Raw genomic sequence first — 42,685 nt, forward strand, 5'->3', positions numbered from 1 at the left:
CCAGCGGGCGCGTCCGCAGGATGCGCCGCGCCGATCCCGCCGGAGCGCCACCAATCCGCTGGAGGACACCCATGACCACACCACCCGCCATCCCGCACGACCGCATACGCGCCGTCGCCCAGGCGGGGGTGCGCGGTGAAGGGGGTGACCGCGGCGGAGATCCGTTCGCTGCCCGCCACCGTCGACCTGGTGACCGCAGGACGGGTGTTCGGGGTCGGACGCACCAAGGCCTACCAGCTCGTCCGCACGGGACGGTTTCCGTGCCGGGTGCTGCGGGTCGGTCACAACTACCGGGTGTGCACCGCCGACCTGCTCACCGTCCTCGGCCTCACCAGCGACCCCGCCGAGACCCCGCAGCCGGGAGAGCGGCCGGGCGGGCGGCCGACATCACGAGACGAGGCTGAATGACCGCCAAAGGAAGCACTTTCAAAACCTGCGGCTGCCGTGACGAGCACGGCAACAAGTACGGTAAGAACTGCCCGAAACTGAGGCGCAGCGACGGACGCTGGAGCAAGACCCACGGCTCCTGGAAATACCAGCTCGAGCTCCCGCCCACGGCAGCCGGAACACGACGCGCTCCGCTGCGCCGCGCGGGCTTCGCCACCCAGGACGCCGCCCAAGAGCAGATGGACAGAGCCAAGGAACTACTGGCCATCGCCGGAGACGACCTGCTGGTCCAGATCCAGATCGCCGACCTGATCGTGGCCACACTCCAAAAGACCAGAGTTCTCCCTGAACCCGAACAGGTCCGTAAGAAGATCCGCACCGGCCAGGACCTTGGTCGCTCGATCACCGTGGGGGAGTACCTGGAGGAATGGCTGGCCGGACGCAAGAACCTGCGTGAGGGAACCCTCCGCAGTTACGCGAGCCACATCCGCCTCTACCTCAAACCCATTCTCGGGCCGATCATGCTCGACCGGCTCCGCGTCGGCCACGTCGACTCGGTCTTCGAAGCGATCGACGAACTCAACGAACGCATCGTTCAAGCGCGCGAATCCGGCGACCTGAAGTTGCGCGCCATGGTCAAGGGACGGCGGGTGGTCGGCCCGGCGACCAAGCAACGCATCCGCGCGACGCTGCGGTCCGCACTCAACAAAGCGATCCAGCAACGCCTCATCGAGGTCAACGTCGCCGCCCTGGTCGAACTCCCGTCAGGGAAGCCGCCCAAGGCACTGGTGTGGACTGACGAACGCATCACCGCCTGGGAGGACGACTTCGCCGCCCACATCGAGAAGATGAACGCCCGCCGCAAACACATGTCCAAGCTGGAACCGCACAAGCGGATCGGAGAGAGGATCAACCGGCTGGACGCCTACATCGGCGCTCCACGACCCTCACGGGTCATGGTCTGGACTCCGGCACTCACCAAGAAATTTCTCGCCCGGGCGCGCGGGCACCGGCTCTACGCCCAGTACCACCTGATCGCCTTCCGAGGCCTGCGCCGGGGCGAATCCTGCGGCCTGCGGTGGGTCGACCTCGACCTGAACAACGGAACCGCAGCGATCCGATGGCAGATCACCCAGATCGGCCCTGAAACCTTCCAGGGCAAACCCAAGACCGACGCCGGAGAGGCCACCATCAGCCTCGACACCGCCACCATCAAGGAACTGCGCGCTCACCGGGCCCGGCAGAACGCCGAACGCCTCGCCGCCGGCGACGCCTGGACGGAAAGCGGCTTCGTGTTCACCACGCCGACCGGGGAACCGATCAACCCCGCCGACGTCACTGAGCAGTTCGAGCAACTGTCCATGGAAGCCGGACTACCACCGATCCGCCTCCACGACCTGCGACACGGCGCCGCGACATTCCTGCTCGCCGCCGGATACGACATGAAGGTCGTCCAGGAGACCCTGCGCCTGTCATCGATCACCATCGCCGCCGACACCTACACCAGCCTGCTCCCGCAACTGGCCAAGCAATCGGCCGAAGACGCCGCCGCCATCATCCTGAACGCCGACCAGCCCACCCCCAAACGACACCGCACGACGCTCGCCGCCCTGCCCGGCCAAGCACAAACCGGCGCCGAAGCCGGGAGAAAGGGCTCAAGACAAACCGGAGCACGCGACCGGAAGGCCTCCCTGCCAGTCGAAACGAGGGCCAGAGACCAGGCGATTTCGCGCGCCTGAAGCGGCTCTTCGGCGCGGCGGCGCACGCCGTCTGGCGGGCGCCGCCGCGCGGGCCGCGCGCCGGTGAGCACCAGCGACGGCGTTCGTGATGGGCGCACAGGCGTGCCTAGGCGAAGTCATATAGGAGTATCGGCGAACAGTTAGGCCTGGTCACAGGTAGCGGCGTGGCCTGCGGTGTGCGCTGCCTGCCCGTGCCACATCGTCCGTTGACTGGACGGCCGGCGCAGGCCCGCTCGCAGCATGGTGCGGTGCACGCTCCGGGGTTTGCCTTCCAGGCTGGATGTGTGGCGGGGGAAGGCTGCGGGGCCGGGACGGTCCCGGGACGGGCCCCACGAGCAGCCCTCGAGCCGACCTGGGGACGAACCGGAGCAAACCAGGCGGCGGACATACCGGGCATTCTCGCGTTTGCCCTGGTCAGGGGTGGTGGGTCGCGTGGGACTCGAACCCACAACCTACGGATTAAAAGTCCGGAGCTCTGCCAATTGAGCTAGCGACCCGTCCAGCAAGCGTACCGAGAGCGGGGCGGGGTTCGCGACGGGGTTACCGGGCGGAGGTGAGGCGGACCGGGAGGTGCTTGAGGCCGTTCTGGAAGTTGGACGCGAGGCGGACGGCGGGGCCGGTGCGCTCGACGTGGAGGGGGAGGAGTTCGCGGAAGACGGCGCGCATCTGGGTGCGGGCCAGGTGGGCGCCGAGGCAGAAGTGGGGGCCGAAGCCGAAGCTGACGTGGTCGTTGGGGGTGCGGGAGACGTCGAAGCGGTCGGGGTCGGGGAAGACGGTCTCGTCGCGGTTGGCGGACGCGTGGTAGACGACGACCTTCTGACCGGCCTTGATCTCGTGGCCGGAGAGGGTGAGGTCGCGGGTGGCGGTGCGCCGGAAGTCCATGACGGGCGGCCAGTAGCGGAGCATCTCGTCGACGGCGGTGGGCAGGAGGGACGGGTCGGCGCGGAGGCGGGCGAGTTCGGACGGGTGGTCGAGGAGGGTGAGCAGGCCGCCGGGGATGCCGTTGCGGAGGGTCTCGTTCCCGGCGACGGCGAAGAGGAAGAACATGTTCTCGAACTCGTGGTCGGTGAGACCGCCCTCGAGCATGCGGGACATGATGTCACCGCCCGGGTTCTCCTTCTTGACGGCCGCGAGCGCGTGGGCGTAGGCGAACATGTCCGCCAGGGCGGTGTAGGAGCGCGGGTTGACGGGGCGGCCGTCCGGGTGGGTGAACGAGGTGGGGCGGTACTGCATGGCCTTCTGGGCCATGGGGCTCATGGACGCGGCGTCCGCGGTGGAGAGGCCGGCGTACTCGTCGTCCTGGTAGCCGATGACGCGGGACGCCCAGTCGTACAGGAGCCGGCGGTCTTCGTCGGGCACGCCCATGATGTGCGCGAGCGTCCATACGGGCAGGTCGGCGGCCAGTTCGACGAAGTCGGTCTCCTTGCCGAGGGCCGAGGCGATGAGGGCGCGGGCTCGTTCGTCGATGGTCCGCTCCAGGGCGCGGACTGCGCGGGGGGTGAAGGCGGCGGCGACGATGCGGCGCAGGCGGGAGTGGTCGGGCGGGTCCTGGTTGAGCATCATCGCGCGGACGAACGCGAGGTCCTCGGGCGTGTCGGGGTCGCGGATCTGGGTGGCGCCGAGGTTGGACGAGAACAGCTCGGGGGAGCGTAGAACGTGTTTCACGTCGGCGTGCGAGAAGACCGCCCAGTAGCCGGTGCCGGCGGGCCAGGAGCCGACGGCGGGTTCCGGGATCCAGGCGACCGGGGATTCGGCGCGCAGTTTCCTGAACACGTCGTAGGGGACCCCGGTGGCGTAGGTGGCGGGATGGAAGATCTCCTCGTGCATGCCCACAGCGTGCATCATGACGGTGTGACGGTGAAGCCTGAGGACGCTGCCGGGATCCTTCGTGACAACTTCGCGCCCTGGGTGCTGGAGTTGGGGCTCGTTGTAGAGGAGGTGGGGGACGGGTCCGCGGTGCTGCGGTTGCCGTGGTCGGAGCGGCTGGCGCGGGAGGGCGGCGCCATGTCGGGGCAGGCGCTCATGGCGGCCGCTGATACGGCGGTGGTCATCGCTGTAGCGGGGGCCAAGGGCGGCTTCGTGCCCATGACGACGGTTCAGCTCAACACCGCGTTCATGCGGCCCGTGGTGGGGACGGACGTCCTCGTGACGGTGAAGCTGGGCAAACTGGGCCGGACGCTGGCGTTCGCGGACGTCGTCATGGCGACGGACACGGCGACCGTCGCGCAGGCCAGCGCCGTTTACGCGATCATCGGGTGACATGAGCCGAATCGAAACGGTGAAGGTGCCGGACGGCGAGTTCCGGCTGCACGTGTGGACGCCCGCAAGCGCGCGCGGGCCGGGGATCCTGCTCATCCAGGAGATCTTCGGTGTGGGCGAGTACATGGAGGCCGTGGCCGGAGACCTGACGGCCATGGGCTACGTGGTGGCCGCCCCGGACATGTTCTGGCGGATCACGCCGAACTGGACGACGAAGCACACCGAGGAGGCCCTGCCTAAGGGGATGTCCATGGTGTCCCAGTTCGACTGGGACAAGGGCCAGGACGACGTGGAGGCCGCGCTAGGGGCGCTCAAGGGCCTGCCCGAGGTGGACGGCCGGGTCGGCGTGCTCGGTTTCTGCTTCGGCGGGACGCTGGCGTATCTGCTCGCCACACGGGCCGAGACGGACGCCGTGGTCTCGTTCTACGGCAGCGGTGTCCCGGGTGCGCTCGGAGCGCTGGACGCGGTGCGGTCGCCGCTGCAGTTCCACTTCGGCGGGTCCGACGAATACATCCCGAGGGAGGACGTCGCGGCGGTGGAGCGCGCTGTCGCGGGACGGGACAGGACGGAGATCCACGTCCAGGAGGACGGCGGCCATGCCTTCCACAACCGGAAGGCGCCGATGTTCTACCAGCCGGAGCCCGCGGACCGGGCGTGGCGGCTCACGGAGGACTTCCTCCGCCGCTACCTGCCCGTCTCGTAGCGCGGCCTAGTAGCGCGGCCTAGTAGTGCGGTCTAGTAGTGCGGCCTATAGGCACCACCTGGGCAGCGGCTCGGTTTCGGTGAGCCAGGCTGCGGGCGGGTGTCCGACGATGCCGCCGACTATCGCGCAGGTGGTGTCGATGTCGCCTCCTGCGGCGGCCGTCGTCCAGAAGGCCCGCTCGTAGTCGTGCAGGTGCCGGGCCGCCGCCCACAGGGTGAACGGCACCGTGTCGTGTGCGGCGACCTGGCGGCCGTTGCCGAGGACGGCCGCGGCGGTGGCCGGGTCGCCGATGGTCAGCAGCCGACGTGCTTCGGCGATGCCTTGGCGGACCGTGCCCTGTGGTGTGCGGGCCAGTACCTCGTCGAGGAAGCCGCCCGGTGACGGCTTGCCGGGCGCGATCGCCGTGGCCACGGCTACGGCGATCGCGCCCGCAATGGCCTCTGGATGGGGGTGTGTTACCTCCGCGGACAAGGCCGCCTGGTGAGCGGCCTCTGCCGGGTCCCCGGCGAACCAGGCCCCTACAGGCGCCACGCGCATCGCTGCGCCGTTTCCCCAGGAGCCCATGCCGTCGAAGGGTTCGCGGGCGAGAGTCCGCCAGTCGCCGCCCTCTCTTACGAGCCGCAACAGGCGGCCGGTGGACGGGCCATAGCCGCGGTCGAAGTCGTGGCGCTCGGCGAAGCTCGCTGCGAGGGCGTCCTGGTCGATGGCGCCGTGCTTGCACAGGACGAGGTGGATGGACGCGGCCATTTCGGTGTCGTCCGTCCACTGCCATGGCCCTGGGGGAAGCGTCTGGTTCTCGTAGGCGGGGCGGTTCTCGGGGACGAAGAACTGAGATCCGAGCGCGTCCCCTACGGAGAGGGCTAGAAGCGCGGCGTGCGAGCGGTCCGCGGCGGGTGCGGTCATGTGGTGGATGGTTCCAGGGCGAGGCGGGACAGCTCCTTGCGGGAGGAGATCCCGAGCTTGGGATAGGCCTTGTAGAGGTGGTATTCGACCGTCCGGCGGCTGAGGAACAGTTGCGCGGCGATCTCGCGGCTGCTGATGCCCTCCGCTGCGAGCCGGACGACCTGGAGTTCCTGCGGGGTGAGGCGGTCGAGCAGCACGGGCGCCGTGGGCGTGGATGCAGAGCCGGATTCACCGGTCGCACGCAGTTCGGCGCGCGCGCGGTCCAACCACGGCTTGGCGCGGAGCCGCTCGAAGACCTCCATGGCGGAGCGAAGCGGCGTACGGGCGTCGGAACGGCGGCGCGCACGGCGTAGCCATTCCCCGTACAGGAGTTCTGTCCGTGCCTTCTCGAACGGGCGGGTTGCCTTCTCGTGCAGGCGGACGGCCTGTGCGTACGCGTCCTCGCTGTCATCCAACAGGGCCTCGCACCGGAGCGCGATGGCCGAGGCCCACGGCTGCTGCACGGCATCGGCCCAGGCGCGGAACCGATCGAACGGCGCGCGCGCCCGCTCCGGCTGTCCCGCACGCACGGCCACCTCTACGAGGTCCGCTACGGCGAGCATCGCGTCCGCGCTGTAGCGGTGGTGCACGGACTCCAGATGACGGAGCGCGTCGTCGTACCTTCCGAGGCCGAGTTCGAGAAGGCCCAGCGCCCCGTCGGACCGCTCCGGCATCTCGCGCAACCGCGACTCGTCGCCCTCCACCGCCGCCACGCGGGCGAACACCGCGGAGAGCCGCCAGTCGCCGCTGGGCAGGCCCGTGTCGCAGGCCAGCGAGATCGCCTCGATCAGCGTGGCCTCCGCGTCCGCGTGCAGGCCCGTCGCGACCTGCGCCTGCGCCTGCGTCCGCAGCACGCCCGGCAGCGCTCCGATCAGGCCGTTCAGCCGGCAGCGCGCGGCCTCCACGGCGGCCAGCTCCAGCGCCGCCTCGTCGTCGCCGAGGACCAGCGCGAGCCCCGCCGCGTCCTCCGGGCCGGCGGCCGCGCGCGGCTCCGGGGTGCTCGTGCGCGCCTCCGCGACCAGCGCGGCGAGCAGCGGGACGCCGCGCGCGAGGTCGTCGCCGGCGAGGTGCGCGAGGCCGCCGACCATCGCGTCGCCCGGCAGCGCTTCGGCGGCGCGCAGCAGGGCCGGCGTCTCCCCGGCGGTCCACGCATAGGTGGCGCCCGTCCGCAGCATCGCGGCCTTGTCGTCCGGCTCCGCATAGGCGGAGTGCTCCACCATCATGCGCGCGGCGGTGCGCCGGTTACCGCGTTCGTACTCGACCACCGCGCGCACACGGCCGAGCCTGGCGAGCTCAGCGGGTTCGTCGGTGAGCGTGCCCGCTCTGGCGGCGAGGTGTTCCGCCTCGTCCGGTCGACCGGCCTGGAGCATCATGTTGGCCGCGGCGCGCAACCGTGCGGCCTGCGCGTCCCGGGCAGGGGTGAGGTCCGCCGCCTGCTGGTAGAGCCTCGCCGCCGTGACGTACCCGGTGCGTTTCCGCGCGCGCTCTGCGGCGTCCTGCAGATCCACCGCGACGTCCTCGTCCGGCCCGAGAGCCGCTGACGCGCGGTGCCGCGCACGGCAGTCGGCGTCCTCGGAAGAGGACGCCAATGCCTGATGCACGGAGATGCGGCATGCCGCTACAGCGCCCTGGTAGACGGCGGCTCTGATCAGCGGATGGCGGAAGGCGATGGACCGTCCGCTCACCTCCACCAGTCCGTCCCGTTCGGCCTGCTCCAAGTCCTCTAGGCCGACCCCCATTTCCCGCGCGGCGCTCAGCAGGCTCGGCATGTAGCCGCGTCCTTCTGCCGCCGCGATGAGGAGCATCAGGCGGGTCTTCTCTGGGAGCTCATCGATCCGGCTCTGGAACCGCGCGACGACGCGATCCGCGACGGGCAGCGGACGGGACCCGTCCGGCAACCGGTCTCCGGCCATACCGAACTCGCGCAGCGCCAGCGGATTGCCGTCCGCGTCATGCAGGATCCGGTCCCGGGCGTCCCGCGACAGGCCGTGCTCGGCGAGGAACCGCACGGCGTCGTCACGTCCGAGCCGCTGCAGAGGCAGCTCGGGGAGGCCGGTGCCGGTGAACGCGTCGTCCCGCGCGGCGAACAGCATCACCACCGCCTCGGCCGCGAGCCGCCGAGCGGCGAACAGCAGCGCCTCGGCCGTCGCGCCGTCGAGCCACTGGGCGTCGTCGACCAGGCAGAGCACCGGGCCGTCCTCGGCGAGGTCGGCCAGGAGCGTCAGGACGCCGAGGCCGGTCGTGAACCGGTCCCGGGCGGCCGGGAGGTCGCCGGACGGCCCGGAGCCGCTCAGCGCGGCGTTCAGAGCCGCGGCCTGAGGTCCGGGAAGGCCGGCCAGGCGGTCGCGGACGGGCCACAGCAGTTGGTTGATCCCGGCGAACGCGATGCCCGACTCCACCTCGATCCCGGTCACGCGCAGGACGCGCGTCCCGGCGTCGCCCGAAGCGAGTTCCGCGGCGTGGTCCAGTAGCGCGGACTTGCCGATGCCCGCCTCGCCGCGCAGCAGCAGCGCACCGCTGCGGCCCTCGTCGCGCGCCCCCGCGAGCAGGGAGGAGATCCGCGCCTGTTCGTCGTTTCGCCCGTAAAGCACGACTACAAAGTACGGGGCGTACTACCGAAACCTTACTGATTCGCCGTGCGGCGGCCTGCTCGTAGCTTCTTCACCAGCGAGAACGCCACTAGGAGGACGTCATGCACGAACTGTTCGAGGAGCTGTCGGCCGGGAAGCTGGAGCTGTCCAACCGGTTGGTGATGGCCCCGATGACGCGCAGCAGAGCCGTCCATGACGGGAAGGTGACGGCCCTGCAGGCCGAGTACTACGCGCAGCGGGCCGGCGCGGGCCTCATCATCACCGAGGGGACGCAGCCCAGCGTGCGGGGCCAGGGCTATGTCTGGACGCCGGGGCTGCACAGCGACGAGCAGGTGGAGGCGTGGCGGGCGGTCACCGACGCCGTCCACGCGGAGGGCGGCGTCATCTTCGCGCAGCTCATGCACACGGGACGCGTCGGCCACCCGTCACTCTATCCGGACGGTGGGCTGCCCGTGGGGCCGTCCCCGATCGCCACGGGCGAGAAGATGTGGACGCCGGAGGGCATGCTCGACCACCCCGAGCCCCGCGAGATGACCCTCGACGACATCGCCGAGGCGGTGGCCGACTTCGCCGCGGCGGCGCGCAACGCCATCGCCGCCGGGTTCGACGGCGTGGAACTGCACGGCGCCAACGGCTACCTCATCCAGCAGTTCCTGGCGGACGGCAGCAACAAGCGGACCGACGCCTACGGCGGCACCATCGAGAACCGCATCCGCTTCGGTGTGGAGGTGGCGAAGGCCGTCGCGGACGCGATCGGACCGGACCGCGTCGGGTTCCGCGTGTCGCCCGGGAGCGTCGCCAACGGCGTCAGTGAGAGCGACACCGGCGAGCTGTACGACGCCCTAGTGGCGGCACTGGCGCCCTTGGGGCTCGCCTACCTGCACATCATGGAGCTGGGCGACCGGGAGAGTACGCGCCGCATCCGTGCCGCCTGGCCCGGCACGCTCATCCTCAACCCGCACCCGACGCTGGAGTCGTTCTCGTCCACACCGGAGGACGGTGTGGAGGCGCTGAGGGAGGGCGTCGCGGACGCCGTGGCGTTCGCCCAACTGTGGCTCGCCAACCCGGACCTTCCCGCCCGCATCAAGGCGGGCGGCCCCTACAACGAGGGCGACCGCGCCACCTTCTATGGGGGCGACCACCGCGGCTACACCGACTACCCCACCCTGTCCTAGACGGGGCTCAGGCCGAGGGCCCCGCGCCGGTGTCGACCGGTACGGGGCCCTCGCCTGTGCGCGCGCTTGGGCTTGAGCCCAAGCGTGCTCTATCCCCGGTTTAGTAGCCGGGGCGGACGCCGCCGTTGAACTGGCTCTTGTAGTAGTGGGTCAGCTTGATCTTCTTCACGTGGGAGCCGGAGTGCGGCGCGTGAATCATGTAGCCGTGCCCCACGTAGATGCCCACGTGCGTACGGCCGCTGTAGAAGAAGAGCAGGTCGCCCGCCTTGGCGCCCTTCCAGGAGACCTTGTGCTTCACCGCGCGATAGATCTGCTGGGTCGTGCGCGGAAGCTTGACGCCGGCCTTGCGCCAGGATCCCTGCGCCAGGCCCGAGCAGTCCCACGAGCCCGGCCCGGAACCGCCGTAGCGGTACGGGTCGCCGATCTGCTTGTAGGCGTACTTGACGGCCACGGCCGCGCGCTTGCTCTGCGCGGCGGCGCGGGACTTCGCGGACGCGGCCTTGGTGGTCGCGGTCTTCGTGCTCGCGGTCTTCGTGCTCGTCGCCTTGGCGGCCGTCGCCGTGAGCGCGACGCGCTGCGGGACGTTGGCCGAGGCTCCGGCGGGACCCGCCGCCAGGAGCGTCGCTCCGAGCGCCGCGGTCGTGGTGAGCACGAGCCCACCGGCGGTGATACCGATCTTCAGGGGGTTTCGGGGGGTATGCAGGATGACTCCAGATCTCGCGGGTGATGCCTACCGGGGCAGCCGTCATCCCGCGCTGAGCGCTGGATGTTCGGGATGCGCCGCGGCCGCCCGGTGCCCGCGGCGCCATGGGAGGGCGCCGCGGCCGGCGAGCCGCTTCCGGCTCCGTGCTTCTCGTCTGCACGGATGAGGCGATCGACGCGGGCGTGCTCTGATGGCGGCGCTCTAGGGGCGTCCTGGTGGACGGTGCCCGGCCGCTCTTCGCCGAGAGGCCGGACGCGTGCCGCCGCCGCGCGTCGGTGCGTGTTCTGTTGTCCGAGCGGCCCGTCGTGCCGCATGAACCGGGCAGGAACGTAGCCAGACTCCAGCGGCGCAGGCAAATCTCAGGTAGATCACGAACCTTCCCGGACGCATGCGACGGAAGTGGTGCCCTCCGTGCGGCCTGCGCAAATCGAGATCATTTTCCGCGATTTGTGAAGTGGGTCACAACCTGCGGAAACGCTGGGCGATTCGGTGATCTGGACGCGCGTCTCGGGTCGGGTTATCCACAGAACACCGTTCTGGTTCCGTGGTCCGGGCGGCGGTGTTCGACTGGTGCGGTCCCGGATTTCACGGTGCTTTCCGCGTCTGGCGAGGAGATCGATCAATGGCCGCGAATGTGTTAATTGCATCACTTCGCTCCACCGCTCTGTGGCGGATCGAGGACGCTGCGTTGCCGGATCCGGCCACGGCCCGGGGATTGACGGCGGCGCCTCCCGGCCCTGTAGTCCGAGAGAGATTCATGTCCGGTGCCCGGAGGGAGTCCCGTGTTCCGCAGGTCCGGCAGAACGCGTCTCGCGCGCGTGCTCCCCGCTCTCGCCCTCGCGGCCGCCGTCACGGTGACCGCCTCACCCGCCGCCCATGCCCGTACCGGCCCTGCGCCGTCCACTGCCAAGGCCCCCACGACCGCCAAGTTCCCCCAAGGGTTCCTCTGGGGCGTCGCCACGTCCGGCTTCCAGGGCGAGGGCTCCTTCCCCGACAGCAACTGGACGCGCTACATCAAGCGGAAGGCGCCCGGCATAAGCGACCCGTACAAGAAGTCCGTCGACTTCCTGCACCGCTACCCGGGCGACGTGGAACTCGCGCGCAAGCTCGGCGTGAACGTGTTCCGCACCTCGATCGAGTGGGCCAGGATCGAGCCGAAGCGAGGCGTCCGCGACCCGAAGGCGATCGCCTACTACGACGACCTCATCCGCCGGATCCGCGCCGCCGGCATGCGGCCGATGATCACGCTGGACCACTGGGTGTACCCCGGATGGGTGGCCGACCAGGGAGCCTGGGACGACCCGAGGACCCAGGCCGACTGGCTGCGCAACGCCCGGTTCATCGTCGACCGCTACAAGCGCCAGGGCGTCATCTGGATCACCTTCAACGAGGCCAGCGCCTACATGTACAAGGAGCTGACCATGCGGCCGATGGGCCTCGGGCAGCTCGCCGCCATGCGGACCGCGCTCACGAAGACCCACCGCGCCGCCTACGACATGATCCACAAGCTCGACCCGGGCGCCCCCGTCTCCACGAACGTCGCCTACGGGACGGCGCTGAACGGCATCTTCGACGCCGCGCTGTTCAACGACGTCACCGACAAGCTCGACTTCATCGGCATCGACTACTACTACGGCGCCAACGCCCAGAACCTCACCGCCGGGTACGCGCTGACCGGCGAGTTCTGGAAGATCGACCCCGAGCCGGAGGGGCTGTACTACGTCCTCAAGAGCTACCAGCGGCGGCTGCCGAAACTGCCCGTGTACGTCGTCGAGAACGGCATGTCCACCGACAACGGCAAGCCCCGGCCCGACGGCTACACGCGCAGCGAACATCTCCGCGACCACATCTACTGGGTGCAGCGGGCGATGGCCGACGGCGTCAAGGTGATGGGCTACAACTACTGGAGCCTCACCGACAACTACGAATGGGGCAGCTTCGAGCCGCGCTTCGGCCTGTACACGGTGAACGCGCTGACCGACCCGTCCCTGGCCCGCCGTCCGACCGACGCCGTCGCGACCTATCGCTCGATCATCGCCGACCGGGGCGTCCCGGCCGGATACGTGCCGGTCCGCCGACCGGGCTGGTGCTCGGTCGAGGACCCGGTCGCCACCTGCTTCGGCACGACCCCGACCCCGCCGGCCGCCTACCGGGTCCCCGCCGGCTGACGCCCGGAAATCGCCGCCTCTCACTGCTGGAATGATAATCATTTTCATGGCACCCTGAATCCGTCCGCACCACGGAGGAAGGGAGCACGGCCATGTCCTTGACCGTCGACGACCGGCTGCTGGAGAAGGCGATGCGCGGCGAGGTGGACGACGCCTCGTTCGTCGCCTGCGTCCGCGACTCGCTGCCCTACGCATGGGAGGTCATCAGCGGTGTCGTCGCCCGGATGCGGGACGGCGGCGCCGGATTCGCCGACAACCGGACCCCGCCGCCGGACGAGCGGGCGCGCGGCCAGCTGCTGCGCGTCCTCGCCAGCGACGCGATGCGCGGCGCCCTGGAACGCCACTTCGGCGTCCGCCTGGCGTTCCAGAACTGCCACCGCGTCGCCGCGTTCGACCTGACCACCGACGGCGCCGCCGCCCGCTACGAACGCTTCGTCTCGCCCCGCGCCCAGCTCCTCAACCAGTCCCCAGACCTAGTCGACTGCTGACCCGCCAGCCCGCCCCTGCCCGCAGCCCTGGGCCACGAAGGGGTGCAACCGAAGGAAGAGGGGTGAGGTTGGGGGGCTTGGGGCTGGGCTTGGTTCGCCGGGGTGGGGGTGGGGGTGGGAGCTTGCCTGGTCGCGGGGCGATGAGGGCGCCGCCGGGCAGGGGTGGGGTGGGGCATGAGGCGGGGTTTCTGGGGTACCGGCGCGGTGAACGCTAGGAAACAGGGGTTCGCGTGGGGGATGTGCAGGCCGGGACGAGGCGCGCGGGGAGCGTGCCGAACCTCGGTGTGGTCCGGGGCAGCGGGTCACCGGGCCCGGGCGGCGCCGGGGACGGGCTGCTCCTGAGCCTCAAGCGGGCCGCCGCCGCGCTGCGGGACGCGGGGGTCGACTACGCGCTGGCGGGCGGGTTCGCGGCGTACGCGCACGGCGCGGCGGTGTCCACGCACGACGTGGACTTCGTGGTGCGGGAGCGGGACGTCGATGAAGCGCTCACCGCGCTCGCCGGCGCCGGCATGGGTCACATGGACAGCCCGGAGAACTGGCTCGCCAAGGTCTGCGACGGGGAGCACCTCATCGACCTCATCCACACGCCGTCGGGCCGTCCCGTGAACGGTGCGCTGCTGGGGCGGGCCACGGAGATGGCCGTCGGCGCGGTGTACATGCCGGTGCTGCCCGCGACCGACCTGGTGATCATGCGGTTGATGGCGTTCAGCGAGACCGCGTGCGACTTCAGCGGATTCCTGCATGTCAGCCGGGCACTGCGGGAGCAGGTCGACTGGCCGTACGTGGCAGAGGAGACGGCGGAGTCGCCGTACGCGTACGCGTTCCTCGCCCTGCTATCCCGTCTCGGCGTCATCGAAAGGGGCGTGCCGTGACCGAGTACCTGCCGGCGCACATCCAGGAGACGCTCGCGGCGCGCGCGCACGAGCTCGGCATCCGCGTGGACGTGCGGGGGGACGTCGTCCATCTGCGCGGCGAGGTCGCCAGCGAGGAGCAGCGCCGCGAGGTCGAGGAGGCCGCCCGGGTGGCCGCGGAGGGGCACGAGATCTGCAACGAGGTGCACGTCGTCGCGGTGCCGGAGCCCGAGGGGGAGGAGAGGCTGTCATGATCCGTGTGGCGGCGGCCGGGGACCTGCACGTGGGGGCCGACATGGCCGGGGTGTACCGGGGACGGCTCGGGCAGCTGGCCCGGCAGGCGGACGTGTTCCTCGTCGCGGGCGACCTGACCAGGCACGGGACGGTCGAGGAGGGCCGGGTCGCGGCGGGCGAGCTGCGGGACCTCGGGGTCCCGGTGATCGCGGTGCTGGGGAACCACGACTACCACTCCGACAGCGAGGAGGAGATCGCGGACGTCCTGCGCGAGGCGGGGGTGACCGTGCTGGAGGGGGACGGGACGGTCGTGGACTGCGACGGGTCGCGGCTCGGTGTCGCCGGCGGCAAGGGCTTCGGCGGCGGGTTCGAGGGGAAGTGCGCGAGCGACTTCGGCGAGCCGGAGATGAAGGCGTTCATCCGGCATACCAAGTCGTTCGCCGACCGGCTCGGCACCGCGCTACTGGAACTGGACGCGGACCTACGGGTGAGCCTCACGCACTACTCGCCCGCCGAGGACACGCTCGAGGGCGAGCCTCCGGAGATCTACCCGTTCCTCGGCAGCTACCTGATGGGCGAGGCGATCGACGCGGCGGCGCCGGCGCTGGCGATCCACGGGCACGCGCACAAGGGGACGGAGAAGGGGATGACGCAGGGCGGCGTCCGGGTGCGGAATGTCGCGTTGCCGGTGATCCAGCACGCCTACGCCCTGTACTGCCTGGAACTGCCGCACGCCGCCGACACGTCGAGCCCCGACCGCACCGAGGAACGAGTCTCCGCCTGGTGATTCCCGGGGGTTCTGCGGGGAGCTCGCTGGGTGTGTCGTGAGGAGTTGGTTTCCGCCTGGTGATTGCTTGCTGGGTGTGTTTGGGGCGGCGTCTCTGTGGGGTGGCGGCTCCTGGGCCGGCTGAGGAGTGCGCGTCCGGCTGGTGACTGACCTCGGGATTCGGATGGGGGTGGTGGGGTCAGGGTTTTAGGAGGGATTGGACGGCCTGTTCGACGGGGCCCTGGGTGGCGAGTTCGCCGGGGGAGGCGTCCACGCCGAGTTTGGTGAGGGCGGGGGCGATCGTCCGGCCGGACTCGTAGAGGGAGATGATGCGCGGGTCGATGTAGGAGGCGCGGGCCACGGCCGGGGTGTTGCCGAGGTAGGCGGCGACCTCCTTGACGACGCGGACGACGGCCTTGCGGCGGGCGGTGTCGCCGGTGCCGGCACGGGTGGAGACGGCGAGGCCGACGGCGGCGAGGACGGTCGCGTGCCAGGTGCGGAAGTCCTTGGCGGTGAAGTCGCCGCCGGTCACCTCGCGGATGAACGCGTTGATGTCGGACGCGGTGACGTCGTGCCAGCCGTTGCGGGTCCGGTAGGCGAGGAGTTCGGGGGAGCCGTCCTTGCGGCGCATCAGGCCGGCGACGACCTTGCAGACGTTCTCCTCCGCGACGGACTGGTACCGGTCCTTCGAGCCCTTCGCCGGGTACTCGAACGTGACCTGCCCGCGGCGGCAGGTGACGTGCTCGCGCAGGACGGTGGCGAGGCCGAACGTGCCGTTCTCCGCGGCGTACTCCTCGCTGCCGATGCGGAAGAAACCGAGGTCGATGAGCCGGACGGCGGCGGACAGCACGCGGTCGCGGCGGTAGCCGCGGCCGGCGAGGTGCCGGGCGAGCGTCTCGCGGACGTCGGGGAGGCGTGCGGCCAGGTCGAGGACGTGGTCGTGCTTCTCGCGGTCGCGCTGCTCGCGCCACGCCTCGTGGTACAGGTACTGGCGGCGTCCGGCGGCGTCGGTGCCCATCGCCTGGATGTGGCCGTCGGCGTCCGGGCAGATCCACACGTCCTGCCAGGCGGGCGGGATGACGAGGGCGCGGATCCGGGCGCGCTCGGCGGGGTCGTCCAGGGCGCGGCCGTCGAGGCCGAGGTAGGTGAAGCCCTTGCCGCACCTGCGCCGCGCGAAACCGGGTTCGGAGGGGTCGCTGCGCTGGAGCTCCATGGGCGCCTCAGCCCGGATGGATCTCGCCGCCGGCCGGCACCAGCGTCTGGCCGGTGTAGTAGGACGACTGCCGGTTCGCGGCGAAGAAGACGTAGGAGGGGGCGATCTCGTCGGGGTCGGCGGGGCGGCCCATCGGGGCCTGGCCGCCGAAGCCCTCGACCTTCTCGGCATCGAAGGTGGCGGGGATCAGCGGCGTCCAGACGGGCCCGGGGGCGACGCAGTTGACGCGGATCTCGCGGTCCATGAGGTTCTGCGCGAGGGAGGTGGCGAGGGTCATCGCGGCGGCCTTGCTGGCGGCGTAGTCGATCAGCGTCTTGTTGCCGCGCAGCCCGTTGATGGACCCGGTGAAGACGATGGACGACCCGGGGCCCATGTGGTCGAGGGCCTCCTGGACGGTCCAGAACAGCGCGTACACGTTGACGGCGAACGTCCGCTGGAGCTGCGCGTCGTCGATCTCGCGGACGTCCTTCACCGGGGTCTGGGTGCCGTGGTGCAGGACGAGGACGTCGAGTCCGCCGAGGTCGCGGACGGCGTGCCCGACGACCTCGCGGCAGTGCCGTTCCTCGGCGAGGTCACCGCCGAAGGTGAAGCAACGGCGTCCTTCGGCCTCGACGAGGGACCTGGTGTGCCGGGCGTCGTCGTCCTCTTCGAGGTAGGTGAGGGCGACGTCGGCGCCCTCCTTGGCGAACGCGACGGACACGGCGCGGCCGATCCCGGAGTCGCCGCCGGTGACGAGCGCGCGCTTGCCGTCGAGGAGACCGCTGCCGGTGTAGCCGCGCATCTCGTCGCGGGGCTCGGGCGTCATGTCCCCCGTGCGGCCCGGGTAGGACTGGCTCTGTGCCGGAGGTTCGGTCATGCCGGACGGGTGCCCGGGGCGTCTCCGGGCAAACGTCCGCCGTATTGTGACTCCCGAGTAACATCGCGCCCGGGCAATCCGCCGGGGTGTGAGCAGAACGCCGGGATGACGTCTGGGTAACATCATCCCGAACCACATTCGGTCCCTCACGTAAGGTGCTGCTTATGGACCTGAACGGAGTTTCCGCCGTCGTATCCGGTGGCGCGAGCGGCCTCGGTGAGGCCACCGTGCGCGCGCTGGCCGCCGAAGGCGCCAAGGTCGTCGTCGCCGACATGAACGAGGACAAGGGCAAGAAGGTCGCCGACGAGGTCGGCGGCGTCTTCGTCAAGACCGACGTCTCCAGCGAGGAGCAGGTGCAGGCCGCCGTCCAGGCCGCCGTCGACACCGGCGCCCCGCTGCGCGTCATCGTCAACAGCGCCGGCATCGGCTGGGCCTCGCGCACCGTCGGCCGCGACGGCACCCCGCACGACCTGGCGTCCTACGAGACCGTCATCCGGGTCAACCTGATCGGCACCTTCAACCTGATGCGCATCGGCGCCGCGGCGATCTCCAAGACCGAGCCCGCCGACGCCGACGGCGCCCGCGGCGTGGTGATCAACACCGCGTCCATCGCCGGCATCGAGGGCCAGACCGGGCAGATCGCCTACTCGGCCTCCAAGGGCGGCATCATCGGCATGACGCTGCCGGCCGCCCGCGACCTCGCCGCGATCGGCGTCCGGGTCAACACCATCTGCCCCGGCATCATCGACACCCCGATCTACGGCGAGGGCGAGGCCGCCGACGCGTTCAAGGCCAAGCTGGCCGCGCCGGTGCCGTTCCCGAAGCGGATGGGCAAGGCGTCGGAGTTCGCGCACCTGGTCAAGTCCCTCATCGAGAACGACTACATGAACGGCGAGACCATCCGTTTCGACGGTGGCATCCGCTTCCAGCCGAAGTGAGGCACTGAATGACCGACGCTGTTCTCACCGAAGAAGACGGCGCCGTCCTCATCATCACCATCAACCGCCCGGAGGCCCGCAACGCGGTCAACGGCGAGGTGGCGAAGGGGATCGCGGCGGCCCTGGACGAGCTGGACTCCCGCAAGGACCTGTCCATCGGCGTCCTGACCGGCGCCGGCGGCACGTTCTGCTCCGGCATGGACCTCAAGGGCTTCCTCACGGGCGACAACCCGACCGTCGAGGGCCGCGGGTTCGCCGGCATCACCGAGCGTCCGGCGGCCAAGCCGCTGATCGCCGCGGTGGAGGGCTACGCGCTGGCCGGCGGCTGCGAGGTCGCGCTGTCCTGCGACATGATCGTGGCCTCCCGGGACGCCCTGTTCGGGCTGCCCGAGCCGAAGCGCGGCCTGGTCGCCGCGGGCGGCGGGCTGCTGCGGCTGCCGCAGCGCATCCCGTTCCACATCGCCATGGAGATCGCCCTGACCGGCGACAAGTACCCGGCGGAGCGGATGGCCGAGCTCGGGTTCGTCAACCGGCTCGCCGAGCCGGGCGGCGCGCTCGCCGCGGCCAAGGAGCTGGCCCTGAAGGTCGCGGAGAACGCGCCGCTGGCGCTCGCCGCGACGAAGAAGGTCATCGTCGAGTCCGCCGACTGGTCGTCCGCGGAGGCGTGGAAGAAGCAGCAGGACATCACGCTGCCCGTCTTCACCTCCAAGGACGCGCAGGAGGGCCCGGCGGCCTTCGCCGAGAAGCGCAAGCCGAACTGGAAGGGCGAGTGACCGCCCCAGCCTGACCGCCCACGCCTGACCGCGCATGGTGCGTCGGACGCCCGGAGCCGCCCGGTTCCGGGCGTTCGTCGTTCCCGGGCGTTCGTTGTTCCCGGGCGTTCGTTGTTCCCGGGCGTTCGTCGTTCCCGGGCGTTCGTCGTTCCCGGGCGTTCGTCGTTCCCGGGCGTTCGCCGGTTCCGGGTGTCCGTTCCCGGGTCCGCGCACGGTGCCTGCGATGCCTCCGAGCTGGGCGACCCGGGGACCCGGCGGGGCATGCGCCTGAAGCCGCAGCCTGCCCTGACACGTCCTTTTCCGGCCGCCCGGCAGCTTTGTCTTACCTGGAAGTAAGGATCTCTTCTACGCTTTGCGCTGCGCTTGATGATCTTAGGAGCTCGCATGGAACGCAGAGCAGTGACTTCCGCGGTGACGGCGCTCGCGCTCGGTGCCGCGACGCTGGGCGGCACGGCCGCTCCGGCCTCGGCCGCGACCGGGTGGCACAGCGTCCCAGGCCACGAGTTGACCTATAACGGGAGCTTCGACCATTTCGCGTTCGCGTCGAAGAACTCCGCCTGGGCGGTCGGCGTGGGCGGGTCGTTCTTCGCCCCGCAGACGCGGATGGCCTGGTTCAACGGAAGCAGTTGGGTCGTCTACCGGCCCGACCGGGCCTTCATCCCGACCGATCTCGCATCGGGCAGCCCGCAGAAGGCCTGGGTGGTCGGCTACAACATGCGCGGGCCCATCGCCCTCTACTGGACCGGCGGCAGCACATGGAGGAAGGCGCCCTACCCGTCCGTCGGCCTGCCGGACCAGGTGGCGGCCGGCGCGGACGGCACCGCCTACTCGGTCGCCGGGGTCGGCGCGGCCGGCGGCGGCTCGAGCGCCGTCCTGCGCTTCGAGAAGGGGGCCTGGGTCGATGCGAAGGTGCCGCTGCCGCCGTCGTCCTCGATCACCGGCGTGGACGTCAAGTCCGGCTCCGATGTCTGGCTCTCGGGCACCGTCGCCTCCGACACGTCCGTCACCGGCCTGGTGATGCACTATGACGGCGAGAGCTGGAAGAGGATCGACGTCCCTGGGGCCCTCGGCGTTCCCGGGAACCAGGCGTCGCTGTACCGCATCGTGGAGAACTCGCCGACGAACGTGTGGGTCCTGCGGGTGCGGCAGGACGTGCGCACCACCACCAACGCCCTGCTGCACTACGACGGCAAGTCCTGGACGACGGCGGACGTCCCCGGGAACGTGACCGGCGTCGTGCTGTCCTCCGACGGCAAGGGGGGCGCGATCGTGGTGCCCATCAACAAGGGGAACGCCACCCGGTACCTGGACTACAACGGCGGTAAGTGGACGGCCACCACCGGACCGACCCGCACCGGGCCCGCGCAGGTGTCCGACGTGGCCGTCCGTCCGCACATGCAGCCGACCACGCTGATGAGCGTCGGCACCGTCACGCGGCGGGACGTCAACATCCCGTTCTCGGAGGCCTACACCTACTGATCGCCGGGGCCGGGCGGCCTGTTCTGGCCGCGCGGGAAGTCGGGCTTACTCGGAAGTAAGTCTTCCCGTACTCTTTGGCGTGCGCTTGAACTGATCTTGGGAGCTCATATGGGACGGAACGCGGTGACCGCCGCGGCCCTGGCCATCGCCTGCGGCGCCGGCACGCTCGCCGTGGCCGCCGCGCCCGCCCAGGCCGCCGCCGGGTGGAGGAACGTCGGCGGCGCCGGGCTGGCCTACGACGGCAGCCTCGACCGCGTCGACTTCGGCGCGACGAACGCCGGCTGGGCCGTCGGGGCGGCGGGCTCGTTCTTCAGCCCCCAGACGAAGATCGCCAAGTGGAACGGGTCGGCGTGGGTCGCGCAGGCGAGCCCGGTCGGGTTCACCCCGACGGACGTCGCCGTCGCGAGCGCGAGCAAGGCGTGGGTCGTCGGCTACAACCTCGGCGGCACCGTCGGCCTGTACTGGAACGGCACCAAGTGGAGCAAGGTCGCCTACCCGCTGGTCGGCCTGCCGGGCCAGGTCGCCGCCGCGCCGGACGGCACCGCCTACTCCGTCGCGGGCGTCGACGCGACCGCGGGCGGGCTCAGCGCCGTCCTGCGCTGGACGGGCACCGCGTGGGCGGACGCGAAGGTCCCGCTGCCCGCCTCGTCCGCGATCACCGCGGTGGACGTGAAGTCGAAGAACGACGTCTGGCTGGCCGGGACGACGTCCGCCACCGGCACGTCCGTGTCCGGCCTGGTGATGCACTACGACGGCAAGGCGTGGAAGCGGATCGCCGTGCCGGGCTCGCTCGGCGTCCCCGCCTACCAGGGCACCCTGTACAGGATCGTGGCGAATTCGCCGACGAACGTGTACGTGCTGCGCGTCCGGCAGAACGCCCAGATCACCAACGCGATCCTGCGCTACGACGGTAAGTCCTGGAAAACGATCAACACGCCGCTGAACACGGCCGGCATCGGGCTGTCCGCCGACGGCAAGGGCGGCGTGGTCATGCTGCCCATCACGACCGGTAACAAGACCCAGTACATGCACTACAACGGCACGTCCTGGACGACCCTCAACGGGCCCGCCCGCACCGGCACCGTCCAGGCGTCCGACGCCGACGCCCGGCCCGGCACCACCGCGGTCGTCAGCGCCGGCACCGCGACGCAGACGGGCAAGAAGGTGCCCTTCATCGAGTACTACGGCTGACCCCGCCGCACCGCGGCGATCCGCCCGCTCAGCGCGGCCGGGCACCGCGGCCGATCGACGGACTTCGGCCGGCCTCGGCCGGCCAGGTCCGGACGCCCGTCCCGTCCACCCCCGGGACGGGCGTTCGCATGTTCCCTTCCCCGGCCGGTGCCGAGGCGGCGGTGTCCCCGCGCGCGGGGAGCAGGTCCTGCGCGGACGCGGGCGTCGTCGCCTGGGCGCCGGCGCCCTGCTGCGCCGCGCCGGCCGCGACGTTCGGTAGGTCGCGGGGTGGGGCTGCTGGTCTTCGAGGGCGGCCGGATCCGGTTCTCGCGGTCGGCCGTGGCCACCGTCCTCGCCGAGGCGACGCACGTCGCGCGGGTCCACCGCTGGCCGGGGGTCGGCCGCACCGGCCGAGGGCGACCGGTGCGGCCGGTTCGCGGCGCGGGCGGCCGGTGGGGCCGGTTCGCGGCGCGGGGTGAACGGTCAGGTCAGCACAGGCCGGCCGGGTTGGACGTCCGGCAGAGGTTGCGGCGGAACCGGTTGGTCTTGCTGCCGCTGTTGTCGACCAGGTCGAACGGCGCGTTGCCGCGGACGACGTTGAGCTGGACGAGGTTGTCGCGGGCGGGCCGGTTCAGCGGCGGCGTCCCGCGGAAGAGCACGATGCCGCCGGAGTACGGGAGCGTGCCCCGGTTGTCCTTGACGACGTTCTTCTGGACGACGTTGTGGTCGCCGCCGAAGAACAGCACGCCGGTGCCGCCGAGCGGCGGGACCTCCTCGTGCGCGGCGCATTGCCGGTTGTTCTTCGAGACGTTGTTCTTCCAGACGTTGGTGTTGCCCTGGCCGCCCTTCTGGCTGTCGTCGACGAGGGCGACGCCGACGCAGTTCCCGACGAGGTCGTTGCCCCACGCCCTGACGTTGCGGGCGTGCCGGACGAGCAGGCCGATGGCGTTTCCGGAGGAGCGGTTGCCGGTGACGACCGTCCCGTGCGCGTTGGCGATGTCGCCGACGTAGAAGCCGGCCTCGTCGCCGTTGTCGAGGGCCCAGTCGTGCGCGAACCGCCCGCGGGTGGAGTTGAATTCCGAGATTCCATATTCGCCGTTGCCGGCGGCCAGGACGTGTTCGACGGTGAGGCGGTCGGTGAAGTGGCCGAATATGCCGTTCTTCGCGAATTTCCGCACGGTCAGGGCTTTGATGGTGACGCCCTTGACGGGATGGCCGGGGCGGCCGACGACGCAGATGCCGGTGCCGGCCCATTTGACGGTGGCGCAATGGTCGGTGCCGCCGGGCCGCAGCACGGTCTTGTCGCCTTCGCCGCGGATGGTGAGGCGCTTGTTGACCAGGACGCCCCCGTCGTAGGTGCCGCGGAGGAGCCGGATGGTGTCACCGGGCCTGGCCCGGTCGACGGCCGCCTGGATCGAGTGTCCCGGACGCACGACGTGGGTGCGGTGCCCGTGCCCGGACGCGCTGCCGTCCTGCGCCGACGCCTGTCCCGCGGATGCGAAGGGGGCGAGCCCGGCCAGCACGGCGACGACGCCGGCCGGACCCGCGATAGTCCATCTCATTCTATTTTGCTCCGTTTCTGGGTGATCTGCTGGCCGCGGTGCGCGTGCGCCCGCGGCACGGTCCCGGGGCGTTCGCCGTGGGAACCGCGCAGGTCATTCCGTCAGGCCGGAGAAACAAACATCGGCGGATCCGGGCCCGCCGGGCCGAGTTTGCCGTCGCTTTCGGCGTTGCCGGGTTTCCGCAGTCGATCGCCGCGGATGCCGTTCCGGCATTGCGGCTGAATGGCTTATTTCCGGCAATCTGCCCAGAGTGCCGGGGGCGGGCCGTTCAGTCCCAGCGGCGGGAGCGCTGGCGCTTGATGTCGGAGCGGCGCTTCTTGTTCTCCAGGCGCCGCTCGTTGATCCCGCGCGGGACCTTCTTGGGGATGCGCTTCTTCGGCGGCGGCGCCGTGGCCTCGGCCAGCAGCGCGCCGAGCCGGGCCCGGGCGGCGTCGCGGTTGCGCATCTGGGAGCGGTACTCCTCGGCGCGGATCGTCAGGACGCCCCGGACGAGCCGTCCGGACAGCCGCTCCAGCGCGCGCGCCTTGAGCGGCTCGGGCAGGGACGGGGACGCGGCGACGTCGAAGGACAGCTCGGCGGCGGTCGCGCTGGTGTTGACGTGCTGCCCGCCGGGTCCCGAGGAGCGGGAGAAGCGCCAGCCGAGCTCGGACTCCGGGATGGAGACCGAGCCGCGGACGTGGATGTCGTCGGGCATGCCCCGATTATCCCCGGCCGCGGACGATCATGTCGTCCGGTTTTCCGGCGCCCCGGGGGTGCGCGTCCTGCAAGTGCTTACTTACACTGATCGTCATGACCGAAGGACTGTTCTCCGACGACGACCTGATCCGCCACATCACCCGGGAGGGCGCGCTCATCGCGGCGGGCGGGGCCGCGTCGCTGCTGCAGACCGCGCACCCCCAGGTCGCGCAGGGCGTGTACGACCACAGCTACACCGCCGAGGACCCGCTCCGGCGGCTGCGCAACACCATGGGCTGGCTGTACGCGGTGCAGTTCGGGACGCGGGAGGAGGCGGAGACCTTCAGTGCGCTCGTCACCCGGGGGCACGATCAGGTCACCGGTCCCGGCTACCAGGCGAACGACCCGGAGCTGCAGGTGTGGGTCGCGGCCACGCTGTTCGCCGTCGCCGCGCAGTTCTACCAGCTGCTGTTCCGCCGCACGTTCACCGAGGACGAGCTGGCGGAGTTCTACGGCCAGACCAAGGTCTACGCCACGATCCTCGGCTGCCCCGAGGACCGGCTGCCCGCGACGTACCGGGACTTCCGCGTGTACTACGCCGGCATGCTCAACACCCTGAAGATCAGCGACGCGTCCCGGGCGATCGCCGACCAGGTGCTCAACCCCCGGCTGCCGGGCGGCCCGCTGAACGCGCCCGGGCTGGCGGCGATCCGGCTGATCACCGCGGGACTGATGCCGGCGCCGATCCGCGAGCAGTACGGCTGGAAGTGGAACCGGGCGCGCGCGCTGCGGTTCCGGCTGCTGATGGGGGCGCTGTCGGTGGTGTACCCGCGGCTGCCGGTGCGCGTCCGGACGCTGCCCCGCGAGTACTACCTCCGCACGACGCGGAAGATGCTGGCGAAGGCCACGTCCGGGCGCCGTCCCGCGATCCGCATCCCGTCCAGCTGACATTCCGTCCGCCCAGGAACTCCGTGCATGGGAACGGCCGCGTGACCCACAGGTAGGTCACGCGGCCGCTCTCCCATGCCGGAGCCGTCCCCAGTACCCGGCCCGGCCTGGGAACGGCCCCGCACACCGGGGCCGCCGCCCGCCCGCCCGCTCCCCCCAGAGCATGGACGGGACGGCGCTCCCCGGTGAGCCCTAGGCCGACGCGCTTGCGATGATCTTGTCGGCGGACTTCTTCGCCTGGTCGATCGGGATCGCGAAGCCGACGCCGATGTTGCCCGAGCTGCTGCCGGACGTGGCGATCGCGGTGTTGATCCCGATCACCTGGCCGGCGCTGTTCACCAGCGCGCCGCCCGAGTTGCCGGGGTTGATCGCCGCGTCGGTCTGGATCGCGTTCTCGATGACGGCCTGCTGCTGCTGGGACAGCCGTCCCTGCAGGCCGGGCGGCAGGTCCTGCTGGCCGCCGCCGGAGTCGCCCTCCTGGACCTGGCGTCCGAGCGCGCTGACGATGCCGGACGTCACCGACCCGCTCAGCCCCAGCGGGTTCCCGACCGCGAGGACCGAGTCGCCGACCGCTAGCTTGCTGCTGTCGCCGAGCGTCGCCGGCTTCAGCCCCGACACGCCCTGCGCCTTGATGACCGCGATGTCGTTCGCGGTGTCGGCGCCGAGCAGCGTGGCGTTCGCCGTCTTGCCGTTGCTGAACTTCACCGAGAGCTGCCCGCCGTCCGAGACGACGTGCGCGTTCGTCATGATGACGCCGTCCGAGCGCAGGATCACGCCCGACCCCTCGCTCTCGCTCATCTGCGACCGGCTCGTGATCGACACGACGCTCGGCTGCACGGCGGCCGCGACCTGTGCGGTCGTGCTCGCCTTGCTGGACGCGCCGGACACCGCGACCGGGCTGGAGTAGACGGTGCCGTGGTCGGTGAACGCCACCGCCATGGCCGCGCCCGCACCGCCCGCGCCGACCGCCAGCGCGGCTCCCGCGACCAGCGCCGCGATCTTCTGCCGGGCCGTCCACATCGGGCCCCGGCGGAACGGCTCGTTCGCCTCGGACGGGGGCACGCCCCAGTGCGGCGGCCCTGCCACACCCGCACCGCCGCCTGCGCCTGCGCTCGCGGGTCCACCCGCGCCGGTGCCTGCGGCGGGCATCGCGGCCCAGCCTCCGGGCTCCTGCCACGAACCGAGCGGCTGCTGCCCGTGCGTCTCCCCCTGCGGCTGCGTGTGCGGCTGCGTTTGCGGCTGGGCGGGTGGCTGCGTATGCGGCTGTCCGGGCGGAGTGAAATCGGGCCGCTCGGGTCCTCCGGGGTGTCCCGCTGCCGCGGGCTGCTCGGGTGCCGCGTGCCGCTCGGATCCCGCGACGTGCCGATCCCAACCGTGCTGCTGTGGCTCCTCGGGCCTGCCGGCGTCCATGTGAACTCCCTCGTCTTGCCGTCGCATACGAATCTGCGCCGAGGGTCTGGAACCCACCTGGATCCGACCTGAAAGTGTGCTGGATAAGGCCGGCGTCAAAAAAGCCGCGGCCGAGAGGGCGTGCGGCGTGTCGCCCTCTCGGCCGCGGTGGCGAGGAGGAGTGGCCAGGGCGCGGGGATCCGGTCCCTGTCCGGACCGGGGCGCGCCCTGTGCCGTCTACTCAAGCGCACGTACCTGAACGTTCCCTGAATCCAGCCCCCGCTCTTCCCGAGGATCCCGCGCGGCCTCCGGGCCGCGCGGGATCGCGGCGGCGACGCCCAGCGCGACCACCGCGACGGCGGCGAGTACCGCGAACGCCCCCGTGTAGCCCGATTCCGGCGGGAGCTTCGCGGCGGGCGAGGTGCGCGCGGCGAGGATCGCGGTGACGGCCTGCGCGCCGATCGCGGCCCCGACCGTCCGCACGATCGTGTTGACGCCCGTCGCGACCCCCGTCTGCCCCGGCGGGGCGTTCTCGACGACGAGGTTGCCGATCGCCGCGAAAGCCAGCCCGTAGCCGACCCCGATGACCGCGCACGCGGCGTACACCTCCCACAGCGCGCCGTGCGCCCAGGCCAGCAGGGCGAACGCGGCGACCGCGCACACCGTCCCGGCCTGGAACGGGACGCGGGACCCGGCGCGGCGGGCGATCCGGGGCGCCGCCGGGCCGGCGAGCAGCATCAGCGCCGCCATCGGCACTATCAGCAGCCCCGCCGCGGACGCGGACAGCCCGAACCCGTACCCGGACGCCCGCGGTGCCTGGACGAACTGCGGGATCAGCGTGATCGACCCGAACATCGCCACGCACACGACCAGGGTGGCCAGCGTGGTGGTGACCGGACCGCGCCCGCGCAGCAGCCGCAGGTCGACCAGCGGCGCGCGGACGCGCAGCTCCGCCGCGACGAAGGCGGCCAGCGCCACGGCCGCACCCGCGAACAGCCCGACGATCCGTGCCGACCCCCAGCCCCACGCGCGCCCCTGGCTGATCGCCAGCAGCAGGCAGACCAGCATCGCCGACAGCAGGACCGCTCCGACCGGGTCGATCCGCCCGGAACCGCCGCCCGGACGCGTCGCCGGCAGCCGGGTCGCCAGGGCGAGCGCGCCGGCGGCGAGGACCAGCGTCGCCCAGAACAGCCAGGGCGTCCCGGCCGCGTCCACGAGCGGTCCGGCGACCACCATGCCCGCCGACCCGCCGATCCCGAACACGGCGCTGACCAGCGCGACCACCCCCTTCAGCCGGTGCGGGGGCAGCGCCGAGCGAGCGATCCCGAGCGCCAGCGGGAACGCCCCTGCCCCCGTCCCCTGGACGGCGCGGCCCGCCACCAGCCACCCGAACGAGTGCGCGGACGCGGCGAGGCCGGCGGCGACCGTCCCGGCGGTGAACAGCAGCAGGCACGCCACCAGGACCCGGCGGTGCCCGTACAGGTCGCCGAGCCGTCCCGCGATCGGCGTGACGACCGCCCCGGCCAACATGAACGCCGTCAGCGTCCAGGTGACCTGCGCGGCGGGGACGTCCAGCTCGTCCCGCAGCACGGGGAGCGCCGCGATGACGATCGTCTGCGCGAGGCTCGCGGGGAACGCCGCGGCGAGCAGCGCCGCGACCATCCCGCTCCGTTCCGGTCTGTTCCGTTCCGGCCCGTCCTGCTCCGGTCCTCCGGGCATCGCGTCCGCCTTCCCGCATCGAAGTTAGGTAAGGCGAACCTAAATCTTGCGGACAGCAGTCCGCAAGATGGTCGGCTACGGTTCTTCGCATGTCCGCGACCGGCCCCGACGAGCCGCCCGCCGTGCCGCCCGCCGTGCCGCCCGCCGTGCCGCCCGACGAGCCGCCTGCCGAGCCGCCGGCGCGTGAGCGGCGCCCCTGGGGCAGCATCAGCCGCGCGCAGATCGTCGCCGCCGCCCTCGAGATCACCCGCCGGGACGGCCTCGACGCCCTCACCATCCGCGCCCTCGCCGCCGACCTCGGCGTCTCCCGCATGGCCCTCTACCGGCACGTCTCCGGCAAGGACGAACTCGTCGCGCTCGTCATGGACGCGATCGCGGCGCACGACGTCGTCCCGCCCGACCTCGGTACCGGCCCCTGGCCGGACCGCCTCCGCCGCATCGCCGGCGGCATGCGCCGCGAGCTCGGCGCCTACCCCGGCACCATCGACGCCCTCGTCACCCGCGGGAACCACGGCCCCGGCGCCCTCCGGCTCGTCGAGACGATCCTCGCGACCCTCGCCGACGCCGGCCTCGACGAGCGCGCCGCCGTCCGCTACTACCTCGTCTTCATCGACCTCGTCCTCGGCCGCATGCACCGCGAGGCCCATGGCGACCCCATCGACCGGCACCGCAACGCCAGCCTCGGCGCGCGCGCGGAGGACCGCGAAGGACTGCCCCGGCTGAGCGCCGCCGCACCCCACCTCCGCGAGATCACCACCGCCGAGGTGTTCGCCACCGAGCTCGACATGCTGATCCGCGCCGTCGAGGCGGAGGCCCGGGACCGCGGGTGAGGGAATGCTCGGCTCACCTTCAGGGGACATTCAGGTTCAGGTGGGAACCTCGAAGGCGACCGTGGAGGGAGAGCGTGTCAGTGGTTGAACGGACGGCGAACGCGAACGCGACCGCAGGCGTGCGGGCGCCCGAGGCGACGCTGCTCGTCGTCGAGGACGAGCCGAACATCCTGGAGCTGCTGGCCGGCAGCCTGCGCTTCACCGGCTTCGAGGTGCTCACCGCGACCAACGGCGCCGACGCCGTCCAGTCCGCGCGCCGGCACCGCCCCGACCTGATCGTCCTCGACGTGATGCTGCCCGACATCGACGGGTTCGACGTCGCGCGGCGGCTGCGGTCCGGCGGCGACCACACGCCCGTGCTGTTCCTCACCGCGCGCGACGCGGTCCAGGACCGCATCAAGGGCCTGACGATCGGCGGCGACGACTACGTCACCAAGCCGTTCAGCCTCGAGGAGGTCATCGCCCGCATCCGCGCCGTGCTGCGCCGCTTCCGCGGCGGCGTCGCCGAACCCCCGCCCCGGATGGTGTTCGCCGACGTCGAGCTGGACGAGGACAGCCACGAGGTCTGGCGCGGCGGCAAGGCCGTCCAGCTCTCGCCGACCGAGTTCAAGCTGCTCCGCTACTTCATGGCGAACGCCGGGCGCGTCCTGTCCAAGGCGCAGATCCTCGACCACGTGTGGAACTACGACTTCCGCGGCGACGCGGGCATCGTCGAGTCCTACGTGTCCGCGCTGCGCCGCAAGGTCGACAACGCCGAGCCGCGCCTCATCCACACGCTGCGGGGCGTCGGCTACGTCCTGCGAGAGCCCCCGGCCTGATGGAACCCCGCGTCCCCGGCCCCACCACGCCCCTCCCGTTTGGCCCCGCCGCCGGCGCACGGCCCGCGATGCCGGACGACCACGGCCGGGCTGCGGGCAACGCGCGACCGGCGGGCTCGCCTCATGACCGGCCGGTCGCCGCTGAGGCGTCCGGCAGCGGGCCGGCCGGCGGCGCGCGCTCCGCGGGCTCGGCGTCCGACGGCCGGCCGGCTGCGGGGGCAGCGGGCGGCGAACGCGCGGCGGGTGGCGAACGCGCGGCGGGCGGTGAAGGCGCGGCGGGCGGTGAAGGCGCGGCGGGCGGCGCGCGCCCTGCGACGCCGCGCGATCAGCCTGTCGCGGGGGAGACGCCTGCTGGTACGGCGAACGGCGCGCACTCCGCAGGGCGAGCACCTGGTGATCGGCGGTTCGAGACGTCCGGCGGCGAGCCCGCCGGGGGCCGGGAACCGGCGGGCGGCATGATCGGCGCGCACCCGTCGTACGGCGCGTACGGCGCGTACGCCGCGGGCGGGGCCGGAGGAGACGGGACGCGGCGGTCGCGGTGGCCCTCCTGGATACGGGGGCTGTGGGCGCGGTCGCCGCTGCAGATGAAGCTGATCGCCGGCATGCTCGTCCTGGTCACCCTCGGGATGACGGTGATGAGCGCGGCCGGCGCGTCCGTGCTGCGGCAGTACCTCGTCGGGCGCGCCGACGACCAGCTGCGCTCCTCCGTCGGGCACGTGATGATCCAGGCGACCGAGCAGGTGCAGGGCCACTACAACCTCAACGTCCGGGTGCCCAGCGAGATGTACGCGCAGGTCCGCGACGCCAACGGCCGCCTCCTCGGGCAGAACCTCGCGGTGGGCGAGCGGGGCTACCCCAAGTTCCCCGCCGACTACGCCGCCCGGATCGACCGGCCGTTCACCGTGTCCGGGACGGGCGGATCGAGCGCGAAATGGCGGGTGCTCGCCGAGCCGATCCCCGGCACCGGAGCCACCGTCCTGATCGCGGTCAGCATGGCGGAGATCCAGCGGACCGTGAACCGGCTCATCGCCATCGACGTGATCGTCGGGCTCCTGGTGCTCGCGGTGCTGGTCGTCCTCGGGGTGTGGGTGGTGCGCGCCAGCCTCCGGCCGCTCGCCGAGGTGGAGGAGACCGCCGGCGCGATCGCGGCCGGCGACCTGTCCCGGCGCGTCCCGGAGGCCGACCCGCGCACCGAAATGGGACGTCTCGGACGGTCCCTGAACGCGATGCTCGCGCAGATCGAGGCCGCGTTCGGCGCGCGCGCGGAGTCGGAGGCGGCGGCGCGGCGCTCGGAGGAGACCGCCCGCCAATCCGAGGAGCGGATGCGCCGCTTCGTCGCCGACGCCAGCCACGAGCTGCGCACCCCGCTGACCGCGATCCGCGGTTTCGCCGAGTTCTACCGGCAGGGCGCCGCCCGCACCCCCGAGGAGATCGGCCGGATGATCGGCCGCATCGAGGAGACCGCCGGGCGGATGGGCCTGCTCGTCGAGGACCTGCTGCTGCTCGCCCGGCTCGACCGGCAGCGGCCCATCGAGCGGCGCCCCGTCGACCTGCTCGCCGTCGCCGCCGACTCGGTGCAGGAGGCCCGGGTCGTCGCGCCGGACCGTCCGATCGAGCTGACGGTCGAGGGCGGCCTGGCCTACCAGGTGCGCGGGGACGAACCGCGCCTGCGGCAGGTCCTCGGGAACCTGCTGACGAACGCGGTCGCGCACACGCCGCCGGGCACGCCGGTGGAGGTGCGCCTGCTGCCGGGCACCCTGCGCGGTGCGCCGGCGGCCGCGCTGGAGGTGGCCGACGAGGGCCCCGGTCTATCGCCTGACCAGGCGGAACGCGTCTTCGAGCGGTTCTACCGGGCCGACGCGTCCCGCTCGCGCGAGGACGGCCGTACCGGGACGGGCCTCGGCCTCGCCATCGTCGCCGCGCTCGTCGCCGCGCACGAGGGGTCGGTCGAGGTCGACTCGACCCCGGGCGAGGGCGCGACCTTCCGCGTGCTCCTCCCGCTGGACGCCGACTGAGCCGGGTTATCCACAGAACGACGTTCTAGTTCTGTGTCGCGGCCCGGTGCCGGAGCATGGCCTCATCGGCTCGGACGAGAGGTCAGGAGGCAGCCATGCCGAAGGCACCCGGCATCCCCCGCATCGGGGCGCGCGTTCGCACTGACGCCGTCTCGCTCAGGGACGCTGAAGATCCCGAATCGCCCGCATGGCCTCGCGCCGCACATCGCCGGACAGCACGTCGATATAGACCTCGCCGTCGAGATGACCGCATTCATGCTGCAGGCAGCGCGCGAAGTACCCCGTGCCCTCCACACGGACCGGCCGGCCCTTCGCGTCCACGCCCTCCACGACCGCATGCGCGTGGCGCGGCGTCTCGAACCGCATGCCCGGCAGCGACAGGCACCCCTCGGACTCGACCAGCAGCTCACCGTCCGCGGCCACGAGAACCGGATTGACGACGTGGCCGACGTGCCGGCGCCCCCGGTCGTCCTCGCAGTCGTACACGAACAGCCGCAGACCGGAGCCGACCTGGTTCGCGGCCACGCCCGCGCCGTCCGCCTCGTACATCGTGACGAACATGTCGTCGACCAGCTTCTCCAGGGCCGTGTCGAACGTCCGTACGGGGTCGCACGCGGTGCGCAGCACCGGGTCTCCGAGCAGCCGGATCGGGCGGGCGGTTCCGTTGCGCGTCGTGGTCCTCTTGCTCACCCGGAAGATCCTATGCCGCGATTTCCGCTCCCCTTGAACGGCCGCGGACGCGAACGGTGCGCCCGGCAAGGGCCGGACGCACCGTTCGCGGGGCTGTGACGTCTCCGCCGGGGCTGGGGATCAGCTCGGGTCGGCGGGCCCGCGCGGGGCCGGGGGAACGATCGGGGCGTGGCCGCCGGACGGGCCGCCGTCGGTGTCCTCCACCGGCCGCGGCGCCTTCGCCGGCGGCGGGACCTGCGGGCCGGTGCCGGTCACCGGGGCGTCCGGCTCCGGCTTCTTGATCACCGGCGCCGGCGCGGTGACCGGCTTGGCCGGAACCGGCTTGGGGCCGGTCGCGGTGGACGGGCCGGGCTGCGCGGCGACGGGCTGGGCGGGCGCCGGCTGCTTGCGCGGCGGCGACTGCCGGACGGCGTCCTCGACCATCTTCTCCAGCGGGCCCGCCTCGTTCTCGGCGGTCAGCAGCCGGTGCAGCGTCTCGCTGATCTCGGTGAGCCGCTGCAGCGCCTGCGTGTGGTTCTTGGTCAGCGACGTGAGCCGCTGGGTGGCGCCCTCGTTGATCACGCTGGCGCGGCGCTCGGACGCGGTGAGGGTGCGCTCGGCCTCCAGCCGCGCGCTCGTCACCGTCTGCTCCGCCTCCTGCTTGGCGGCCGACAGCACGCTGTCGGACTCCTTCTTGGCGGCGGCCAGCATGTGGTCGGCCTTCTCCTGCGCCTGGGAGAGGTTCTTGTCGGCGTGCGCGCGGGCCTCGTCGATGATGCGCTTGGACTCCTGCTCGGCGTCCTTGCGGATCTCGGCGCCCTTGGCCTCGGCCTCGGCGACCTTGTCCTGCGCCTCGTCCTCGGCGAGGTTGATGATCTGGCGCAACCGGTCGCTCAGGTCGTCACCGGTGGGCTTGCGGGCCTCGCGCACCTCCGCCATCTCCCGGCGGACGCGCTCGGCGTCGTCCTGGGCGCGCGCGAGCCGGGCCTCGAGCTCACGGTGCTTTTGCTGGGCGCGGGCGATGTAGTCGTCGACCTGGCGGCGGTTGTAGCCGCGCATGACGATCTCGAAGGACTCGTCTTGAAGGAGGTTCGGCAGGATTTCGGCTTCGTTGCTCATGATGCCTTGGGGGGTCGTTGGCGGGGGTATCACCCCGTCAGGGTCGGTTTGCGAATCCTCACCCGCCGGTCAGCGGGCCCACAGCAGAAACGTCAGCATCGACTCTCGTGCGCTCCGCCCCGCTCGCGCAACCGGAACGCCCTTCTCGCTGCCGTTTCTTCATCTCTCTGGAGCCGACAAACTACCGAATATCCCGAAAAAACACCCCCACCAGCACCCCCGTGTCGCCCAACACCCCCCGAACCCCCACCAGCTCCCCGTCCGCCCGCAACATCTGAGACCCCGCCACCACACCGCACGGCCGGCCCCTGCTGCACGATGTCGCGCCGCGCCACAACCGCCACCATGCTCTGCCGCACTGGACCATTCCCGTCGGCCCCGCAGTGCCCACCAGCCGCGCCCTACCCGCCGCACCGCGCCGTCCCGCACCGCCGGGTCGTGCCACGCCGGTCGGTGCCGGCTCGCGCGCGCCGCGCCACGGCCGCCACCATGCTCTGCCGCACTGGACCGTGCCAGCCGACTCCGCGGTGCCCACCAGCCGCGCCCTACCCGCCGCGCCGCGCCGCCCTGCACCGCGCCGCCGGGTCGTGCTAGGCCGGTCGGTGCCGACTCGCGCCGCGCCGCACCGGGTGGCGCCACGTGGCGCCACGCAGTGCCGCTCCGCCCCCATGCCGCAACACCCCACACCCGCCGCGCACCCTGCCGTGCTGCACCCGCGCTGCGTTGTGCTGCACCGCGCTGCGTTGTGCTGCACCGCGCTGCACCGCGCTGCACCGCGCTGCACCGCGCTGCGTCGTGCTGCACCGCGCTGCGTCGTGCTGCACCGCGCTGCGTCGTGCTGCGCCCCGCCGGATCGTGCCGTTTCGGGCTGTGTCCTGCCGGGCCATGCTGGCTCGTGCTGCGCCGCCGGGTGGCGTCGTGCTGCGCCGCGCCATGCCGCAACGCCCTGCAGCGCCTGCACGCTGCCGCGCCGGGTCGTGCCGTCCGGGTCGTGCCACGCCGCACCGTGCTGGCTCGTGCTGCGCCGCGCCAGGTGGCGCCGCGTAGGGCCGCGCAGTGCCGCAACGCCCCGCACCTGCCGCGCTGGCTCGTGCCGGGTCGTGCTGCGCCACGCCGTGCTAGGCCGTGCCGCGCTGTGCCGTGCCGTGCTAGGCCGTGCCGTGCCGAGTTGTGCCGTGCCGCGCTGTGCGCTGTGCCGGGCTGTGCCGCTCCATGTCGGGCTGCGTCTTGCCGTGGTGCCGCCGTGTCCGCCTCGCCGGGCTGTCGTCGTGCGGCGCCGTGTCGCACTGGTCCGTGCATGTTCGGTCCGTGCCATGCCCATCCAGCGGTGCCCGCCTCTCGCCGCGTTCAGCGTGCCGTGCTGGTCGTGCCCCGGGGCCAGGCCCGTCCCGCGGTGCCCGCCTCTCGTCGCGCTGTGCTGTCGCTGTGCTCGCCTTGCCATGCCCCCGGTGGGCGTCTGCCGCGGTGCCCGGCCGTCGCCGTGCCGCATTGGGCCGAGCCGGTCCGTGCCGTGCCCCGCCCGTTTGCGGTGCCCGCCGTGGCCGTCTGCGGTGGGCGCTGTGGTGGGGCGCGTCGTTGTTGTGCTTGCCTCTGTGGCGCTCGCCTTGACGGGTTGTGTTGTGCGCGTTGGGGCGGAGGGGCGCGGGCTTGCGCGGGCGGGTGAGGGCGGGGTGGGGCGGGGGTTTGGGCACGGCTTAGCATCGGGCGCATGAGCTATGTGGGGTCGCTGGGCGAAGAAGAGCCGAAGATCCACGCCGAGGCGTGGGTGGCGCCCGGAGCGGTGGTCGTCGGACGCGTGACGCTCGGCCGGGCGTCCAGCGTCTGGTACGGCTCGGTGCTGCGCGGCGACGACGAGGAGATCATCGTCGGCGACGAGTGCAACATCCAGGACCTCAGCTGCCTGCACGCCGACCCGGGGATGCCCGCCGTCCTGGAGGACCGGGTCAGCCTCGGGCACAAGGCCATGGTGCACGGCGCGCACGTCGAGACCGGTTCACTGATCGGCATCGGCGCCATCGTGCTGAACGGCGCCCGGATCGGGGCGGGGACGCTCATCGCGGCCGGCGCCCTGGTGCCGCCCGGCAAGCAGATCCCGTCGGGCGTCCTGGTCGCGGGCACGCCCGGCAAGATCGTCCGCGAGCTCAACGACGGCGACCGCCTCGTCCTCGCGCACACCCCCGAGGTCTACATGCAGAAGGCCAAGCGCCACAGCCAGGCCACCTGGCGCTAACCTCCCGCACCGGCCGACCCGGCAGCGCACCCCCGGTTGGGCGCCTCGGTGGCAGGCCGCCTGGCGGTATGCGTTCTGGTGGCTCGCCCCGCACCGCGTGTGGGCTCGTTCTGGCGGTATGCGTTCGCCGGGGGCGTGCTTTGGGTGGTGCGCGCGTTTCGGTGGGGTGTGTGTTGGTGGCTTGCTGTTGACGGCGTTGCCTCGGCGGCTTGGGCGTTGGTCGATTGGTGCCATGCCGCTTCGGGGGCACGCCATCCCGGTGGTGGGTGCTTTGGTGGGGGCAGTGGGGGTGGGGTTTGGTGGGGGTTGACCTGGGGGGACTTCGGGCGGGGGCGTTCGGGGGAGTTCTGGGGCGTTCGGGCTGACTACCATGACCCACGTGGTGTGGGGACCGGGCTATGGCAGTGCTCCGCCGCCCAGCCCCCGGATGGGGCAGGATCCGTTCGCGGAGGCCGAGCGCGACACGAGGGCGATGGTGGCCGCCCAATGGTGGCCGTCGGCGCCTCCTCAGCAGCGCCATCACGCCATCGCCGGACGCATGCTCGTCCTGCCCGACGGGACGTGGTGGCTGTTCGGGGCGTGGGCCCGGTGGTACCGGCTGCACCCGTCGGACGGGCAGTGGTACCTGTGCCCGCCGCCGCGGACGCCCGCCGTGCGGATGGCGGCGCGGCCCGCGCAGCAGGGCGGGATGCAGGTCCCGCAGCTGCCGCCGCACGTGATCCCGGCCGGGCCCGACTTCTCGTACGATCCGCCGGCGTCGCTGCCGTTCGTCGGGCACGGGTTCGCGAGCGAGCTGACGTCGCGGGTCCGCGCGACCGTCGAGTCGGCGGCGGCGCTGTCCGCGCCGGAGTACCCGCACTGGTGGTCGCAGTTCACGCAGGAGACGCCGTCCACCGTGGCGGTCGCGTGGGGCGTGATGATGTGGTGCGCGGCCGCGCCGGTGTTCGACGCCCGGCTGGACGCGCAGATGCTGGACCTGTGGAAGCCGTACCGGGCCCGGCCGCTGCCGGACGTGGACGGCCCGCGCTGGATGACCCCGCCCGCGCTGGAGACGCTGGTCGGGCTGTACTCCGAGCGGCTGCGCGCCAGCCGCGTGGACGCGGCGGTCGTCGTCCTGCGGACGATGTGGGCGGTCGCGAGCGCGCTGCGCGACGACGTCCGGTTCCAGATCCGGGCGGACGCGCTGCTGGCCATCCTCGGGACGACGCTGAGCAACCCGACGGTCGACTACGGGGCGCTCCCGTACGGGGACCAGGCGATCGTCCAGCAGTGGCTGACCCGGTGCCCGCCGCATCTGGTGCCGGCGCTGCGGAACGAGAGCTCGCCGGGCGACAACTTCCGGCACGCGTTCTACACGCTGAGCGAGGCCATCGCCGACCTGCCGGGCGACCCGGCGGACCCGGCGTACACCGAGCCGCGGATGGTCGCCGCCGCGCTGCTGGCCGCCGACCTGGACGTGGTCCGCAAGGACGTGGCGGGCTCGATCGTCCCGTGGCTGGACCCGGAGATCCGGTACACGGTGCAGGCGGTCGCGGAGCAGAAGGGGCATCCGCTGCGCCGGCTGTGGCCGGTCGACATGCGGCTGCCGGACCCGCTGCGTGCGGCGGGCTCCGGGGAGGGCGCGGAGACGCTGCTCGCCGCGATGTACGAGCTGGACCTCGCGTGGTGCCGGCTCGGCGGGATGCCCGCGCGCCCCCGCGGCTTCCCGGTGCCGACCGCGATCATCGCGGGGATCATCGGGCGCGGCCGTGCGCGCGCGACGGCGGCCGCGCAGACGCAGACGCCGCCGCCGAGCCCGTCGCCGTCGCCGCCGTTCGGCATGCAGAGCCAGCCGGGCGTGGCGCCGGGCGCTCCGCCGCAGCCCGCGGAGCCGCAGGGGCCCGCGCAGCCGTTCGTCCAGCCGCCGGCGCAGCCGGGCTGGGAGAACGCGCCCGGGCCGGCCGCGGCGGGGTTCGCTTCGCCGGACCCGGCGATGGGCGGGTTCTCGCCCGCCGAAGAGGACGCCGGCGGGAGCGCGGCGCCGCCGTACACCGAACTCGGTTTCCAGCAGTCCCCGCCCAAGCCCGTCCCGAACGATCAGGGGCCGGCCGCGTTCGGGATGCCGGGCGCGCCGCCGTCTGGGCAGCCTGCTTCCGGATATCCGGAGCAGCCTCCGCACGCGGGCGGGGCGCCGTATCCCGGGCAGGCGCCCTTCGCCGATCAGGAGTCCAGGTCGCCCGACCGCGGGCAGGGGGTCGCTGAGCAGCAGCTCGGCGGGTTCTCTCCGGATGAGGACAAGCAGGACGAGCCGATCGTGCCGCCGTACACGCAGCTCGGCTATCAGCGGCCCGGTGCCGGGCCTCCCGCGCAAGGGCTGCCTCCGGGGGCCGGGGTGCCTCCGTCCGTGCAGAGCCCGCAGGGGCCCCCGGCGGAGCAGCCGAGTGCGTTCGATCCTTATGCGACGCGGGCCGAGGACGAGGGGGCGCCGCCGCGTCCGCCCGCCGGGGTGTACGAGACGCGCGTCGAAGGCGGGGGAGCGGCGCCGCCCCCGCAGAACGCGCAGCAGCCGCCCGGGACGCGGATCATGGGCCCCGGGGACCTGGAGGACGGCCCCGCGCAGGCTCCGCCGCCCGGCCCAGGGACGCGGATCATGTCCGAGACCATGGTCGGCGACTTCGACTTCCTGGACGACACGCCGTCGCCGGAGCGGCCCGTCCACGAGATCCCGCCGCCGCAGGACCTCGGCCGGCGCCGGACGCTCGAGCGGTTCGGGATCGGGTTCGTGTCCGGCGAGCAGGACGCGGGCGCGCTGCTGGACGAGCTGCGCGCGCAGGTCGAGGAGTGGAACGCCCCGGCCGGAGAGGGCGCCGAGGCGACCCGGGTGGACGGCCGTCCGGGGTCGGCGCCGGCGGGCGTGCCGGGGGTGCTGCTGGTCGGCGGCCCGCACACCGGACAGCGCAGGCTGGCGCGGCTGATCGCGCTGACGCTGGCGGACGCGGGCCTCGGCGACGGGGCGATCCGCGCGCACGACGCCGACGACGTCCGGGACGCGCCGGTGGACGCGGTGGAGCGGATCCTGCGGCAGCCGGGCCCGGCGATCCTGTTCGAGCGGCTGGACGTGGCGATCGGCGCCGCGCAGGACCCGGTGGCGGTCACCGGCGCGGTGCGGCGGGCGCGCCGCGACCCGGTGAACACGACGCCGCTGATCGCGACGTGCGAGCCGCGCGCGTACAAGCGGCTGCTGCGGGAGCATCCGAAGCTGGTGCAGGCGTTCCGGGTGTACCGGCTGCCCGACTTCGGCGGCCTGGACGACCGGATGACGCTGCTGCACCTGCTGGCGGACGAGCGGCGCGTCACGATCGGGGCGTCGGCGCTGGAGGTCGCGAAGGAGGACCTCGAACGGCTCCGCGGCCCGGGCGACCTGGTGAACGCGCGGCTCGTCGAGGCGTACCTGGACCAGGCGAGCCAGCGGAACATGGCGCGGGCGGGCGCGTCGCACGACCGGCTCGTCCTGACGCCGGACGACCTGCACGGCGTCGCGGAGGGCATCGAGCCGGCGCTGCGGCCGCCCGGCGACATCGACGGCTACCTGCGCCAGCTCGACGGGCTGACCGGGCTGGACGACGTCAAGGCGGTCGTCCGGGAGCTGGCGGACGAGGCGGAGCAGGCGGCGGACCGGGTCCGCTACGGCGTGGCGGACCGCGACCACCACCATCTGGTGTTCACGGGGCCGCCGGGGACGGGCAAGACGACGGTCGCGGGGCTCGTCGGCGGGATCTACGCCGCGCTCGGGCTGCTGGAGTCGGGGCATGTGGTGGCGTGCCGTCCGGTGCATCTGGCGGGCCGCGACCAGCCGGACACCGAGAGCCGGGTCGCCGGCATGATCGAGCAGGCGCTCGGCGGCGTGCTGCTGATCCAGGAGGCCTACCTGCTGGACCGCAGCCCGGCGGTGGTGAGCGAGCTGCTGCGCGGCATGCGCGAGCGCGGCGGGCGGTTCGTGGTGGTCTGCTCCAGCCCGGCGGCGGAGATGGAGGGGTTCCTCGCGGGCAACCCCGCGTTCCGGGCCGAGTTCGGGCGGATCGTGGAGTTCCACGGGATCAGCGACCGGGAGATGGTCCGGCTGTTCCAGAAGTACGCCGAGCGCGACCTGTACATGCTGGACGAGGAGCTGCGCGTCGAGCTGCTCACCCGCTTCGAGCGGCTGCGGCAGGACCCGGCGTTCGCCTACGCCAGGACCGTCCGGGCGCTGTTCGAGCAGACGGTCGCGCGGCAGGCGGCGCGCCTCGCGGGCGCGGACGTCAACGCGGCGACGGTGGCCCGGCTCACCGCCCGCGACCTGCCGGAGACGGCGCTGGAGCAGATGCTGGGCGACTTCCACCGCGGCGGCTGACGGCGTCCGACAGGAACCCTTGACGGCCTTCCCCGGGGACCCCTCCCGCGTGATCGGGCGCATCATGCCCGCCTGACCCGGGAAGACCACGGGTGCGGGTGGCCCTCGAATGGCCCTCTTGGGTCATGTGCCCGTCGGGGCGGGACGCGTAGCCTCGACTTGGGTGTGGGGAACGAACGGAGGTGGACGCGGTGCGCCAGCAGAACCTCGATCTGCGCGTCCACGACCGCGTTGCGTTGGACGAGATCGAACTCTATGCCGAGATGCTCAGTGCGGTGGCGGCGGCGGAGCGGCCGCTCACCATCGCGGAAATCGACATGGTGCTCGGGGTGCGTTCCGGCGAGGCCGGTCGTCGCGAGCTGACGCCGCAGGATTAGCCGAGGCCCGATCCGCCCGGGGACGTCCGCGACGGGCGTCCCCGGTCCCGTTCCAGCGGCGCCGGTCCCGGTCCGGCGATCCCCGGTCACGTTCCGGCGGCCCCTGGGTCACGTTCCGGCGGCCACGGGCGCGTTCCGGCGGTCGGCTATGCGGGTGCCGCGGGGCCCGAAACGGGCCGGTCAGCCGGCGACGTCGTAACCGGCCTCGTCGATCGCCGCGCGCAGCGCCGCGTCGTCCAGTCCATCGCCACGGACGGTGACGAGCTTGGTGTCCACGTCCACCGCCACCTCGCTCACCCCCGGCACCCGCCGGACCTCCCCGCTGATCGCGGTCACGCAGTGCCCGCAGCTGATCGCCGGGACGCTGTAACGAATCTCACTCACGCTCGTCGTCACTCTCCGTGCGGCCGATGTTCCGGCCCCGAGCCTATGCGCGGCGCCGCCGATCGGCCTAACCGCAGGGGTATGTACCTGGTGATCTAGGGCAATCTTGTAGGTGAGAGGATGGGGGACACCGGCCGAAGCTGGGGCAAAGGTTCTTTTTACGGCCGGTAGCGCCTACGATCCTCTGCGGACTGTTCCGGCACTTCAGGAGAACGACGTGCGCTTGCGTCTCACGCCGCGTGAGGACAGCTTCTACGACATGTTCGCCGACTCGGCGAACAACCTGGTCACCGGCGCCAGGCTGCTCGTGGAGCTCATCAGCGACGGCGCCGACCGGGCAGCGATCGCGGAGAAGATGCGCGCCTGCGAACACGCGGGCGACGAATGCACTCACGCGATCATGCGACGGCTGAACGAAACGTTCATCACCCCGTTCGACCGCGAGGACATCTACCGGCTGGCCTCCACCATCGACGACGTGATGGACGAGATGGAGGAGGCAGCCGACCTCGTCGTCCTCTACAAGATCGACGAGTTCCCGAAGGGCATCGTGCACATGGTGGAGGTGCTGGAGCGGGCCGCCGAGCTCACCGCGGAGGCCATGCCCCGGCTGCGCTCCATGAAGGAGCTCAGCGAGTACTGGATCGAGATCAACCGGCTCGAGAACCAGGGCGACCAGGTGTACCGCAAGCTGCTCGCGCAGCTGTTCAGCGGCGAGTACGACACCCTGGACGTGCTGAAGCTCAAGCAGGTCATCGACTGCCTCGAAGAGGCCGCGGACGCGTTCGAGCACGTAGCGAACACGGTCGAGACCATCGCGGTCAAGGAATCATGAGCGCAGGCGAGGACCCGGGCTCGACGCTCGTCCGGGACCCCTCGGCGGACGCCGCTCCCACCATCGGCGAGCAGGCGACGCGCCGGGTGAGCGGGCGGGCCTGGCTGCTGCTGCTCGCCGGGATCGTCCTGGTGATGATCGCGGGCGCGCTCGGGCTGCGGTCCGACGCGCAGATGGCCGTACTCGTGCTGGTCGTCGTGGTGTCGCTGGTGTTCGACTACACCAACGGCTTCCACGACGCCGCCAACGCCATCGCGACCGCGGTGTCCACGCGGGCGCTGACGCCGCGGGTGGCGCTCGGCATGGCCGCGGTGATGAACATGCTGGGCGCGCTGCTCGGCGTCGAGGTCGCCAAGACGATCAGCGAGGTCATCACCCCGCCGACCGGGCTGCACGGCCTCACCGTCATCGCCGCCGGCGTGCTCGGCGCGATCACCTGGAACCTGATCACCTGGTACTTCGGGCTGCCGTCGTCGTCCTCGCACGCGCTGATCGGCGGCGTCGTGGGCGCGGGGCTGGCCTCGTCGTCCTACGTGAACTGGCACAGCGTGGTCGACAAGGTCGTCGTGCCGATGGTGGTGTCGCCGGTCGTCGGGTTCGTCGCCGCCTACCTGGTGATGGTGGCGATCCTGTGGATCTTCCGGCGGGCGCAGCCGAGCCGGGTGGTGCGCCGGTTCCGCATCGCGCAGACGCTGTCGGCGGCGTCCCTCGCCCTCGGCCACGGCCTGCAGGACGCGCAGAAGACGATGGGCGTCATCGTGCTGGCGCTGGTCACCACGGGGCACGCGAGCGGGAACTCGGTGCCGCTGTGGGTGATCGTGGCGTGCGCGGGCGCGCTGTCGCTCGGCACCTACGCGGGCGGCTGGCGGATCATGCGGACGCTCGGCCGCAAGGTGATCGAGGTGGACCCGCCGAAGGGGTTCGCCGCGGAAGCGACCGCCTCGATCGTCCTCTACGTCACCGCCTACTTCTGGCACGCTCCAATCTCCACCACGCACACGATCACCTCGGCGATCATGGGCGCGGGCGCCACGAAACGGCTGTCCGCCGTCCGCTGGGGCATGGCGGGCAACATCGTGATGGCCTGGGTCCTCACCCTCCCCGCCGCCGCGATCGTCGCCGCCGTCGTGTACTGGGTCGTGCACTTCTGGGCGTAGTTGCCCAGGGGGGACGACCCCCCTGGAACCCCCCGTTGCGACGGACGAGGCGTTTCGCGGTCCGCTAGGGGGGCCCGCGGAAAACCCCCTACCGAGGCGGGGCGGGCCCCCGCGCCCCGCGCCCCCCCCGCCCCGGGTGGACTGCGCCCGCCGC

36 protein-coding genes and 1 tRNA gene are annotated in these 42,685 nt (G+C 72.1%); 23 read left to right on the top strand and 14 right to left on the bottom strand.

Going from position 1 to position 42,685, the window contains the following annotated elements; translation table 11 throughout:
• Window positions 1-135 precede the first annotated feature (135 nt).
• The gene (locus AB0C78_RS13815) at window positions 136-408 is read left to right on the top strand and encodes a DNA-binding protein (protein ID WP_360746654.1); all 273 of its coding nucleotides are present in this window, start codon (window positions 136-138) and stop codon (window positions 406-408) included.
• A complete protein-coding gene (locus AB0C78_RS13820) occupies window positions 405-2,126 on the top strand; it encodes a tyrosine-type recombinase/integrase (RefSeq protein WP_360746657.1) in 1,722 nt (573 codons plus the stop codon). The genes AB0C78_RS13815 and AB0C78_RS13820 overlap by 4 nt, the downstream gene beginning before the upstream one ends.
• A gap of 421 nt (window positions 2,127-2,547) precedes the next feature.
• On the opposite strand, the gene AB0C78_RS13825 is transcribed toward AB0C78_RS13820, so the two are convergent.
• Window positions 2,548-2,623, bottom strand: a tRNA-Lys gene (locus AB0C78_RS13825).
• A gap of 43 nt (window positions 2,624-2,666) precedes the next feature.
• The gene (locus AB0C78_RS13830) at window positions 2,667-3,953 is read right to left on the bottom strand and encodes a cytochrome P450 (RefSeq protein WP_360746660.1); all 1,287 of its coding nucleotides are present in this window, start codon (window positions 3,951-3,953) and stop codon (window positions 2,667-2,669) included.
• Here AB0C78_RS13830 and AB0C78_RS13835 point away from each other — a divergent pair.
• Entirely contained in the window at window positions 3,933-4,385 is a 453-nt protein-coding gene (locus AB0C78_RS13835; protein WP_360746663.1) for a PaaI family thioesterase, read from the top strand. The genes AB0C78_RS13830 and AB0C78_RS13835 overlap by 21 nt on opposite strands.
• 1 nt (window position 4,386) lies before the next feature.
• Window positions 4,387-5,088 (top strand): dienelactone hydrolase family protein, encoded by a 702-nt coding sequence (locus tag AB0C78_RS13840; RefSeq protein WP_360746666.1) that lies wholly within the window; start codon window positions 4,387-4,389, stop codon window positions 5,086-5,088.
• Window positions 5,089-5,133: 45 nt separating this feature from the next.
• Here the strand turns inward: AB0C78_RS13840 and AB0C78_RS13845 are convergent, their stop codons facing one another.
• Together AB0C78_RS13845 and AB0C78_RS13850 are read right to left on the bottom strand one after the other, a co-directional pair.
• Window positions 5,134-5,991, bottom strand: a complete 858-nt coding sequence (locus AB0C78_RS13845; protein WP_360746669.1) for an ADP-ribosylglycohydrolase family protein — start codon at window positions 5,989-5,991, stop codon at window positions 5,134-5,136.
• On the bottom strand, window positions 5,988-8,621 hold the full coding sequence (locus AB0C78_RS13850) for an AAA family ATPase (RefSeq protein ID WP_360746672.1): 2,634 nt from the start codon (window positions 8,619-8,621) through the stop codon (window positions 5,988-5,990). The genes AB0C78_RS13845 and AB0C78_RS13850 overlap by 4 nt, the downstream gene beginning before the upstream one ends.
• Window positions 8,622-8,722: 101 nt before the next feature.
• Between AB0C78_RS13850 and AB0C78_RS13855 the strand changes: the two genes are divergently transcribed.
• Entirely contained in the window at window positions 8,723-9,796 is a 1,074-nt protein-coding gene (locus AB0C78_RS13855) for an alkene reductase (protein ID WP_360746675.1), read from the top strand.
• 100 nt (window positions 9,797-9,896) lie between these two features.
• On the opposite strand, the gene AB0C78_RS13860 is transcribed toward AB0C78_RS13855, so the two are convergent.
• Window positions 9,897-10,448, bottom strand: coding sequence for a C40 family peptidase (locus AB0C78_RS13860; protein WP_360746678.1), 552 nt, complete (start codon window positions 10,446-10,448; stop codon window positions 9,897-9,899).
• Window positions 10,449-11,317: 869 nt separating this feature from the next.
• Between AB0C78_RS13860 and AB0C78_RS13865 the strand changes: the two genes are divergently transcribed.
• The 5 genes from AB0C78_RS13865 to AB0C78_RS13885 all read left to right on the top strand — a co-directional run bounded on the left by AB0C78_RS13865 (window position 11,318) and on the right by AB0C78_RS13885 (window position 15,027).
• Window positions 11,318-12,667, top strand: coding sequence for a family 1 glycosylhydrolase (locus tag AB0C78_RS13865; RefSeq protein WP_360746681.1), 1,350 nt, complete (start codon window positions 11,318-11,320; stop codon window positions 12,665-12,667).
• A gap of 92 nt (window positions 12,668-12,759) precedes the next feature.
• Complete coding sequence (locus tag AB0C78_RS13870) at window positions 12,760-13,155, top strand: SCO5389 family protein (protein WP_151539980.1); 396 nt, start codon at window positions 12,760-12,762, stop codon at window positions 13,153-13,155.
• Window positions 13,156-13,385: 230 nt separating this feature from the next.
• Window positions 13,386-14,027 carry a nucleotidyltransferase gene (locus tag AB0C78_RS13875; RefSeq protein WP_360746684.1) on the top strand — a complete coding sequence of 214 codons (642 nt, stop codon included), beginning with the start codon at window positions 13,386-13,388 and terminating at the stop codon, window positions 14,025-14,027.
• On the top strand, window positions 14,024-14,260 hold the full coding sequence (locus AB0C78_RS13880) for a BON domain-containing protein (RefSeq protein WP_192808723.1): 237 nt from the start codon (window positions 14,024-14,026) through the stop codon (window positions 14,258-14,260). Before AB0C78_RS13875 ends, AB0C78_RS13880 begins: the two co-directional genes overlap by 4 nt.
• On the top strand, window positions 14,257-15,027 hold the full coding sequence (locus AB0C78_RS13885) for a metallophosphoesterase (protein WP_360746688.1): 771 nt from the start codon (window positions 14,257-14,259) through the stop codon (window positions 15,025-15,027). Before AB0C78_RS13880 ends, AB0C78_RS13885 begins: the two co-directional genes overlap by 4 nt.
• Before the next feature lie 178 nt (window positions 15,028-15,205).
• Here AB0C78_RS13885 and AB0C78_RS13890 read toward each other — a convergent pair whose 3' ends face one another.
• Together AB0C78_RS13890 and AB0C78_RS13895 are read right to left on the bottom strand one after the other, a co-directional pair.
• Window positions 15,206-16,219 carry a DNA topoisomerase IB gene (locus tag AB0C78_RS13890; protein WP_360746691.1) on the bottom strand — a complete coding sequence of 338 codons (1,014 nt, stop codon included), beginning with the start codon at window positions 16,217-16,219 and terminating at the stop codon, window positions 15,206-15,208.
• A 7-nt stretch (window positions 16,220-16,226) separates the two neighbouring features.
• Window positions 16,227-17,075 (bottom strand): SDR family oxidoreductase, encoded by an 849-nt coding sequence (locus AB0C78_RS13895; RefSeq protein ID WP_360746694.1) that lies wholly within the window; start codon window positions 17,073-17,075, stop codon window positions 16,227-16,229.
• Window positions 17,076-17,239: 164 nt separating this feature from the next.
• On the opposite strand from AB0C78_RS13895, the gene AB0C78_RS13900 reads away from it, so the two are divergent.
• The 4 genes from AB0C78_RS13900 to AB0C78_RS13915 all read left to right on the top strand — a co-directional run bounded on the left by AB0C78_RS13900 (window position 17,240) and on the right by AB0C78_RS13915 (window position 21,456).
• The gene (locus tag AB0C78_RS13900) at window positions 17,240-18,013 is read left to right on the top strand and encodes an SDR family NAD(P)-dependent oxidoreductase (protein WP_151539976.1); all 774 of its coding nucleotides are present in this window, start codon (window positions 17,240-17,242) and stop codon (window positions 18,011-18,013) included.
• 8 nt (window positions 18,014-18,021) lie between these two features.
• Window positions 18,022-18,786, top strand: a complete 765-nt coding sequence (locus AB0C78_RS13905; protein WP_360746697.1) for a crotonase/enoyl-CoA hydratase family protein — start codon at window positions 18,022-18,024, stop codon at window positions 18,784-18,786.
• 384 nt (window positions 18,787-19,170) lie between these two features.
• Window positions 19,171-20,265 (top strand): hypothetical protein, encoded by a 1,095-nt coding sequence (locus AB0C78_RS13910; RefSeq protein WP_360746700.1) that lies wholly within the window; start codon window positions 19,171-19,173, stop codon window positions 20,263-20,265.
• Window positions 20,266-20,373: 108 nt separating this feature from the next.
• Window positions 20,374-21,456 (top strand): hypothetical protein, encoded by a 1,083-nt coding sequence (locus AB0C78_RS13915; protein WP_360746703.1) that lies wholly within the window; start codon window positions 20,374-20,376, stop codon window positions 21,454-21,456.
• 467 nt (window positions 21,457-21,923) lie between these two features.
• On the opposite strand, the gene AB0C78_RS13920 is transcribed toward AB0C78_RS13915, so the two are convergent.
• Entirely contained in the window at window positions 21,924-22,997 is a 1,074-nt protein-coding gene (locus AB0C78_RS13920) for a right-handed parallel beta-helix repeat-containing protein (protein WP_360746706.1), read from the bottom strand.
• A 268-nt stretch (window positions 22,998-23,265) separates the two neighbouring features.
• Window positions 23,266-23,691, bottom strand: a complete 426-nt coding sequence (gene arfB / locus AB0C78_RS13925; RefSeq protein WP_360746709.1) for an alternative ribosome rescue aminoacyl-tRNA hydrolase ArfB — start codon at window positions 23,689-23,691, stop codon at window positions 23,266-23,268.
• Between the two features lie 95 nt (window positions 23,692-23,786).
• Here arfB and AB0C78_RS13930 point away from each other — a divergent pair, with 95 nt between their 5' ends.
• Window positions 23,787-24,620, top strand: a complete 834-nt coding sequence (locus AB0C78_RS13930; RefSeq protein WP_360746712.1) for an oxygenase MpaB family protein — start codon at window positions 23,787-23,789, stop codon at window positions 24,618-24,620.
• A gap of 192 nt (window positions 24,621-24,812) precedes the next feature.
• On the opposite strand, the gene AB0C78_RS13935 is transcribed toward AB0C78_RS13930, so the two are convergent.
• Together AB0C78_RS13935 and AB0C78_RS13940 are read right to left on the bottom strand one after the other, a co-directional pair.
• Complete coding sequence (locus AB0C78_RS13935; protein WP_360746715.1) at window positions 24,813-25,706, bottom strand: trypsin-like peptidase domain-containing protein; 894 nt, start codon at window positions 25,704-25,706, stop codon at window positions 24,813-24,815.
• Between the two features lie 540 nt (window positions 25,707-26,246).
• Complete coding sequence (locus tag AB0C78_RS13940; RefSeq protein WP_360746718.1) at window positions 26,247-27,728, bottom strand: MFS transporter; 1,482 nt, start codon at window positions 27,726-27,728, stop codon at window positions 26,247-26,249.
• A gap of 89 nt (window positions 27,729-27,817) precedes the next feature.
• On the opposite strand from AB0C78_RS13940, the gene AB0C78_RS13945 reads away from it, so the two are divergent.
• The 3 genes from AB0C78_RS13945 (at window position 27,818) to AB0C78_RS13955 (ending at window position 31,391) form a co-directional block, all read left to right on the top strand.
• Complete coding sequence (locus AB0C78_RS13945; RefSeq protein WP_360746721.1) at window positions 27,818-28,558, top strand: TetR/AcrR family transcriptional regulator C-terminal domain-containing protein; 741 nt, start codon at window positions 27,818-27,820, stop codon at window positions 28,556-28,558.
• Between the two features lie 74 nt (window positions 28,559-28,632).
• On the top strand, window positions 28,633-29,376 hold the full coding sequence (locus AB0C78_RS13950) for a response regulator transcription factor (RefSeq protein WP_360746724.1): 744 nt from the start codon (window positions 28,633-28,635) through the stop codon (window positions 29,374-29,376).
• Window positions 29,377-29,831: 455 nt separating this feature from the next.
• Window positions 29,832-31,391: an ATP-binding protein gene (locus tag AB0C78_RS13955; RefSeq protein ID WP_360746727.1), complete on the top strand. Its 1,560-nt coding sequence runs from the start codon at window positions 29,832-29,834 to the stop codon at window positions 31,389-31,391.
• 156 nt (window positions 31,392-31,547) lie between these two features.
• On the opposite strand, the gene def is transcribed toward AB0C78_RS13955, so the two are convergent.
• Together def and AB0C78_RS13965 are read right to left on the bottom strand one after the other, a co-directional pair.
• Window positions 31,548-32,081 (bottom strand): peptide deformylase, encoded by a 534-nt coding sequence (def, locus tag AB0C78_RS13960; protein ID WP_360746730.1) that lies wholly within the window; start codon window positions 32,079-32,081, stop codon window positions 31,548-31,550.
• Window positions 32,082-32,201: 120 nt separating this feature from the next.
• On the bottom strand, window positions 32,202-33,179 hold the full coding sequence (locus tag AB0C78_RS13965; RefSeq protein WP_360746733.1) for a DivIVA domain-containing protein: 978 nt from the start codon (window positions 33,177-33,179) through the stop codon (window positions 32,202-32,204).
• A gap of 1,708 nt (window positions 33,180-34,887) precedes the next feature.
• On the opposite strand from AB0C78_RS13965, the gene AB0C78_RS13970 reads away from it, so the two are divergent.
• The 3 genes from AB0C78_RS13970 (at window position 34,888) to AB0C78_RS13980 (ending at window position 40,155) form a co-directional block, all read left to right on the top strand.
• A complete protein-coding gene (locus AB0C78_RS13970) occupies window positions 34,888-35,409 on the top strand; it encodes a gamma carbonic anhydrase family protein (protein WP_360746736.1) in 522 nt (173 codons plus the stop codon).
• A gap of 379 nt (window positions 35,410-35,788) precedes the next feature.
• Window positions 35,789-39,778, top strand: coding sequence for a hypothetical protein (locus AB0C78_RS13975; RefSeq protein ID WP_360746739.1), 3,990 nt, complete (start codon window positions 35,789-35,791; stop codon window positions 39,776-39,778).
• A 182-nt stretch (window positions 39,779-39,960) separates the two neighbouring features.
• Window positions 39,961-40,155: a hypothetical protein gene (locus AB0C78_RS13980; RefSeq protein ID WP_232383912.1), complete on the top strand. Its 195-nt coding sequence runs from the start codon at window positions 39,961-39,963 to the stop codon at window positions 40,153-40,155.
• Between the two features lie 180 nt (window positions 40,156-40,335).
• Here the strand turns inward: AB0C78_RS13980 and AB0C78_RS13985 are convergent, their stop codons facing one another.
• Window positions 40,336-40,539, bottom strand: a complete 204-nt coding sequence (locus AB0C78_RS13985; protein WP_360746742.1) for a heavy-metal-associated domain-containing protein — start codon at window positions 40,537-40,539, stop codon at window positions 40,336-40,338.
• Between the two features lie 217 nt (window positions 40,540-40,756).
• Between AB0C78_RS13985 and AB0C78_RS13990 the strand changes: the two genes are divergently transcribed.
• Together AB0C78_RS13990 and AB0C78_RS13995 are read left to right on the top strand one after the other, a co-directional pair.
• A complete protein-coding gene (locus AB0C78_RS13990; RefSeq protein ID WP_151539314.1) occupies window positions 40,757-41,374 on the top strand; it encodes a DUF47 family protein in 618 nt (205 codons plus the stop codon).
• Window positions 41,371-42,531: an inorganic phosphate transporter gene (locus AB0C78_RS13995; RefSeq protein WP_318839220.1), complete on the top strand. Its 1,161-nt coding sequence runs from the start codon at window positions 41,371-41,373 to the stop codon at window positions 42,529-42,531. Before AB0C78_RS13990 ends, AB0C78_RS13995 begins: the two co-directional genes overlap by 4 nt.
• The last annotated feature ends 154 nt before the right edge of the window (window positions 42,532-42,685 follow it).

Source organism: Actinomadura sp. NPDC048394 (assembly GCF_040651755.1).
GTDB lineage: Bacteria > Actinomycetota > Actinomycetes > Streptosporangiales > Streptosporangiaceae > Spirillospora > Spirillospora montaniterrae.

Bases quoted from the DNA above. Each gene is read 5' to 3' on its own strand.
- AB0C78_RS13900 (WP_151539976.1), top strand. From the start codon at position 17,240: ATGGACCTGAACGGAGTTTCCGCCGTCGTATCCGGTGGCGCGAGCGGC.
- AB0C78_RS13890 (WP_360746691.1), bottom strand. From the start codon at position 16,219: ATGGAGCTCCAGCGCAGCGACCCCTCCGAACCCGGTTTCGCGCGGCGC.
- AB0C78_RS13945 (WP_360746721.1), top strand. From the start codon at position 27,818: ATGTCCGCGACCGGCCCCGACGAGCCGCCCGCCGTGCCGCCCGCCGTG.
- AB0C78_RS13955 (WP_360746727.1), top strand. From the start codon at position 29,832: ATGATCGGCGCGCACCCGTCGTACGGCGCGTACGGCGCGTACGCCGCG.
- AB0C78_RS13930 (WP_360746712.1), top strand. From the start codon at position 23,787: ATGACCGAAGGACTGTTCTCCGACGACGACCTGATCCGCCACATCACC.
- AB0C78_RS13940 (WP_360746718.1), bottom strand. From the start codon at position 27,728: ATGCCCGGAGGACCGGAGCAGGACGGGCCGGAACGGAACAGACCGGAA.
- AB0C78_RS13920 (WP_360746706.1), bottom strand. From the start codon at position 22,997: ATGAGATGGACTATCGCGGGTCCGGCCGGCGTCGTCGCCGTGCTGGCC.
- AB0C78_RS13820 (WP_360746657.1), top strand. From the start codon at position 405: ATGACCGCCAAAGGAAGCACTTTCAAAACCTGCGGCTGCCGTGACGAG.
- AB0C78_RS13830 (WP_360746660.1), bottom strand. From the start codon at position 3,953: ATGCACGAGGAGATCTTCCATCCCGCCACCTACGCCACCGGGGTCCCC.
- AB0C78_RS13910 (WP_360746700.1), top strand. From the start codon at position 19,171: ATGGAACGCAGAGCAGTGACTTCCGCGGTGACGGCGCTCGCGCTCGGT.
- arfB (WP_360746709.1), bottom strand. From the start codon at position 23,691: ATGCCCGACGACATCCACGTCCGCGGCTCGGTCTCCATCCCGGAGTCC.
- AB0C78_RS13845 (WP_360746669.1), bottom strand. From the start codon at position 5,991: ATGACCGCACCCGCCGCGGACCGCTCGCACGCCGCGCTTCTAGCCCTC.
- AB0C78_RS13840 (WP_360746666.1), top strand. From the start codon at position 4,387: ATGAGCCGAATCGAAACGGTGAAGGTGCCGGACGGCGAGTTCCGGCTG.
- AB0C78_RS13895 (WP_360746694.1), bottom strand. From the start codon at position 17,075: ATGACCGAACCTCCGGCACAGAGCCAGTCCTACCCGGGCCGCACGGGG.
- AB0C78_RS13885 (WP_360746688.1), top strand. From the start codon at position 14,257: ATGATCCGTGTGGCGGCGGCCGGGGACCTGCACGTGGGGGCCGACATG.
- AB0C78_RS13970 (WP_360746736.1), top strand. From the start codon at position 34,888: ATGAGCTATGTGGGGTCGCTGGGCGAAGAAGAGCCGAAGATCCACGCC.
- AB0C78_RS13870 (WP_151539980.1), top strand. From the start codon at position 12,760: ATGTCCTTGACCGTCGACGACCGGCTGCTGGAGAAGGCGATGCGCGGC.
- AB0C78_RS13915 (WP_360746703.1), top strand. From the start codon at position 20,374: ATGGGACGGAACGCGGTGACCGCCGCGGCCCTGGCCATCGCCTGCGGC.
- AB0C78_RS13905 (WP_360746697.1), top strand. From the start codon at position 18,022: ATGACCGACGCTGTTCTCACCGAAGAAGACGGCGCCGTCCTCATCATC.
- AB0C78_RS13835 (WP_360746663.1), top strand. From the start codon at position 3,933: ATGGAAGATCTCCTCGTGCATGCCCACAGCGTGCATCATGACGGTGTG.
- AB0C78_RS13855 (WP_360746675.1), top strand. From the start codon at position 8,723: ATGCACGAACTGTTCGAGGAGCTGTCGGCCGGGAAGCTGGAGCTGTCC.
- AB0C78_RS13995 (WP_318839220.1), top strand. From the start codon at position 41,371: ATGAGCGCAGGCGAGGACCCGGGCTCGACGCTCGTCCGGGACCCCTCG.
- AB0C78_RS13965 (WP_360746733.1), bottom strand. From the start codon at position 33,179: ATGAGCAACGAAGCCGAAATCCTGCCGAACCTCCTTCAAGACGAGTCC.